Origin of the sequence: Vulcaniibacterium gelatinicum (assembly GCF_008033445.1) — a bacterium.
Classification (GTDB): domain Bacteria; phylum Pseudomonadota; class Gammaproteobacteria; order Xanthomonadales; family Xanthomonadaceae; genus Vulcaniibacterium_B; species Vulcaniibacterium_B gelatinicum.
Genome location: NZ_VNKO01000019.1, coordinates 1 through 54,190 on the forward strand (window position 1 = coordinate 1; position 54,190 = coordinate 54,190).

The window sequence follows — 54,190 nt, forward strand, 5'->3', positions numbered from 1 at the left end:
ACCTGCCCAACTACCTGGGCTGGTTCCGGGCGCTGGAGCGGAACGCTCAAACGGGCGCAGGAGCCGCGTCATTGCTCAGGTTGGCCATGGCATGACCATCCCGTCCACAATCAACGCGAACAGCGCCTTTTCTTTTTTTTGCGGCGCGGCGGCGGCGGGAAAGGAAACGGCCCGCATGCGCGGGCCGTTTCTTCACCCACTGTCCGTCGCAGGCGGCGGATCAGTTCTGGAACGGGGTGTTCTCGGCGAAATACTCGTGGTTGTCGGCGTTGTCCACCGCCTTGGCCGGATCCGAGATCGCCAGGCTCTTCGCCCCGCTCTGGCCATAGACGTGGTCGTCGGTGCCGGCCACGACGTTGAAGTGGCTCATCTCGTGGATCAGGGTGCCGGCCTTGGAGTCGGTGCCGGTGAGCGGCGCGCTCCAGAACGCGCGGCAGACGAAGATCTCGTACGGCCTGGTCGGGTAGACGTAGGCGTAGTAGCTCTGGTTGCAGCCACAGTTGATCTTGATCTGGCCGCCGCTCTGGTCCATGGCGGCGTCGATGTTGACGAAGTGCTGGCTTACCGTGGAGTAGCGCGAGGAGGTGTAGGCGCCGAACCAGGTGGTGTAGCGCGGGCCGGTGTTGCCGACGGCGAGGTAGCCCTTGGAGTTCTCGGAATACTTGCGGGCCTCGACCACCGCGCTGCCGGCGGTGCTGATCTGGGTGCTCGAGCAGTTGACGTAGGACACCCCGTTGACCACGGTGCCGCCGCCCGGCTTCTTGGCTTCCGTGCTGCCGCTTCCGTTCTTGTAGGTCTCGAGCTGGCTGCCGCCTTCCACCCACAGGTGCAGCGGTGCGCTTTGCGCGACCATCGGCAGGCCGTTGGCCTGCCTGAGCATCTGCCCGTTGGAGAGCGAGGCGTGCTGCAGCGGCGCGGCGTAGCTGACCGTATAGTGGCCGCCTTCGCTGAGGTCATAGACGGCGGCGAGGTCCACCACCACGGTGTGGCGTTCGCCCGGGCGCAGGATCGCGAAGTCGGCGGCCTCGGGCAGTCCGCGTTTGATCATCGGCCCTTCGTACTGCACCGGTTCGCCGTCGCGCAGGACGCGGAACAGGTTGGCCTCGAGGTGCGTGGAAGGCAGCTGCCACTTCGGCATGCGCACGGTATGGCGGCTGGTGTTGGTGACCGTGATTTCCACGGTGCCCAGGAACCCACCGTCCTCGGCGGGCGCGGCTGTCATGCTGACGAGCAGCGGGCTGGCGCGTTGCGGAACGGGTGCGGCGACGGCGGCGGCGATGGCGCCGGCAAGCACGGCCGTGCCCGCCACGCCTGCGATAGGCGAACGCATGTTCAAGGAATCCCCCAAGAATGAAATGTGACGAAAGTCCGCGGTGCGGACGGCGCGACCTTAGCCGGCCGCGGGCGCCGGCGCATGCGGCGCTGCAACATGTCCCGAACGGGGAAGGCCGCCCGGAGGCGGCCTTCGCGGGAACCGTCGGAGGGGGAAGGCGTTCAGCGCAGCCAGGCGCGGCCGTTGTAGACGCGCACGTACGAGCCCTCGCGGATCCCGCCCAGATCCTTCTGGCTGACCACCACGATCCGGCCGTCGTTCATGCGCACGTGCACGTTGTAGTGCGCACCGGCGACGTTGCGTTCGATCGCCGCGCCGGCGGCGGCGCCGGCCACGGCGCCGGCGACGGTGGCGGTGTTGCGGCGGCCCTTGCTCTCGTCCTCGGCCAGCTCGCGGCCGGCGGCGGCACCGACGATGCCGCCGAGCACCGCGCCGGTCGCGCCGCTGCGCGGCGTGCCGACGCTCTCGATGCGCACCACCGTGCCGCAGTCGTAGCACTGCGCCGGGCTGGCGCCGTAGGGCGGGGAGGTCGAACCGTAGTACGGGGAGGAAGTGGCACAGCCGGCGAGCGCCAGGGCGGCGATCGCGGCGGTGCAAAGCGGGCGGATGTTCATGCGGCGTACCTCGCTTCGGGGGACCAGGTCCGCGACCGGTCCGGCCGCGGACTCGAAGGCACGCTAGCCCCCTGCGAATGAACGCCGCTTCACTTCCCCGGCCGCGGCATTAACCGCCGTTCAACCGCGGAAATCCTGGTGGCAGGCCTTGCAGGCCCCGCCGATCCGCTGCACCACGTTGCCGACGCCGGCACAGCTCAGCGGCGGATTGGCGCGGGCGGCGTCGAGCGCGGCGCGCAGGTCGCTGGCGGCCTTGGCGAAGCGCTGGTCGTCGCGCAGGTCCGGGAACGCCGGCTCGATGTCATCGGCCATCGCGCGCAGCGCCTGCAGGTGCGGCAGGGTGTCGGTGGCGTTGCAGCGGTTCTGCTCGACGTTCTTCTTCAGCTGGCCGAAGTGCCAGTCCTGCACGTGCATCACCGCCTCGTGGAAGGGGTCCTTGCGCGCCTCCCAGGCCCGGATCAGCATCACCGTGGCCACGGACCCGGCCACCAGGCCGACCAGGAACATGAAGAAGTAGCGGGCCGCGGCGCTGCCGGCCCCCGATGCGGACACGTTCATCGGCATCCCTCGATTGGCGTACGGACGGGCGCGCAACTTAGCATGCCGGCCGCGATGGCGGCGACCGCTACAATTTTCCGATGCGACAGTCCCTGCGCGAACGCTTCCTCGGCATCGACCGCCTGTACGGCCGCGGCGCGGCCGAACGGCTGTCCGCCTGCCATGTCGCGGTGGTGGGCATCGGCGGCGTCGGTTCCTGGGCGGTCGAGGCCCTGGCGCGCAGCGCGGTCGGCCGGCTCACGCTGATCGACGCCGACGACCTGTGCGTCTCGAACACCAACCGTCAGCTGCCGGCGCTCGAAGGGCAGTACGGCCGCGCCAAGGTCTCGGTCATGGCCGAGCGCTGCCGGGCGATCCATCCGGACCTCGTCGTGCACGAGGTGCCCGCGTTCCTCACCCCGCGCAACCTGCCGGACCTGCTCGGCGACGGCTTCGACCTGGTGCTCGATGCCTGCGACAGCTTCCGCACCAAGGTCGAGGCCATCGCCTGGTGCCGGCGCCGCAAGCAGCCGATCCTCACCATCGGCTCGGCCGGCGGGCGCACCGACCCGTCCCAGGTGCGGGTGCGCGACCTCTCGCGCACCGAGCACGACGCCATGCTGTCGCTGATCCGGCGCAAGCTGCGCACCGAGTTCAACTTCCCGAAGAATCCCGACCGCTACTTCGGCGTACCGGCGGTGTATTCGCTCGAGAACGTGCGCTACCCGCAGCCCGACGGCAGCGTCTGCGGCCTGCGCCCGCAGCTCGACGCCGAGGCTTCATTGAAGCTCGACTGCGGCGCCGGCCTCGGTGCGGCCACGCACGTGACCGGCACCTTCGCCTTCACCGCGGTCGGCAAGGCGATCGAGATGCTGCTGCGCCGGCGGGACTGAGCCTGCCCGCGATGGCCGGCGCTCAGGCGAAGCCGTAGGGCAGGTTGGGGGAGGACACCACCCGCTCACCCACCGGCTCGCCGCGCAGGAAGCGCAGTGCCGCCGCGATCACACCCTCGTCCTGCACGATCCGGTGGTGGCCCAGCCCCTGTGTGGTCAGCAGGCGCGCGTCGGCCCAGTGGCGGGCGTAGCGTTCGCCCTCGGCCCAGGGCACGTCCCGGTCGTCCAGGTCGTGCACGATCAGCGCCGGACGGGCGATGCGCGGCGCGTTGCGGTGCGCCTGCAGTTCGTCGAAGGGGATGCCGACCATCGCTTCGAAACGCGCGATCATGCGCCGGCACAGGCGCTCGGGCAGGCCGATGAAGTCGGCGAAGCGCAGCGCGGCCGCGACCGGATCGGCGGCAGGTGCGATCAGGATCGCGCGCTTTGCGTCCAGTCCTCGTGCCAGGGCGATGCACGCAGCTGCGCCGCCGAGCGAGTGGCCGACGAGAGCGGCGGCCGGGCCGAACCGGGCGACCATCGCGAACAGGGTGCAGGCGAAATCGGGCAGCGTGGTGCGCTTGCCGCTGCTGCGCCCGTGGGCAGGCTGATCGAATGCGACCACGGCATAACCAGCCTGTCGCAGCTGCTCGACCCATGGCAGGAACCGTGTGCCGTGACTGGACCAACCATGCGCGCACAGCACGTAGGGCTGCCGGCTCGGGTCGCCCCAGACATAGGTGGCGATGCGATGGCCGTCCATCTCGAAATGGCCGCATCGTGCATCACCCACCGGCGTCGCCAGCGCACGCCCGCGGGTGACGGGCATCGGTGTGCCGAACAGCTCGCCGGCATGTCCAACCGCCGCTTCCGGCTGCAGCACGCTGCCCGTGAAAAAGCGCAGGCGGAGTGCCCAAAGGCTTATTTTGGATCGAACGGTCGTGCTAATTTTCGGCAGAAGAATGCACATGGTGGCAAGTCGCAGCGGTGGGCTCAGGGCGCGTTGGCGGCGAACCAGCGTTCCAGCGCCTGTTCGCCGAGGCGGCGGGACGATTCGTAGCCGAACAGTCCGGCCTGGTGGTGTACGTTCAGCGGGATCGCATACAGCTCGAAGGCGTATTGGGTCGGATCGCCTGCGCGCAGTTCGCCGCACTCGATCGCAAGTCGGATCGCGCGCTCGAGCTCCTGCCGCCAGCGCAGCTCGTTCTGCATCACACGGTCGCGGACCGCGCCGGGCCGGTCGTCGAACTCGGTGACGGCGGCCAGCAGCACGCAGCCGCCGGCGCTGTGCCGGATCCATTCGAACCAGTGGTGCATGATCGCGCGCAGCCGCCGCACCCCGCGCGGCTCGGCCAGCGCCGGCAGCAGCACGGCCCGGGCGAAGCGTTCGGCGGCCGATTCGAGCACCGCGAGCTGCAATTCCTCGCGCGAGCCGAAATGGGCGAACACGCCGCTCTTGGACATGCCCACCGCGTCCGCCAGCGGGCCGATGGACAGCCCTTCCAGGCCGGCGCAGCAGGCGATCCGGTAGGCGTGCTCGATGATGGCTTCGCGCGTCGCGGCCCCTTTCGCGGTGGCGGTCAAGGCATTCACGGCGCAGAGATTAGCACGACCGTTCGTATTGAAATCGGCCGTTCATCGGCGGACGCACGATATCGCCGCCGGGGTGGGCAAGCCCGGCGGGCGTGCGGGCGGGCTCAGTCCCGATAGCGCCGGAGCAGGTCCCCGTAGGCGTCGATGCGGCGGTCGCGCAGGAACGGCCAGATCCGGCGCACGTGCTCGCTGCGCTCCATGTCCACCTCGGCCATCAGGATCTCGGGCGCGTCCTGGCCGGCCTCGGCCAGGAATTCGCCCTGCGGGCCGAGCACGTGGCTGCTGCCCCAGAACTGGATCCCGGAGGTGCCCAGCGGCGAGGACTCGTGCCCGACCCGGTTGCAGGACAGCACCGGCAGGCCGTTGGCGACCGCGTGGCCGCGGTGGCTGAGGATCCAGGCGTTGCGCTGGCGTTCCTGCTCGGCGGGCGTGTCGTCCGGATCCCAGCCGATCGCGGTGGGGTACAGCAGCAGCTCGGCGCCCGCCAGGGCCATCAGGCGCGCGCCCTCCGGGTACCACTGGTCCCAGCACACCATCACCCCGAGTCGGGCGACCGAGGTCTGGATCGGCTCGAAGCCCAGGTCTCCCGGGGTGAAATAGAACTTTTCGTAGAACCCCGGATCGTCCGGGATGTGCATCTTGCGGTACTTGCCGGCCAGGCTGCCGTCGCGTTCGAACACCACCGCGGTGTTGTGGTACAGGCCGGTGGCGCGCTTCTCGAACAGCGACCCCACCAGCACCACGCCATGCTGCCTGGCCAGATGGCCCAGGCGCTCGGTGCTGGGACCGGGGATCGGCTCGGCGCGGTCGAACTCCTGCACCGACTCGTGCTGGCAAAAATAGGGGCCGTTGTGCAGCTCCTGCAGCAGCACCAGCCGCGCGCCGCGCCGCGCCGCCTCGGCCACGCGCGCCTCGATCACGGCCAGGTTGTCCTCGGCCGAACCGTGGTTGCGCTCCTGGATCAAGGCGACGGGCAGGGTGGTCTTGCGGTTCATTGCGAAGGGTTCCTGGTTCAGACGGGAGGCGGGTCGAGACCCGCCCTACACCGCGCCGTGGGGCAGCTGCATGGTGATGCAGTGCAGGCTGCCGTTCTGCCAGATCAGCGGGCGGCACGGGATGGCGACGACCTCGCGCCCGGGGAACGCCCGTTCCAGCACCGCGGCCGCGGCGGCGTCGGCCGGATCGCCGTAGGCCGGCATCAGCACCGCGCCGTTGACGATCAGGAAGTTGGCATAGCTCGCGGCCAGGCGGCGGCCTTGGTCGAGGATCGGGCGTGCCCACGGCAGCGCGAACAGCCGATAGGGGTGGCCGCCGGCGGTGCGCAGGGTGGCGAGCTGGGCCGCCATTGCCTGCAGCTCGGGGTAATGCGTATCGGCCGGGTCGTCGCAGCCCTGGTACACGATCGCGTCGGGCGCGGCGAAGCGGGCGAGGGTGTCGATGTGGGCGTCGGTGTCGTCGCCCTCCAGGTAGCCGTGGTCCAGCCACAGCACCCGGTCCTGGCGCAGCCAGCCGGCCAGTTGCGCGGTGAGCGCCTCGCGGCTGGCATGCGGATGGCGTTCGTGCAGGCAGCGCCAGGTGCTCAGCAGGGTGCCTCGGCCATCGGTTTCGATCGCGCCGCCTTCCAGTGCGAAATCAATGGATTGCCGGACACTGTTGTGGAAGGTTCCAGCATCGTGCAGGCGCTCGACCAGGCGGTCGTCGCGGCTGGCCTCGAACTTGCCGCCCCAGCCGGTGAAGCGGAAATCGAGCAGGGCGAAGCGACGTTCGTCGCCCTCGCCGGCCACCAGCGTGATCGGCCCGGAATCGCGCAGCCAGGTGTCGTCGTATTCGGCCTCGATGAAGCGCACCCGCGCCATCTCCGCCCGGTTCGAGCGCAGGCGCGCCTCGGCGTAGGTCTGCAGGTCGGCGTCGGCCACGCAGATCAGCACGTCCTGGAAGCGGGTCAGGGCGCAGACCAGGGCGACGTAGGTCTCCTCCACCTCGCCCAGGCGCGGGCCCCAGTCGGTGTCGGCGTGCGGCCATGCGATCAGGACCGCGGACTGGGGTTCCCACTCCGCAGGCAAACGGAAGGCGTCGGTCATCGTGTCAGCGGATCGGCGGCTTCGGCCCGACTTCGGTCTCGTCGGCCTTGTTCAGGACCGCGTCGATCACCCGGTCGCGCTCGAAATACACGGTGAAGGCGGGGTACACCCAGCGGTGGATCGTGGGCCACTGCCGCTTCTGCCCGCCGCGCGGATCCAGGCGCTGGGCCGGCGCGCCGAAGCGGGCCTCGACCTCGGCCATGGTCATGCCGCGTGCCGGCAGCTGCGCGCGGGCTTCCTCCTGTACGCGCTCGATCAGCAGCGTCTGGGCCGAGGCTGCCGGCACCAGGAGCAGCGCCAGCAGGGAAGGGGTCAACAGCGGAACGACGCGACGGCAGCGGTTCATGGCGCGACTCCTGGACGGGTGGCGGGACTGGCCCGCGGGTTGTAGCAGATCGCCGCGGCGGCCGGCTACGCGGTCATTCGCCAAAACGCGAAAGGCCGCATCGCTGCGGCCTTCCGGTACGGCGGCGGCCCGCGCCGGGCCGGCGCGATCTCAGCGCTGGCGCGCCTTGAACCGCGGGTTCGACTTGCAGATCACGAAGACCTTGCCACGGCGGCGAACCACCTTGCAGTCGCGGTGACGGGCCTTCGCCGACTTCAGGGAGGACAGGACCTTCATGACGGAACCTCGGGAATCGGGAATGGGGATGACGAACGAAGCTCGCGATTCTAGCGGGCATTTCGACGGCGGATCAAGGGGTTGTCGTTTCCCTCCGGCATGCGGCCGGGGCAATGCCACAATCCGCGTCCCGTCTCCGCCTTCCCGACCTGCATGTCCGACCCCGTTCCCGTCCTCACCATCGATGGCCCATCCGGTTCCGGCAAGGGCACGGTCAGCCGCCTTGTGGCCCGTCGGCTCGGCTGGCATTACCTCGATTCCGGCGCGCTGTACCGGGCGGTGGGGCTGGCGGCGGGCTGGGCTGGCCTGGACCTGTCCGACCCCTCGGCCCTGGTCCGCTGCGCCTTCGACACCGAGGTGCGGTTCGACGAGACGGCGGGGGAGGAGCCGCGGGTGATCGTCAACGGCGTGGACGCCACCGACGAGCTGCGCACCGAGACGGCCGGAGCGGCGGCCTCGGCGATCGCGGCCATTCCCGAGGTCCGGGCCGCCCTCCGGGATCGGCAGCGGGCGTTCCGCCGCCCTCCGGGGCTGGTCGCGGACGGTCGCGACATGGGGACGGTGATCTTCCCCGACGCCCCGTACAAGGTGTTCCTGACCGCAAGCCCCGAGGAACGCGCGCAAAGGCGCTATAAACAGTTGAAGGAAAAAGGGGTTTCGGTTACATTGGACAGTCTGCTGCGCGAGATCCTCGCCCGCGATGCCCGCGATGCGAGCCGCACGGTGGCGCCCTTGCGGCCGGCTCCCGACGCCATCTGCATTGACACCACCGGGCTTGCCGTCGAGGCAGTCGTCGAACGCGTGCTGGCACTGGTCGCACGGTAACCGCCCGCGGTCGCCGCGCCGGCTCCGTCCGCACGCCGGGCGCCGATCCTGCACAGCGGAAGGTCCCGCCGCATCCCGCGGCGGGTGGCATCCACTCCGCACATGGCGCTGGCCGGCAGGGCCGCAACGCCACTACCCGAGGTGGGCCGGAGGTTCCGCGACAGCCGCGGCCGCCGGCCTGTGTATCCACCAGAGAACTTTCATGACCGCAACGACCGAATCCTTCGCCGAACTCTTCGAGAAGAGCCAGGCCAACCTCGCCAAGCTCAAGCCGGGCGCCATCGTCACCGGCACCGTCGTGGACATCCGCAACGACGTGGTGGTGATCAACGCCGGCCTGAAGTCCGAAGGCATCGTGCCGATCGAGCAGTTCCGCAACGACTCCGGCGAGATCGAAGTGCGCGTGGGGGACGAGGTCAAGGTCGCGCTCGACTCGCTCGAGAACGGCTTCGGCGAGACCGTCCTGTCGCGCGAGAAGGCCAAGCGCGCGATGGTGTGGGACGAGCTCGAGAAGGCGCTCGAGAACAACGAGACCATCACCGGCCGCATCAGCGGCAAGGTCAAGGGCGGTTTCACCGTGGACATCAAGGATGTCCGCGCGTTCCTGCCCGGCTCGCTGGTGGACGTGCGCCCGGTGCGCGACCCGGTCTACCTCGAGGGCAAGGAGCTGGAGTTCAAGCTCATCAAGCTCGACCGCAAGCGCAACAACGTGGTCGTCTCCCGCCGCGCGGTGGTCGAGAGCGAGCACTCCGAGGAGCGCGAGGCGCTCATGGAGAAGCTGGTCGAGGGCGCCAAGCTCAAGGGTGTGGTCAAGAACCTCACCGACTACGGCGCGTTCGTGGACCTCGGCGGCATCGACGGCCTGCTGCACATCACCGACATGGCGTGGAAGCGCGTGCGCCATCCGTCCGAGGTGGTGGAAGTCGGCCAGGAACTCGAGGTGCGCGTGCTCAAGTACGACCGCGAGCGCAACCGCGTCAGCCTCGGCCTGAAGCAGCTGGGCGAGGATCCGTGGGACAACATCGCGCGCCGCTACCCGTCCGGCACCCGCGTGTTCGGCAAGGTCAGCAACGTCACCGACTACGGCGCGTTCGTCGAGATCGAGCCGGGCGTCGAGGGCCTGGTCCACGTGTCCGAGATGGACTGGACCAACAAGAACGTCAACCCGTCCAAGGTCGTGCAGGTCGGCGACGAGGTCGAGGTCATGGTGCTCGACGTGGACGAGGAGCGCCGCCGCATCTCGCTGGGCATGAAGCAGTGCACCCAGAACCCGTGGGAGACCTTCGCCGCCAACCACAAGAAGGGCGACAAGGTCTCGGGTCAGGTCAAGTCCATCACCGATTTCGGCATCTTCATCGGCCTGGACGGCGGCATCGACGGCCTGATCCACCTGTCCGACATCAGCTGGAACACCACCGGCGAGGACGTGGTCCGCAACTTCAAGAAGGGCGACACGGTCGAGGCCGTGGTGCTCGCCGTGGACCCCGAGCGCGAGCGCATCAGCCTGGGCATCAAGCAGCTCGAGCAGGATCCGTTCGGCCAGTACATGGCCGCGCATCCGAAGGGCAGCAAGGTCAAGGGCAAGGTCAAGGAAGTGGACGCCAAGGGCGCGGTCATCGACCTGGGCGACGGCATCGAGGGCTACGTGTCCGTGCGCGACATCTCGCACGAGCGCGTGGAGGATGCCAGCCAGGCGCTGAAGGTCGGCCAGGAGATCGAGGCCAAGTTCATCGGCATGGACCGCAAGGGCCGCACCCTGCAGCTGTCCATCAAGGCCAAGGACGAGGCCGAGACCGCCGAGGCGCTGGCCGAGTACAACAAGGCCGCTGCTGACGCCGCTAGCGGGACCACCAAGCTGGGTGCGCTGCTGCGCGAGCAGCTGGGCAAGAACGAGTAAGGCAATACCTGCGGCGGCCCGGCCACGTGCCGGGCCGCCGTGTCGAGGCCGCGCAGCCATGCGCAATCCCGCCACCACCGTCCTGCGAACGACGATGACCAAGTCGGAACTGATCGAGATCCTCGCGAGCCGTCAGTCCCACCTGAAGGCCGAGGACGTGGATCTGGCGGTGAAGGCGCTGCTGGAGATGATGGGCGCCTCGCTCTCGTCCGGAGAGCGCATCGAGATCCGCGGTTTCGGCAGCTTCTCGCTGCACTACCGTCCGCCCCGCCTGGGCCGCAATCCCAAGACCGGCGACGCCGTCGCGCTGCCGGGCAAGCATGTCCCCCACTTCAAGCCCGGCAAGGAGCTGCGCGAGCGCGTCAGCGGGGTGATGCCGGCCGAAACGGAAGGGTGAACCGGGCGCCGCCTCTGGGCTAAGCTGTCGGCTTTCCGACCGACCAGCGACGCCCGATGCGCCTGATCCGGATCCTGATCGCGCTGGCCTGTCTTGCGGCCGGCATCATCGTGGGCGCGCTCAACACCCAGAGCGTGTGGCTCGACCTCGGCTTCACCCGGCTCCATTCCTCGCTCGGTGTGACCGTGCTGGCGGCACTGCTTGCCGGCGTGCTGGTCGGCGGCCTGTCGGTCGCGGCCGGCGTGGTGCTGCCGCTGCGGCGCCGGATCCGTCAGCTGGAAGCGGGACGCGTCACGTCCGTACCTCCCGACCAGGCCGGAACCTGACGTATGGCGTTGGCTTTCATCAGCGAGTGGTTCTGGTTCTTCCTGCTGCTGCCGCTGGCGGCTCTCACCGGCTGGGTGATCGGCCGGCGCGGCGGCGAGCGGCATAGCCAGGGGCGCGTCAGCCGGCTGTCCACCACCTACTTCCGCGGCCTGAACTACCTGCTCAACGAGCAGCCGGACAAGGCCATCGAGCTGTTCCTGCACATTGCCGAGCTCGACAAGGACACTTTCGAGACCCAGGTCGCGATCGGCCACCTGTTCCGCCGCCGCGGCGAGGTGGACCGCGCCATCCGCCTGCACCAGGCCCTGGCCCAGCGCCCGGGCCTGAGCGACCAGCAGAAGGTGCAGGCGCTGCTCGCGCTGGGCGAGGACTACATGCGCTCGGGGCTGCTCGACCGCGCCGAGACGGTGTTCAGCGACCTGGTGCAGCTCGAGCGCGCCCCGCAGGCGCTCAGGCACCTGATCAACATCTACCAGGCCGAACGCGACTGGGAGAAGGCGATCGAGAACGCACGCCGCTACGAGAGCATCACCGGCGAGCCGATGGGCCGGTTGATCGCCCAGTTCGAATGCGAACTGGCCGACCGTCATCGGGCTGCGGGGGACGTCGAGGTCGCGCGTGCGGCGGTGGCGCGTGCGTACGAGGCCGATGCGAACTCGGTGCGGGCCGGCATCCTCGAAGGCCGGATCGAGCTGGACGCGGGCAACGACGCGGCCGCGATCCGTGCTTTCGAACGAGTGGCCCGGCACGATCCCGATTACCTGCCCGAGGTGATGCCCGCGCTGCTGTCATGCTACGAGCGCACTGGCGACCGGCCGGGCGCGCGGCGTTTCCTCGCCGAGATGATCGAGCACTACCGCGGCGTCTCGCCGGTGCTGGCACTGGCGCGCATGATCGAGGCGGATGAAGGAGTGGCCGCGGCCCGTGCCTGGCTCGCGCAGCAGTTGAAGGACCGGCCATCCGTGCGTGGGGAGGCGGCGCTGATCGACCTCACCCTTGCCGAGGGGGGGGATCCGATCGCGACCCTGCAGGATCTGAAACACATCACCGACCAGCTGCTGGTGCGCAATCCAAGCTACCGTTGCAACCGCTGCGGCTTCGGCGCGCGTGCACACCACTGGCAGTGCCCGAGCTGCAAGGAGTGGGGCTCGGTCAAGCCGCTGCTCAATTACGCGGTGGCCTGACATGCTCGGCTGGCTGATCCTGTATGCCGTGCTGAGCGCGGGGGGGGCGTGGACGGCGCGTCGCTATGCCTTGCGTCGGCACTTGGTGGATCAGCCCGGCGAGCGCCGCAGCCATGCCGTGCCCACCCCCCGCGGCGGCGGGTTCGGGATCGTGCTGGCGATGACGGTTGCCTGCCTGTGGTGGTGGCCGCAGGCGGGAGAGCAGGCGCTCCATGTTCTGGCGGTGCTGGGCGGGTTGCTGCTCGTCGCCGGTGTCGGCCTGGCAGACGATCATCGCCCCCTGTCGCCGTGGTTCCGGTTGTTGGTGCATGCGGTCGCGGCAATGGTTCTGGCGGCTGGGTTGTGGCGGATCGGGGCTCCCTGGTGGCTGGCTGCCCTCGGATTCGCGCTCGCGGTGATCCTGGTCAACGTCTGGAACTTCATGGACGGCATCAACGGACTGGCGGCCTCGCAGGCGGCGCTGGTCGCGATGGCGCTGGCTGTAGTGGGCGAAGGCATCGTTGCCGTGCTGGGGCTTGCCTTGCTCGGGGCGGCGCTGGGCTTTCTGCCGTTCAACTTTCCCGCGGCGCGCGTGTTCCTGGGCGACGTCGGCAGCGGGGCGCTCGGCTTCGTGGTGGCTGCCCTGATCGTGACGACACTCAAGGATCACCCCGGGACGATTCCGCTGTGGGCCTTGCCCGTGTCGGCTTTCCTGCTCGACGCCGGCCTCACCCTGCTGGGCCGGCTCCGTCGTGGCGAGCGCTGGTGGGAGCCGCACACGCGGCACGCGTACCAGGCCTGGGCGCGGCGGGCCGGGCACGTCCGCGTGACCCTGGCCTACGGCGCATGGACGCTGGCGGCGATCGGCCTGATGCGTCCGCTCGGGGATCTGCCAGCGCCGTTAACGGTGTGTGCCGTCGCGGCGTGGTATATGACGGGGATTGCCGTCTGGTTCCTGCTGCAGCGTCGCGTGCCCGCCACATCGAAGGAGACTCAAGGATGGCCACCCAGCGGTTGAACTGGATGTCACGACTCCCGCGCATGGCAGTGGTCGTGCACGATCTGGCCATGGTGTGGCTGTGCTGGCATGGCTTGCACTACTTCCGTTACGCCATGCAGGGAGGAGTGTCGGACATCCCCTGGTGGTCGGCGGAGGACGTGATCGTCCTGCTCGGGCAGGGCCTGGTGTTCTGGCAGGTGGGCCTGTACCGCGGCCTGTGGCGCTTCGCCAGCGTGCCGGATCTGTGGAATCTGGTGAAGGCCAGCGCCTTGGGGCTGGTCGTCATCGTGCTCGGCCTGTTCCTTTATGACCGGCTCGACCACGTCTCGCGCATGGTGCTGGTGCTCTATCCCTTCGCCGTGGTCGCGGCGCTAGGCACGCCGCGCCTGCTGTACCGGGTGTGGAAGGACAATGCCAGCGCGCGCAGCGACAAGGCGGCCTTGCGGGTGTTGATCCTGGGTGCAGGGCGTGCGGGCGAGGCGCTGGTGCGTGACCTGCGCCGGCTGGGCACGCACGTGCCGGTGGGGTTCCTCGACGATGCCGCGCAATTGCGCGGCACCAAGGTCCAAGGCGTGCCGGTGCTCGGGCGGGTCAGCGATGTCGCCGAGATCGCGCGCGAGACGGCGGCGAAGCTGCTGGTGATCGCGATGCCGTCGGCCGATGCCGCGGCGATGCAGCGTGCCGTGGCGGCCTGCGAGCGCACCGGTCTGCCGTTCCGGATGGTGCCGCGGCTGCATGACGTGCTCGAGGGGCGTTCGCTGCCGGGGGAGCTGAAGGAAGTCGCGATCGAGGATCTGCTCGGCCGCAAGCCGGTGCTCCCGGACTGGAAGGCGATCCGCGGCTGGCTGGGTGGGCGTTCGGTATTGCTGACCGGCGCCGGCGGCTCGATCGGCTCGGAGCTGTGCCGGCAGTGCGCGCGCCACGGCGCGCGGCGCATCGGCCTGGTCGAGATCGACGAGCTGGCGCTGGTGACGATCGAGGCCCAGTTGCGCCGGGACTTCCCCGACATCGAATGCGTGCCGGTCCTGGGTGACTGCGGCGATCCGGCCGTGATCGAACATGCCCTGCGGCTGACCGAGCCCGACGCCGTGTTCCATGCCGCGGCGTACAAGCAGGTGCCGGTGCTGGAGACGCAGTTGCGCGAGGCGGTGCGCAACAACGTGCTGGCCACGGCGACGGTGGCCCAGGCCTGCCGCGCGGCCAACGTGGGCACCTTCGTGCTGATCTCGACCGACAAGGCGGTGGATCCGGTCAACGTGCTCGGCGCCACCAAGCGCCTGGCCGAGATGGTGTGCCAGTCGCTCGCCGACCGCCGCTCGACCCGCTTCGTCACCGTGCGGTTCGGCAACGTGCTCGACTCGGCCGGCAGCGTGGTGCCGCTCTTCCGCGAGCAAATCCGCGCCGGCGGGCCGGTGACCGTCACCGATCCGGAGGTGACCCGCTACTTCATGACCATTCCGGAGGCCTGCCAGTTGATCCTGCAGGCGGCCGCGATCGGCTCGCACGAGGCGATCTACACCCTCGACATGGGCGAGCCGGTGCCGATCCGCCTGCTCGCCGAGCAGATGATCCGGCTCGCGGGCAAGCAGCCGGGGCGTGACATCGCCATCGTGTACACGGGTCTGCGCCCGGGCGAGAAGCTGCACGAGACCCTGTTCCACGCCGACGAAAGCTACCGCCCCACGTCGCATCCGAAGATCCTGCAGGCCGAGCCGCGCGCGGTCTCGCCGGAGCTCATCGCGCGCGCGCTGGAACAGTTGCGCGAGGCATGCGCGCGCTATGATTGCGAGGCGCTGTCGGCCTGCCTGCGCAGCACGGTGCCCGAGTTCGCCCCCGCGGCCGAGGCCCAGGACGCCGCGCCGGCCACCGTGGTCGCGTTCCCCGCCCGTCACGCCCGCAGGACCTGATGTCCGCCGCCTCCCGCATCCGCAAGGCAGTCTTCCCCGTCGCCGGCCTCGGCACCCGCTTCCTTCCGGCCACCAAGACGGTGCCGAAGGAGATGCTGCCGATCATCGACAAGCCGCTGATCCAGTATGCGGTGGACGAGGCGATCGAGGCCGGCTGCGACACCCTGGTGTTCATCACCAACCGCTACAAGCACGCGGTCGCCGACTACTTCGACAAGGCCTACGAGCTCGAGCAGAAGCTCGAACGCAGCGGCAAGCACGAGCAGCTCGAGCTGGTGCGCAACGTGCTGCCGGAGGGCGTGCGCGCGGTGTTCGTGACCCAGGCCGAGGCGCTGGGGCTGGGGCATGCGGTGCTGTGCGCCAGGGCGATCGTCGGCGACGAACCGTTCGCGGTGCTGCTGCCCGACGACCTGATCTGGAACCGCGGGCCCGGCGCGCTCAGGCAGATGGCCGAGGTCGCCGGGCGCACCGGCGCCAGCGTGGTCGCGGTGCAGGACGTGCCGCGCGAACAGACCGGCAGCTACGGCATCGTCGCCACGGAAGCGTTCAGTGGCCGCGAGGGCCGGGTCACCGCCATCGTCGAGAAGCCGCGGCCGGAGCAGGCCCCGAGCACGCTGGCGGTGGTGGGGCGTTACGTGCTCAGCCCGCGCATCTTCGACCTGCTGGAACGGCAGACGCCGGGGGCGGGCGGCGAGATCCAGTTGACCGACGCCATCGCCGCGCTGCTGCGCGAGGATCCGGTGCTGGCCTACCGTTTCCAGGGCACCCGCTTCGACTGCGGCACCCACCTGGGGCTGGTGGAAGCCACCATCCGCTATGCGCTCGACCACGAGAAGCTCAGCGATGCCGCGCGCAAGCTGATGCAGAACGCGCTCGACGAGCTCGGCGTGGTCGAGCTCGAGTAGCGCTCAGCCGTAGCGCCACCAGGCAACCGCGGCCCACAGCAGGCACAGCGCGCCGATCCCGAGCGCCGCGTTGCCGGCCAGTTCCACCCGCCGCGCCCAGGCGAGGGCGGGGGCATCGCGCAGCACGCGCACATCGCGCCAGGTCTTCCACTCGCGCGGCGGGAAACGCCCTTCGATCCGCGCGCTCAGCGCCAGCTTGCGCAGGTTGAGCCCGAGCGCGATCGCCGGCAGTGCCAGGCCCAGACCCAGGCCGGCCAGCAGGGTCCGCAGCCAGCGGCGCACGGTGTCGGGGTCGGTGCGCATCAGTTCGCCGGTCACCCGGTCCAGCCAGGCGTCCAGCTGCCACAGCAGCACGGCGCACAGCACGCACACGACCGCCAGCAGCGCGATGCTGCGGTTGCGATAGGCTTTGTCGGCGCGATGGATTTCCATGGGGGCTCCGTGGGATGCCGCGCCATCACACCCTGCAGGCGAGGCCGATGTCCAGACCATCCGTCAGCTATTACGACGCAACCGTCCCCTTCCAGCCGTCGGCCCCGGCGAGCGGGGCGATCGAGGCCGAGGTGTGCATCGTGGGCGGCGGCTTCGCCGGACTCAACACCGCGCTGGGGCTGGTCGAGCGTGGCATGCACGGGGTCGTGCTGCTGGAAGCGCAACATGTGGGCCACGGCGCGTCGGGGCGCAACGGCGGCTTCGTGTTCGGCGGCTTTTCGCGCGGAGAGGCGCAACTGCTGCGCGAACTCGGGCCGGTGCGGGCGCGCCGGCTGTACCACGGCACGCTGGCGGCGGTGGAGAAGATCCGCGAGCGCATCGACCGCTACGCGATCGCCTGCGACCGGGTCGAGGCCGGCGTGCTCTGGGCCAACTGGTTCCGCGATCCGGAAGTGCTGCGCGCGCGGCAGCGGCTGCTGTCCGAGCATTACGGGGTGGAGTGGCTGTGGGTGCCGGCGGCGCAACTGCGCGAGCAGCTGCTGACCGAGCGCTATTCGGACGCGCTGTTCGAGCCGCAGGCGTTCCACTTCCATCCGCTCAAGTACGCGCAGGGGCTCGCGGCCGTGGCCCGCGCCCGCGGCGTGGCCCTGTACGAGGACTCGCCGGCGGTCGGGCTGGAACGCGCCGGCGCCGGCTGGCGCGTGCGCGCCCCGCAGGCCGAGGTGCGGGCGCGGCAGGTGGTGCTGGCCTGTGGCGGCTATCTCGCCGGCCTGCACCGCCGGGTGGACGCCGGGGTGCTGCCGATCGCCACCTACGTCATGGTCACCGAACCGCTCGGCGAACGCCTGCAGCACGCCATCCGCACCCGCGCGGCGGTGTACGACACCCGCTTCGCCTTCGATTACTACCGCGCGCTACCCGACACGCGCCTGCTGTGGGGCGGGCGGATCTCGATCCGCGACCGGGCCCCGGCCGACGTGCAGCGCCTGCTGCAGCGCGACCTGCTGCGGGTGTTCCCGCAATTGGCCGGCGTGCGCATCGAGCATGCCTGGTCCGGGCTGATGAGCTACGCCCGGCACGAGATGCCGCAATTGGGGCGGATCGGGGAAGGGCTGTGGCTGGCGCAGGCGTTCGGCGGCCACGGCGTGGCCCCGACCACCTTCGCCGGCGAACTGCTCGCGGCCGCGATCGCCGAGGGCGACGAGTCCTGGCGCGAGCTGTCCGATTACGGCCTGGTCTCGGCGCTCAAGCCGGCCGGCTACCTCGGCGCACAGCTGCGCTACTGGTGGCTGCAGGCCCGCGACGCCTGGAAGGACTGGAACGAGGGCCGGGGCGGGCAAGGCGTTTCAGCCACGGATTCGCGCGGATGAACACGGATGGAAACGCCTGAGCAGGCGGAAGCATGCGCTTTCCGGAAGCGTTCCCGTCTTCAGTCCTGATCCGTGTCCATCCGTGCAGATCCGTGGCCGGACCGCGCTAAACGGCCTCGAAGATCCCCGCCGCGCCCATGCCGGTGCCGATGCACATGGTCACCATGCCGTACTTTTTCCGGTGACGGCGCAGGCCATGGACGACCGTGGCGGTGCGCACCGCGCCGGTGGCGCCGAGCGGGTGGCCGAGCGCGATCGCGCCGCCGAGCGGGTTGACCTTGTCCGGATCCAGACCGCTGTCGCGGATCACCGCCAGCGCCTGCGCGGCGAAGGCCTCGTTCAGTTCGATCCAGTCGAGCTGGTCCTTCGCCAGGCCCGCCAGCGCGAGCGCCTTCGGGATCGCCGCGATCGGGCCGATGCCCATCACTTCCGGCCGCACGCCGGCCACGGCGAAGCTGACGAAGCGGGCGAGGGGCGTCAGGCCGTATTCCTTGACCGCGCGCTCGGAGGCCAGCAGCACCGCCGCCGCGCCGTCGCTCATCTGCGAGGAGTTGCCGGCGGTGACGGTGCCGCCGAACTGCCCGTTGCGGAACACCGGCTTGAGCTTGGCCAGCGCCTCCATCGAGGTGTCGGCGCGCGGGCCCTCGTCCGTTTCGACCACGGCCTTCTTCATCCGCACCGTGTTGCCGGCCAGATCGGGGATGCGGGCGACGACCTCATAGGGCGTGATCTCATCGCGGAACTCGCCGCCGGCGATGGCGGCGACCGCCTTGCGGTGCGAGGCGTAGGCGAACGCGTCCTGGTCCTCGCGCGAGACCTTCCATTCCTCCGCCACCTTCTCGGCAGTGATGCCCATGCCGTAGGCGATGGCGACGTTCTCGTCGCGGGCGAACACCTGCGGGCTGAGCGCGACCTTGTTGCCCATCATCGGCACCATGGACATGGACTCGGTGCCGCCGGCCAGCACCAGGTCGGCCTCGCCCAGGCGGATGCGGTCGGCGGCGAGCGCCACCGCCTGCAGGCCGGAGGAACAGAAACGGTTGATGGTCTGCGCCGCGACCGTGTTCGGCAGGCCGGCGAGCAGCACGCCGATGCGGGCCACATTCATGCCCTGTTCGCCCTCCGGCATGGCGCAGCCGACGATCGCGTCCTCGATCCGCGCCGGATCCACTCCCGGCGCCTGCGCCAGCACGGCGCGGAACACGTGGGCCAGCATCTCGTCGGGGCGGGTGTTGCGGAACACGCCGCGCGGCGCCTTGCCGACCGGGGTGCGGGTGGCGGCGACGATGTAGGCGTCCTGGACTTGTCTGGTCATGTCAGTTCCTCAGCGGCTTGCCGGTCTTGAGCATGTGCGCGATGCGTTCCTGGGTCTTGGGCATCTGCGCCAGGGCGACGAAGTGCTCGCGCTCCAGCCGCAGCAGCCAGTCCTCGTCCACCAGTGCGCCGCGGTCCACCTCGCCGCCGCACAGCACGGTGGCGATGCGCAGGGCGATCTCGTGGTCGTGCTCGGAGATGAAGCGGCCCTCGAGCATGTTGACCAGCATCATGCGGAAGGTGGCGATGCCGACGTCGCCCGCCACCGGGATCCGGCGCGCGGGCAGGGGCGGGCGATAGCCGCTCTCCGCCATCGCCAGCGCCTGCTGCCGGGCGATGTGCAGCAGTTCGTGGGCGTGGAAGGCGACCACGTCGCCGCCGCGCAGCAGGCCGAGCTCCCTGGCCTCGAACGCGGAGCCCGAGACCTTGGCCATGGCCACGGTTTCGAACACGGGCCTGAGCTGCGCGAACACGTCGCCGCCGGGGCCGGCCGCCTGCGCCGCGCGCAGGGCCAGCTCCTTCAGGCCGCCGCCCGCGGGCAGCAGGCCCACGCCGGCCTCGACCAGGCCGACATAGCTCTCCAGGTGCGCGACGGTGCGCGCGGCGTGCATCTGGAACTCGCAGCCGCCGCCCAGGGCCAGCCCGCGCACCGCCGCGACCACCGGCACCAGCGCGTACTTCAGCCGCTGGCTGGTGGCCTGGAAGTCGGCCACCATCTTCGTGAAGCCGGCGATGTCGCCGGCCTGGAGCAGGCCGAGCGCGCCGGCCAGGTCGGCGCCGGCGGAGAAGGGCTCCTTCGGCTGCCACAGCACCATCGCGCGGAAGTCGCGCTCGGCGATCCCCACCGCCAGCTGCAGGCCGGCCAGCACCTGGTCGTTGACCGTGTGCATCTTGGTCTTGAACGAGGCCACCAGCACGCCGTCGCCGTCGTGCCAGGCGCGCAAGGCCTCGTTCTCGAACACCGTCTCGCCCGGCGCGGGGCGTTCGCCGAGCACCGGGTCGGGGAAGCGCTGGCGCCGGTACACCGGGTTGGACGAGCGCGGGATGTCGGCGCTGCGCGCCGGGCTGAAGCTGCCCCGGGCGCCGTGCACGCCGTCGCGGCCGTCGAACACCCAGTCCGGCAGCGGCGCCTGGCTCATCGCCTTGCCGGCGACGATGTCCTCGGCGATCCAGCCGGCCACCTGTTTCCAGCCCGCGGCCTGCCAGGTCTCGAACGGTCCCTGCGACCAGCCATAGCCCCAGCGCATGGCCAGATCCACGTCGCGCGCGGTGTCGGCAATGTCGGCGAGGTGGAAGGCGGCGTAGTGGAACGTGTCGCGGAACGCCGCCCACAGGAACTGCGCCTGCGGATGGCTGCTCGCGCGCAACGCGGCGAACTTCTTCGCCGGATCCCGCTCCTTGAGGATGGCGCCGACTTCAGGATCGAGGTCGCCCGCACTGGGTCGGTAGTCCTGCGCCTGCAGGTCGAGGACCAGGATGTCCTTGCCGCGCTTGGTGTACACGCCGGCGCCGCTCTTCTGGCCGAGCGCGCCCTTCTCGATCAGTGCCGCCAGCCACTTCGGCGCCTGGAAGTAGCGGTGCCAGGGATCCTGGGGCAGGGTGTCGGCCATGGTCCGGATCACGTGCGCCATGGTGTCCAGGCCGACCACGTCCGCGGTGCGGTAGGTGGCGGACTTCGGCCGGCCGATCGCCGGCCCGGTCAGTGCGTCCACGGTGTCGAAGCCCAGCCCGAGCTGCGCGGTGTGGTGCATCGCGGCCAGCATCGAGAACACGCCGATGCGGTTGCCGATGAAGTTCGGCGTGTCCTTGGCATAGACCACGCCCTTGCCGAGCTGGGTGGTGAGGAAGGTCTCCAGCCCCTCGAGCACCGCCGGGTCGGTGGCGCGGGCCGGGATCAGCTCGGCCAGGTGCATGTAGCGCGGCGGGTTGAAGAAGTGCACGCCGCAGAACCGTGCCCGCAGCGTTTCCGGCAGGACGTCGGCGAGGGCGTTGATCCCCAGGCCCGAGGTGTTGCTGGCCAGCACCGCATGCGGGGCGATGTACGGGGCCACCTTGCGGTACAGGTCCTGCTTCCAGTCCATGCGCTCGGCGATCGCCTCGATGACGAGGTCGCACCCGCGCAGCAGCTCCAGCCCGGTCTCGTAGTTGGCCGGCGTGATCGCCTCGGCCAGCGCCTTGCCCGCCAGCGGGGCAGGGCTGAGCTTGCCCAGGTTGGCGATCGCCTTGAGCACGATCCCGTTCGGGTCGCCGTCCTTCGCCGGCAGGTCGAACAGCACCGTGTCCACCCCGGCATTGGTGAGGTGCGCCGCGATCTGCGCCCCCATCACCCCCGCCCCGAGCACCGCGGCGCGCCGTATCAGCAGTTTGTCTGGCATGTGTCGTAACTCCTTGAAAAAGCGTTTTTTGCCGCGGATTTACACGGATGGACACGGATGGAGCAGGCAGGAGGGAAAGGAACGGCTCCTGTGCAGCCAAACCAGGTGAAATTTGATGATTAAATTTATGTTTTTAAAAGATTTATCCGTGTTTATCCGTGCTAATCCGTGGCTGATTCAGCTCTTGAACCCCGCCGCCGCGAACCGGATCAGCTCGCGCGCGGCGCGGGCGCGGTGGGTGGCCTCGCTGACGCCGGCGGGGCGCTTGATCAGGCCGAAATCGGCCATCGCATAGGTCAGCGCCCCGGCCAGGAAGTCCAGGCGCCAGTACAGCTGCTCCTTGCTCAGCTCCGGCACGCAGCCGGCGATCGCACGGGCGAACTCGCGCAGCACGTGGCCGTACTGGTCGGAGAGGAACTTGCGCAGGCTGTCGTTCTTCTCGGCGTAGGCACGGGCGATCACGCGGATGAAGGCGCCGCCGCCGTGGCGGTCCTGGGCCATCGCCAGGGCCGGCTCGACGAACGCGGCCAGGATCGGCTCCAGCTCGCCGGGGTGCTCCTCCAGGGCCGTGCGCAGGGCCTGCAGCCGCTGCGCGCTCATCTCGTCCATGCGCCGGCGGAAGACCTCGTTGACCAGGTTTTCCTTGCTGCCGAAGTGGTAGTTCACCGCGGCCAGGTTGACGTCGGCGCGGCTGGTCACCTGGCGCAGGGAGGTGCCGGCGAAGCCGTACTGGGCGAACAGCTCCTCGGCGGCGCCGAGGATGCGGTCCTTGGTGGAGAAGTGGGTGGAGGCCACGCTCGAACGACCTTTTCAATCAAACGACCGTTCGAGTGTGGGCCCGGGCGGCACGGCCGTCAACCGGCCCGGGCGGAAGGCCGTGGAAGCGGCCCGGCCGATCCGTTAGAATTTCCGCAGCCATATCGGCTAAACCCGCGTCCGCACGCGGGTTTTTCTGTTATCTTCGGGCCCGGATCCCCAGACGTTCCGCGGCCCTCCTGACCGGAGAAGATCCCCATGGCGCTGGAGCGCACTTTGTCCATCATCAAGCCCGATGCCGTCGCCAAGAACGTCATCGGCGAGATCTATTCGCGTTTCGAGAAGGCCGGCCTGAAGATCGTGGCCGCCAAGATGCTGCAGCTGTCGCAGCAGGAAGCCGAGGGCTTCTACGCCGTGCACCGCGAGCGTCCGTTCTTCAAGGCGCTGGTCGAGTTCATGACCTCGGGCCCGGTGATGGTGCAGGTGCTCGAGGGCGAGGACGCGGTGAAGAAGAACCGCGAGCTGATGGGCGCCACCAACCCGAAGGAAGCCGCGCCGGGCACGATCCGCGCCGACTTCGCCCAGTCCATTGACGCCAACGCCGTGCACGGCTCGGACTCGCTGGAGAACGCGGCGATCGAGATCGCCTACTTCTTCGCCACCACCGAGCTCCACCCCCGCTGATGACCGACCCGCGCGCCACCGCCATCGACATCGCCCTCGTCGCCACGACGGGGCAGGCGGACGCGCGCGCCGCGGACGCGGAGCCGGCCGGCGCCGGTTCCGCGGCCCGCGTCAACCTGTTCGACCTCGACCGCGCCGGCCTGGAACGCTTCTTCGAGCAATCCCTGGGCGAGAAGAAGTTCCGCGCCCACCAGGTGATGAAGTGGATCCACCACCGCCACGTCACCGACTTCGCGCAGATGACCGACCTCGGCAAGGCGCTGCGCGCCAAGCTCGAGCAGGCGGCCGAAGTGCGCGTGCCGCAGGTGCTGTTCGACAAGGAGTCCGCCGACGGCACCCACAAGTGGCTGCTCGGCATGGATCCGAAGAACGCGATCGAGACCGTGTTCATCCCCGACAAGGGGCGCGGCACGCTGTGCGTGTCCTCGCAGGTGGGCTGCGCGCTCAACTGCCAGTTCTGTTCGACCGCGACCCAGGGCTTCAACCGCAACCTCACCACTGCCGAGATCATCGGCCAGGTGTGGGTCGCCGCGCGCCACCTCGGCAACATCCCGCACAAGCAGCGCAAGCTCACCAACGTGGTGATGATGGGGATGGGCGAGCCGCTGGCGAACTTCGACAACGTCGTGCGCGCGATGAGCATCATGCGCGACGACCTCGGCTACGGCCTGGCCAACAAGCGGGTCACGCTCTCGACCGCCGGCATGGTGCCGATGATCGACCGCCTGGGGGAGGAGAGCGACGTCTCGCTCGCCGTCTCGCTGCACGCCCCGAACGACGGGTTGCGCAGCGAGCTGGTGCCGCTCAACCGCAAGTACCCGATCGCCGAGCTGCTGGAGGCCTGCGTGCGCTACGCGCGGCGCAAGAAGGGCTCGTCGGTCACCTTCGAATACACCCTGATGAAGGGCGTCAACGACCGCCCGGAGCACGCGCGCGAGCTGGCGCGCCTGATGCGCGGTTTCGACAACGCGGTGCAGATGAAGGACGCCGCCAAGGTCAACCTGATCCCGTTCAACCCGTTCTCCGGCACGCGCTTCGAACGACCCGAGGAGACCGACGTCCGCGCCTTCCAGAAGCTGCTGCTCGACGCCGGGGTGCTGACCACGGTGCGCCGCACCCGCGGCGACGACATCGACGCCGCCTGCGGCCAGCTCAAGGGCCAGGTGCTGGACCGCACCCGGCGCCAGGCCGAGTTCCGCAGGCGCCTGATGGCGCAGGGGCGGGGGCTGCACGATGCCGCGTGAGGCGCTCGCGCTGCTGCTGCTCGCGACGCTCCTCGTCGGCGCCTGCTCGCGCCTGACCTTCGTCCGTCCGGATCCGGGGCGAGACAGCTTCCGCCAGGTCGCCCCCGACGTCACCGTGCGCGAGAGCCGCGACGCGGAGCGGCGCGTGTCGGCGCGCAATCGGTTGTTGCTGGCGCAGCGCGATCTGGCTGGCGGCGACTTGGCAAAGGCCGAGGCCTCGGCGCGGCAGGCCCTGCGCCTGGATCCGACATCTGCCGATGCCCACACGCTGCTGGCGGTGATCGCCGAGCGCCGGGGTCAGGCGGGGCGGGCAGGCGAGCACTACCGGGCTGCCGCCGATCTGACCCCGCGGCAGGGAGCGGTGCTCAACAACTACGGTGCCTGGCTCTGCGCGCAGGGGCGGGCGGCGGAGTCCCTGGACTGGTTCGACCGTGCGCTCGCCGATCCGGCCTATCCCACGCCCGCTGCCGCGCTGGCCAATTCCGGCGCCTGCGCCCTCACCGCCGGCGATCCGGCACGGGCCGAACGACACTTGCGTGCCGCGATCGGGCTGGATCCGGAGAACCCGGTCGCGCTGGCGGCGCTGGCCCGCATGGCCTATGACGCCGGGCGCTACCTCGAGGCCCGTGCCTTCTCGCAGCGGCGCCTGGCCGCTGCACCGGCCGACGCCGAGACGCTAGTACTTGCGTCACAAATCGAGCAAAAACTCGGCGACATGGCGGCGGCGGCCGGTTATGTTCGGCGGCTCAGGGAGGAGTTCCCGGGCACGGTGCCCGCGAATCCGGGGGACAGCAGGCAGCAATGAGCTACGCGAACCAAGGCATGGCCGAAGGGGATCGTGGTTGCGGCCCCCGTCTGCGCAAGGCGCGCGAAGCGGCGGGGCTGACCCAGCACGACGTCGCCGTGCGGCTGAAGGTGCCGGTGCACGTGGTGGAGGCGCTGGAGCGCGAGGACTGGTCCCGACTGGGCGCCCCGATCTTCGTGCGCGGCCAGTTGCGCAGCTATTCGCGTCTGCTGGGCCTGGCCACCTCGGCGACGCTGGAGGCGGCCAGGATCGGGCCGGTCGAGCCGCCCGTGCTGGTCAGCCATACCCATACGCCGCGCTTGCAGCGGCTCTGGGAACAGGGCTCGCGCCGGCTGGTGTACATCCTGCTCACTGCCGCCATCGCGGTGCCGGTGTGGCTGGCCACCCGGCCGCATCTGGGTGGCAGCGACGGCGTGCGCGTGCAGCCGCTGGACGTGCTGCCGCCGGCGGCGGCACCTGCACTCGGTCAGCACCCTGCGGAAGAAGCGGCCGCACCGTTGCCGGAGACCGTGATCGCCTCGATCGCGCCGGTGGATCCGCGATTTGCGCCGATGCCTGCTCCGGCCTTGTCGCTGCGCTTCCACGGCGAGAGCTGGTTCCAAGCGACCGGCACCGACGGGAGCGTCCTCGAGCAGGCGCTGCTCTCCGCCGGGGATACGCGCCAGTACGCCGCCGGCGAAGTCGCCCGCATCGTGCTCGGCAATGCTGCCGTGGTGACGGTGCAATCCGGCGGCCGTACTGCCGACCTCGACCCCTACCGGCGCGCGAACGTCGCGCGCTTTACGGTATCCTCTGACGGCTCCCTCGCGCCGGCCGACTGACCGGCTGCTGCATCGTCGGGATTTGCAGCCGCCGGCCAGGGCCCGTGTCGCGGGCAGTCCCCACGCCATCCGGCCGTCACCGCCCGTTCGCGGTACGGCGGCGCCCCGAGCGACCGCCTCCGGCGTCTGCCCGGCGCACGGGGCGCGGGCGCATTCCGGTCCACCACTTCGAGGCGACACGACATCGGCATGGCGATAGAGCATCCGCTCGACGAGCACGAACAAAGCGAACGCGTTCGCGACTGGTTGCGGCGCAATGGCGCCGGGATCATCGGCGGCGTGATCCTGGGCCTGGCCTTGATCGGCGGCTGGCAATGGTGGCAACAGGAACGGGAGTCGCGCCGGCTGGAGGAAGCCGAGCGTTACGACCAGGCCGTGCGCGCCCTCGAAGGCACGCCGGATCTCGCCAAGGCCAAGGCGGCAGTCGAGGCCCTGGCGCCCGAAAGCGTCCAGGCTGCGCTGGCCCGACTGCAACTCGCGAAGGCGCAGGTGGACGCCGCCAAGCGTGACGAGGCCATCGCCACCCTGCGCGCGATCCGTACCGACAACCCGGCGCTGGCCGCGATCGTGCAGGTGCGGCTCGCCCGCCTGCTGGTGGATGCGGGCAAGGCCGAGGAAGCGCTCGAGCTGCTCGATGCCGGCGCCGAAATGCCGGCCGCGCTCGAGGCCCGCGGCGATGCGTTCGCCGCCCTTGGTCGCAAGGACGAGGCGCGGAAGGCGTATGCCGATGCGCTCGCCAGGCTCGACGTCGCCGCGCCGCAGCGGCAGATCCTGGAACTGAAACTCATCGAGGCCGGCGGCACACCCGCCAGGAGCGAGGCGACCCCATGACCACAGCCCCCCTTTCCGGTTCGCCGTTCGTCCGTGTCGCCATCGCGCTGATGCTGGTGGCCATGCTTGGCGGTTGCGCCACGATCAAGGGTTGGTTCGATCGTGGTGACAAGGCCGGGAAACCGACCGAGCCGGCCGAACTCGCCGACTTCGAACCCGCGGCGAGTGTGATCCGACTCTGGTCCGCCTCGGCCGGCAAGGGCGAGAAGCGCATCGGGGCGCGTCAGGCGCCTGTGATTGCCGATGGCCGGGTGTACGCGGCGGCGATCGAGGGCGGGGTCCGCGCCTTCGACCTGCAGACCGGCGCCCTGGTGTGGCATCACGACACCGGGCTGCGCCTTTCGGGCGGGCCCGGGGCAGGTGAGGGGCTGGTCGTCGCCGGTGGCCTCGATGGCGATGTGCTCGCGCTCGATGCCACGACCGGCGCGGAGAAGTGGCGGGCGAAAGTGTCCAATGAGGTGATCGCGGCGCCGGTGGTCGGCGCGGGCATGGTGTTCGTGCGCAGCAATGACGGTCGTCTGACCGCCTTCGATGCCGCCACCGGCGAGCGCCGCTGGTTCTGGCAGCAGGACGTGCCGCCGCTGAGCGTGCGTGGCCACGCTTCGGTGGTGCTCGGGCCAGGCTACGTCTTCGTCGGCAACGACAACGGGACGGTGAGCGCCCTGGCGATGGCCGACGGCCGCCCGTTGTGGGAACGCACGGTCGCCGAGCAGGAGGGGCGCAGCGAACTCGAGCGTATGGCCGACGTGGACGGCACGCCGGTGCTCGACGGCGCGACCCTGTACGCCACCAGCTACAAACGCCAGACGGTGGCGATCGACGCCCCGACCGGCCGTCCGCTGTGGGCGAGCACCGAAGGTGGGCCCGGACGCCTGGGCAATGCCGCCGACCGCCTGATCGTCTCCGATGCCGGCGGCGCGGTGCTGGCCCTGGACAAGGCCACCGGCAGCGCGCTGTGGAAACAGGATGCGCTCGCCCGCCGCGACCTCAGTGCGCCGGCCGTGCACGGCGATTACGCCGTGGTCGGCGACTACGACGGCTACCTGCACTGGCTGCGCCTGGACACCGGCGCCTTTGCCGCCCGTGCCCGCGCCGGTCGTGCCCCCGTGCGCGGAACGCCGGCCGTCGCCGACGGCATCCTGGTGGTGCAGAACGTCGAAGGCGAGCTGACCGCGTTCCGTCTGGGCCAGTAACGGCCCGGACGAAGACGGAACAGCTGACCACATGCTGCCTCTCGTCGCCCTCGTCGGTCGTCCCAACGTCGGCAAGTCCACGTTGTTCAACGCGCTCACGCGTTCGCGCGATGCGCTCGTGCACGACGAACCGGGGGTGACGCGCGACCGCCACTACGGCGTGTGCCGGCTCGAGGCGGCGCGGCCGTTCGTGGTGGTGGACACCGGCGGCATCGCCGGCAGCGACGAGGGGCTGGCGGGCGCCACCGCGCGCCAGTCGCGCGCGGCGGCCGAGGAGGCCGACCTGGTGCTGTTCGTGGTGGACGGCCGCGAAGGCCCGTCCGCGCTCGACGACGAGATCCTCGGCTGGCTGCGCCGGCTCGACAAGCCGACCTTCCTGGTGGTCAACAAGGTGGATGGCACCGATCCGCGCGTGGCGGTGGCCGAGTTCGCGCATTACGGCTTCCGCACCGTGCTGCCGGTGTCCTCCGCCCACCGGCAGGGCCTGGACGAGCTGCTCGAGCAGGCGCTGGCGGTGCTGCCGGAGGACGGTGATGCGCCGCTGCCGGACGAGGATCCCGCGCGCATCCGTGTGGCCTTCGTCGGCCGCCCGAACGTGGGCAAGTCCACCCTGGTCAACCGCCTGCTCGGCGAGGAGCGCATGATCGCCTCCGAGGTGCCGGGCACCACCCGCGACGCGATCGCGGTGGACCTGGAGCGCGACGGGCGCAAGTACAGGCTGATTGACACCGCCGGCCTGCGCCGCAAGTCGCGGGTCGAGGAGGCGGTGGAGAAGTTCTCGATCGTCAAGACCCTGCAGGCGATCGAGCAGTGCCAGGTGGCGGTGATCCTGCTCGATGCCAGCGAGGGCGTGACCGAGCAGGACGCCAGCGTGCTCGGCGCGGTGCTCGACGCCGGGCGCGCGCTGGTGATCGCGGTGAACAAGTGGGACGGGCTGACCGCGTACCAGCGCGAGCAGGCCGAGGCGCTGCTGTCGCGCAAGCTCGCGTTCGTGGACTGGGCCGAGGCGGTGCGCATCTCCGCCCTGCACGGGTCGGGCCTGCGCGAGCTGTTCAACGCCATCCACCGTGCGCATGCCTCGGCCACCCGCCGGTTCGGCACCGCCGAGGTCACCCGCGCGCTGGAGGCGGCGGTGCAGGCAAACCCGCCGCCGAGCGTGCGCGGCCACGCGCCCAAGCTGCGCTTCGCCCATCCGGGCGGCGACAACCCGCCCACCTTCGTGGTCCATGGCAACCGCCTGCGCACGCTGCCTGACAGCTACCGGCGCTATCTCGAGAACTTCTTCCGCAAGCGCTTCCGCCTGGTCGGCACGCCGGTGCGGTTCCTGTTCAAGGAAGGCGAGAACCCCTACGAAGGCCGCAGGAACGAGCTGACCGAACGCCAGATCGCGCGCCGGCGGCGGTTGATGCGGCACGTCAAGCGGCGCAAGTGACCGCGCCGGGCGACATCACCCTCGGCATCCTCGCCGGCGGCCGCGCGACGCGGCTGGGCGGCCGCGACAAGGCCTGGCTCGAACGCGAGGGCATCCCGCAGGTGCTGCGCTGGCGGCAACGGTTCGCGCACGAGGTCGGCGCGGTGCTGGTCAGCGCCAACCGCGGGCTCGCGCGCTACGCGGAAGCCGGGTTGCGCGCGGTGCCCGACCGTGTCGGCGGCGAGCTCGGTCCGCTGGCCGGGCTGGAGGCGCTGCTCGCGCAGTGCACGACGCCCTGGCTGCTGACCCTGCCGGTGGACCTGGTCGGCGTCAACGAATGCCTGCTGCCCACGCTGTGGGCGCAGCGCAGCCCAAGCGGTGCCTGTGCCGAGGACGAGGACGGCCCGCAGCCGCTGGTGGCGCTGTGGCACGTGGCCACGGCGCGGCCCGCGGTCGAGGCGGCGATCGCCGCCGGCGACGGCGCCGTGCACCGGCTGCAGGCGCGGCTGGACATGGCCCGCGTGCGCTTTGCCGGCGTACGCTTCGGCAACCTCAACACCCCGGACGACCTGCGGTGCGCGGGCATCGCCGATGACGACTGAGTTCCCTACCGGCCTGCCGTTCGACGAGGCCCTGGCGATCGTGCGCGAGGTCGCCGGGCGGCACCGCCTTGGCGAGGAAACCCTGCCGCTGGCGCGTTGCCATGGCCGGGTGCTGGCGCAGGACGTGCACGCGCCGATCGCGCTGCCGCCGTTCGACAACAGCGCGATGGACGGCTTCGCCTTCCGCCACGCCGACCTGCATGGTGCCGAAACCGCGCTGCGCCTGGCCGGCGAGCAGTTCGCGGGCTCCGCGCAGGACCGCGCGCTCGGGCCGGGCGAATGCGTGCGCATCACCACCGGCGCGCCGCTGCCGCCCGGCGCGGACACCGTGGCGATCAAGGAACGCTGCCGCGTCGAGGGCGAACGGGTGCTGGTGCCCGGCGACACGCCCGCCGGCGCCAACGTGCGCCGCGCCGGCGAGGATGCATCGGCGGGCGAGCATGTGTTGCGCGCCGGCGAGGCGCTCACCCCGGCGCGGGTCTCGCTCGCCGCGGCGCTGGGCCTGGCGGCGTTGCCGGCGGCGCGCCGGCCGACGGTGGCGGTGTTCACCACCGGCGACGAACTGGTCGAACCCGGCCTGCCGCTGCCGCCCGGGCGGATCTACGACTCCAACCGCGAACTGCTGATGGGCCTGCTGCGCGCGGACGGACTGGAGCCGACCGCCTGGCCGCGGCTGCCGGATGACCCGGCGCGCCTGGCCACGATGCTGTGCGACGCCGCCGCCCACTTCGACCTGGTCGTCACCTGTGGCGCGGTCTCGGCGGGGGAGAAGGACCACATTCCGGCGCTGCTGCGCCGCCTGGGCCGGATCCATTTCTGGAAGGTGCGGATGAAGCCGGGCATGCCGCTGCTGTTCGGCGCGCTGGAGCAGGCCCGGTTCCTGGGCCTGCCGGGCAATCCGGTGTCGGTGCTGGCCACCTGGCTCACGCTCGGGCGCGCACTGGTGGACGGACTGCAGGGCAGGGCGGCACCGCGGCCGCGCCTGTACGCGCGCCTGACCGCGCCGGTGGAGAAGGCGCATCCGCGCCGCGAGTTCCTGCGCGGACGGCTGCAGGGCGCCGCCGACGGCAGCCTGAAAGTCGCGCCCAGCGGCGCCACCGGCTCGCACCGCCTGTGCGCGGCGGCCGAGGCCGACGTGCTGATCGTGGTGCCGGAAGGCCCGCAGCGTTGCGCCGCCGGCACCGTGCTGGAAGTGCTGCCGCTGCCGGGCGCGTTCTGATCGGCGGATAATCCGGCCATGGCCATCCGCGAGCTGTCTCCCGCCGAAGCGCTGGCGCGCCTGCGTGCCGGGGCGGTGCTGATCGACGTGCGCGCCGAGCACGAGCGCGCGCTGGGCATGGCCGAGGGCGCGCGCGGGGTCGTGCGCGAGGCGCTGGAGGCCGATCCGGCGGCGCACCTGCCCGCCGACCGCGACGCCGAGATCCTGCTGATCTGCCAGAGCGGCCGCCGCTCGCAGCTGGCCGCGGAGGCGCTGGCCGCCCGCGGCTGGCGCAACCTGGCCTCGGTTTGCGGCGGCACCACCGCCTGGGCCGAGGCGCGGTTGCCGATGATCCGGCCTGCGCTCGACCCCGATTTCGAGGAACGCTACTCGCGCCACCTGCGCCTGCCCGAGGTCGGCCTGGCCGGGCAGCGCCGGCTCGAGGCCGCGCGCGTGCTGCTGATCGGCGCCGGCGGGCTCGGCTCGCCGGCCGCGTACTACCTGGCCGCGGCCGGCGTGGGCACGCTGCGCATCGCCGACGACGACGTGGTGGACCGCAGCAACCTGCAGCGCCAGATCCTGCATGCCGAGGCGCGGATCGGCCTGCCCAAGGTGCAGTCGGCCGCGGCCACGCTCGCCGCGCTCAACCCGCGGGTGCGGGTCGAGGCGGTGGCCGAGCGCGTCACCGGCGCCAACGTCGAGCGCCTGCTCGAGGGCGTGGACGTGGTGGTGGACGGTGCCGACAACTTCCCGGCCCGCTACCTGCTCAACGACGCCTGCGTGAAGCTGGGCAAGCCGCTGGTATACGGCGCGGTGCACCGGTTCGAGGGCCAGGCGAGCGTGTTCGACGCCGGCCGCCGGCGCGGCCAGGCGCCGTGCTACCGCTGCCTGTTCCCCGAGCCTCCGCCGCCGGAGGCCGCGCCGAACTGCGCCGAGGCCGGGGTGCTCGGCGTGCTGCCGGGCGTGGTCGGCCTGCTGCAGGCGACCGAGGCGATCAAGCTGATCCTGGGCCTGGGCGAGCCGCTGGCGGGGCGCCTGCTGCACTTCGACGCCCTGACGATGCGCTTCCGCGAGACCCGGCTGCGGCCGGACCCGGAATGCCCGGTGTGCGCGCCGGGGCGCGAATTCCCGGGCTACATCGACTACGCGCGGTTCTGCGCCGGGGGCTGACGCCGGCTCAGCCGTGCCGCTTGCGCGCCGCCTCGAACGCGGCGAGCTGCTCCGGCGTGGCCTCGCGCTGGTGGCGGGCCTTCCACTGCTCGAACGGCTCGCCGTACACGGCCTCGCGCGCTTCCTCGCGGGTCAGCGCGATGCCGCGCGCCTGCGCCGCCTCGCGGTACCAGTCGGCCAGGCAGTTGCGGCAGAAGCCGGCCAGGATCATCAGGTCGATGTTCTGCACGTCGGGCCGCTCCCGCATCAAGTGGTCGCGCAGGCGGCGGAACACGGCGGCCTCGATCTGGGCGGTTTCGTAATCGGCGTCGGTCATGGCGATCCTGCGATAATGCGCGCCCCCGGACTCTAGCGCAGCGCCGCCGCCACGGCATGACCACGCCCCCCACCGCCAGGATCCTCGACGGCAAGCGCATCGCCGAGGAGCTGCTCGACAACCTCAAGGCGCGGGTGGACGCGCGGGTGGCGGCGGGCAAGTCGCGCCCGGGGCTGGCGGTGGTGCTGGTCGGCGACGACCCGGCCTCGGCGGTGTACGTGCGCAACAAGCGGCGTGCGGCGGAGAAGGTCGGCATCCACGCGATGGACTTCGACCTGCCGGCGTCCACCACCGACGCCGAGCTGCTGGCGCTGGTGGACCGCCTGAACGCCGACCCGGCGGTGCACGGCATCCTGGTGCAGCTGCCGCTGCCGGACCGGCGCGATCCAACCGCGCTGATCCATCGCATCGATCCGCGCAAGGACGTGGACGGCTTCCACCCCGAGAACGTCGGCCACCTGGCCCTGCGCCAGTTCGGCCTGCGCCCGTGCACGCCGCGCGGCATCACCACGCTGCTGGCCTACACCGACCGCCCCGTGCGCGGCCAGAGCGCGACCATCGTCGGCGTGTCCAACCACGTCGGCCGGCCGATGGCGCTGGAGCTGCTGATCGCCGGCTGCACCGTCACCTGCTGCCACAAGTTCACCCCGCCGGCGGTGCTCGAGTCCGCGGTGCGTGGCGCCGACATCCTGGTGGTGGCGGTGGGCCGGCCGCGGCTGATTCCCGGCGAGTGGGTCAAGCCGGGCGCGGTGGTGATCGACGTGGGCATCAACCGCCTGGACGACGGCCGCCTGGTCGGCGACGTCGGTTTCGAGGAAGCCGCCCGCCGCGCCAGCTGGATCACCCCCGTCCCCGGCGGGGTGGGGCCGATGACCGTCGCCACCCTGATGCAGAACACGCTCGAGGCCGCGGAGGCGGCGGATCCCTGAGGCCGAAAGGCGGGTTTGGCCACGGATCTGCACGGAGGGACACGGATAGAGCGGTTTTGACTTGCGACTGGCAGCCCGGAGCAGAGGCGTCGCACCGAAATCCGGGCACGCTGTGGGTTGGCCGCTGGGTTCCGATCCGATCCGACCGGCCCGGGAATCCCCTCCGAAACGCTTTATCCGTGTCCCGCCGTGCAAATCCGTGGCAAAAGGCTTTTCGCAACGGCACCCGCCACCCCGCACCCGCCCGACGGGTTACAATGGCGCGCTTCATCCACCGGGGTCCCCCATGCTCCGCATCCAGGCTGAAGCGCTCACCTACGACGACGTCTCCCTCGTCCCGGCGCATTCGACCGTCCTGCCCAAGGACGTTTCCCTCGCCACCCGCCTGACCCGCGACCTGCGCCTGAACCTGCCGATCGTCTCGGCGGCCATGGACACCGTCACCGAGGCGCGCCTGGCCATCGCCATGGCCCAGCTCGGCGGCATCGGCATCATCCACAAGAACATGTCCGTCGAACGCCAGGCCGCGGAAGTGGCCAGGGTGAAGAAGTTCGAGGCCGGCGTGATCAAGGAGCCGTTCACCGTCGGCCCGGAGACCACCATCGGCGAGGTGCTGCGCCTGACCCGTGCCCGCAACATCTCCGGCGTGCCGGTGGTGGACGACAGCGGCCAGCTGGTCGGCATCGTCACCGGCCGCGACATGCGCTTCGAGAAGAAGCTCGACGATCCGGTGCGCCACATCATGACCAAGAAGGACCGCCTGGTCACGGTGAAGGAGGGCGCCTCCGACGAGGAAGTGCTGCAGCTGCTGCACAGGCACCGGATCGAGAAGGTGCTGGTGGTCAACGACGACTTCGAGCTGCGCGGGCTGATCACGGTCAAGGACATCCAGAAGAAGCAGGACAACCCCAACGCCGCCTACGACAGCAGCGAGCGGTTGCTGGTCGGCGCCGCGGTGGGCGTCGGCGGCGACACCGAGCAGCGCATCGAGGCGCTGGTGGCCGCGGGCGTGGACGTGATCGTGGTGGATACCGCGCACGGCCACTCGCAGGGCGTGATCGAGCGCGTGGCCTGGGCCAAGAAGCGCTTCCCGCAGCTGCAGGTGGTCGGCGGCAACATCGTCACCGGCGACGCCGCGCGAGCGCTGGAGGATGCGGGCGCGGACGCGGTCAAGGTCGGCGTCGGCCCCGGTTCGATCTGCACCACCCGCATCGTCGCCGGCGTCGGCGTGCCGCAGGTCACCGCGATCGCGATGGTGGCCGAGGCCCTGCAGGACCGCATCCCGCTGATCGCCGACGGCGGCATCCGCTATTCGGGCGACATCGGCAAGGCGATCGTGGCCGGCGCGTCCAGCGTCATGATCGGCGGCCTGTTCGCCGGCACCGAGGAGTCGCCCGGCGAAACCGAGCTGTTCCAGGGCCGCAGCTACAAGAGCTACCGCGGCATGGGCTCCCTGGGAGCGATGGAGAAGGGCTCCAAGGACCGCTACTTCCAGGACGCCTCCGACGCCGACAAGCTCGTGCCCGAGGGCATCGAGGGGCGCGTGCCGTACCGTGGCCCGCTCGCCGGCGTGGTGCACCAGCTCGCCGGCGGCCTGCGCTCGGCGATGGGCTACGTCGGCTGCGCCACGATCGAGGAAATGCGCAAGAAGCCCATGTTCGTGAAGGTGACCGCGGCCGGCCAGCGCGAGAGCCACGTGCACGACGTGCAGATCACCAAGGAACCGCCCAATTACCGGATGAGCTGAGTCCGTGCACGACATCCACAGCGACAAGATCCTCATCCTCGATTTCGGCGCGCAGTACACCCAGCTGATCGCGCGCCGGATCCGCGAGATCGGCGTGTACTGCGAGATCTGGGCCTGGGACCACGACCCGGCGGAGATCGCGAAGTTCGGCGCCAAGGGCATCGTCCTGTCCGGCGGACCCGAGTCCACCACCGTCGAGGGCGCGCCGCGCGCGCCGCAGGAAGTGTTCGACAGCGGCCTGCCGGTGCTCGGCATCTGCTACGGCATGCAGACCATGGCCGCGCAGCTCGGCGGCGCCACCGAGGCCGCTGACGCGCGCGAGTTCGGCCACGCCGAGGTCGAGGTGATCGCGCACGACAGCCTGCTCGACGGCCTCAAGGACCAGCCCGGCTCGCCGCCGCGGCTGCACGTGTGGATGAGCCACGGCGACCACGTGGCGCAGGCGCCGCCCGGTTTCACCGTCACCGCGCGCACCGACCGGATCCCGGTCGCGGCGATGGCCAACGAGGACAGGCGCTGGTACGGCGTCCAGTTCCACCCCGAGGTCACCCACACCAAACAGGGGCTGGCGCTGCTGCGCCGCTTCGTGGTGGACATCTGCGGCTGCCGCACGCTGTGGACGCCGGCCAACATCATCGAGGACCAGATCGCGCGGGTGCGCGAGCAGGTCGGCTCGGACGAGGTGATCCTGGGCCTGTCGGGCGGCGTGGATTCCTCGGTGGTCGCCGCGCTGCTGCACCGCGCGATCGGCGACCAGCTCACCTGCGTGTTCGTGGACACCGGCCTGCTGCGCTGGCAGGAGGGCGATCATGTCATGGACATGTTCGCCCGGCACATGGGCGTGAAGGTGATCCGCGTCAACGCCGCCGACCGCTACTTCAAGGCGCTCGACGGCGTGAGCGACCCCGAGGCCAAGCGCAAGATCATCGGCAACCTGTTCGTCGAGATCTTCGACGAGGAGGCGCACAAGCTCAGCAACGCCAAGTGGCTGGCGCAGGGCACGATCTACCCCGACGTGATCGAGTCGGCCGGCAGCAAGACCGGCAAGGCGCACGTCATCAAGAGCCACCACAACGTGGGCGGCCTGCCCGAGGACATGAAGCTCGGCCTGGTCGAGCCGCTGCGTGAGCTGTTCAAGGACGAGGTGCGCCGGCTCGGCGTCGAACTCGGCCTGCCGCGCGAGATGGTGTACCGGCACCCGTTCCCGGGCCCTGGCCTGGGCGTGCGCATCCTCGGCGAGGTGAAGCGCGAGTACGCCGAGCTGCTGGCGCGCGCCGACCACATCTTCATCGAGGAGCTGCGCAGGGCCGACCTGTACGACAAGGTCAGCCAGGCCTTCGCCGTGTTCCTGCCGGTCAAGTCGGTGGGCGTGGTGGGCGACGCGCGCGCCTACGAATGGGTGATCGCCCTGCGCGCGGTCGAGACCGTGGATTTCATGACCGCGCACTGGGCGCACCTGCCGTACGAGTTTCTCGACACGGTTTCTCGCCGAATAATCAATGAGTTGCGAGATATTTCTCGTGTCGTTTATGACATCAGCGGCAAGCCGCCGGCGACGATCGAGTGGGAATGAGCCGCCTGCTTGCGCGCCATGGCGCGCAGGCGGCTCATTGCCCGGCCACGGATGGCCGGGCCGGACGATCCCGAGCCGGCACCGTCGCGCCAGGGACGGCAACGACGGATCGGCCGGCCCGATAGCCGGACGTCCCGGAGCAGGCATCGTTGCGGCAGCGACAGTCCGACCAATCCGCTCACGGCCCGGACGTCGCACAATCTCCAACCGATCAGTGCAAACGTCCGAGCGTGATGCAGCCGTCGCCCCCGCCCACTGACGACGAACACTGGATGCGCCACGCCCTCGCGCTCGCCGACCGCGCCGAGCGTGAGGACGACGAGATCCCGGTCGGGGCGGTGCTGGTCTCGGCCGAAGGCGAGGTGCTGGGCGAGGGCTGGAACCGCAACATCACCGAGTGCGATCCGAGCGCGCACGCCGAGATCGTGGCGATGCGTCAGGCCGGCGCCCGGCTCGGCAACCACCGACTGCTCGGCGCCACCCTGTACGTGACCCTGGAGCCCTGCGCGATGTGCGCGATGGCGATGGTGCACGCGCGCATCGCGCGCCTGGTGTACGCCGCGCGCGACCCCAAGACCGGCGCCTGCGGCAGTGTGTTCGACCTGCTCGCCGACCCGCGCCACAACCATCGCGTCGCGGTGACCGGCGGCGTGCTCGCCGACGAGGCGGGCGCGCGCCTGACCAACTACTTCCGCGCCAAGCGCGGCAAGCCGCCGCTCTGACGCGGCCCTGCCGGTCCACCGTCCTCACCCGCGCTTGCGGGCCATCTCCTGGTCGAGTTCCTCGTCGAAGCTGCGCACCGACAGGCTGACCTCGGTGCCGAGCGCCAGGCTGGCCAGCAGCAGGCAGCTCACGCCGACCACCGCCAGCGCGGTCGGCAGCACGCCGAGGCGGAAGCCGAGGAAGGTGTCCACGGCCAGGGCCAGGCTGGTGCCGACGAAGGCGCCGAGCGCGGCGTAGAGCATCTGGCAGGCGCGCAGCACCAGGTGCGCGCGGCGGCGATGGCGCGCGATCTGGGTGTCGCGCTCGGCCCGATCGGGCGCGTCGCGGTCCCAGGCCACGACCAGCGAGCGCAGGCGATCCACCACGCGCGCGAGGCGGGCGTTGGCGGAGGTGAGCAGGGAGGCGGTGGCCGCCATCAGCAGGGCCGGCGCGAGCATCGCGGCGACGACGGCGTAGTGATCCAGGGCCGATGGGGTCATGGGCGGTCGTTGGATGCCTTTCGGATACTATGCGCGCAAACCACGGCACGATGCGAGCATGGCGACGGTACCGGGAAGCGAAGGCAGGCTGATCTGGATCGATCTGGAAATGACCGGGCTCGATCCCGGCGCGGATTCGATCCTGGAGATCGCCACCGTCGTCACCGACTCGCAGCTCAACGTGCTCGCCGAGGGGCCGGAACTCGCCATCGCCCATCCGCTGGCGGTGCTCGAGGCGATGGACGAGTGGAACCGCACCCAGCACCGCAAGTCGGGCCTGTGGCAGCGGGTGGTGGAGAGCACGGTGGGCATGGCCGAGGCCGAGGAGCGCACGCTCGCGTTCCTGGCCGACTGGGTGCCGGCCAATGCCTCGCCGATGTGCGGCAACTCGATCTGCCAGGACCGTCGCTTCCTGCACCGGCTGATGCCGAAGCTGGAGGCGTATTTCCACTACCGCAACCTCGACGTCAGCACGGTCAAGGAGCTGGCCCGGCGCTGGGCGCCGGACGTGCTGGCCGGGGTACGCAAGCAGGCGGCCCACACCGCCCTGAGCGACGTGCGCGACTCGATCGCCGAACTGGCCTACTATCGGCGGCACATGGGTCCGCTGGGGGGACTGCCGCCGGGCTGACGGGCGCGGCGGGCAGGGCGAAATGAGGCTTCGGCAGGGTGCGGTACCGCTGGCGGCCGGCTGCCTGCGAGGCGTCCGGCCCGGGTCGCTTTTGCGCCGGTTCCTGCTAGTCGGCCTGTTGCTCGGCCTGCTCTCGGCGTTGCTGCCAGCAGCGCTGTCCGCCAAGCCGGTCTCGGCCTATTTCCGCGAAACCTGGACCACGCGCGAGGGCCTGCCGCACAACCAGGTCAACGCCATCGCCCAGACCCCCGACGGCTACCTCTGGTTCGGCACCTGGGAAGGACTGGTCCGCTACAACGGCCTGGAGTTCCACGTCTTCGACCGCGGCAACACCCCGGAGCTGCGCGACAACGGCGTGCGCTCGATCCGGGTGGCGCCCGATGGCGCGCTGGTCATCGGCACCTCGCGGGGCGGCGTGAGCGTGCTGCGTGCCGGGCGCTGGCGCACCTATGGCGTGGAGGACGGCCTGGTCCAGGACGAGGTCATGGACGCCCTCGAGGACCGCGAGGGCAGGCTGTGGGTGGCCAGCGAGAGCGCCGGCCTGGTGCGCCTGGACGGGGGCAGGCGACGGCACTTCAGCGAGCGCAGCGGGCTGCCTTCGGACGTGACCTTCGGCCTGCTGCTCGACCGCGACGGCAGCGTGTGGGCCGCGACCTCGGCCGGCGTCGCCCGTTTCCGCGGCGAACGCATGGTCGGCTACGGGCCCGAATCGGGGTTGCCAGAAGCGCCGGTGTTCCGCCTGATGCAGGGCGCGGACGGCCGCCTGTACGTGGGCACCGAGCGCGGGGCGTACCGGCGCGAGGGCGAACGGTTCGTGCCGGTGTCGGCGGCGCTGCCGCCGGACGGCGTGCCCAGCCTGGCGTTGGATCCTTCCGGCGCGTTATGGATCGGCACCGTCAACAACGGCCTGCTGCGGCTGCGCAACGGCGAGCTCGGCCGGCTCGGCACCGCGGACGGACTGCCCAACAACCGGGTCGCGGCCCTGTTCGTGGATCGCGAAGGCAGCCTCTGGGCCGGCACCAACGCCGGCCTGCTGCGCCTGCGCGACGCGCCGTTCACCACCTTCGACAGCGGGCATGGGCTCGGCGACGACTACGTGCGTACCCTGACCCAGTCGCGCGATGGCGGCATCTGGATCGGGACCAGCCGCGGCCTGAACCTGTGGCGTGAGGGCAGGGTGGTGGCCACCTACGGGCGCGCGACGGGATTTCCGAGCGATTCGATCCTGAGCCTGCTCGAGGACCGCGACGGCAGCCTGTGGGTCGGCACCTACGTTGGCGGTCTGCTGCGCCTGCGCGACGGTCGGGTGGAAGCACATTACGACACCGCGCGCGGCATGCCGGGCAGCAACCAGGTCCGGGCCCTGGCGCAGACCGCGGACGGCACGCTCTGGATCGGCACTTCGCGCGGGCTGGTGCGCCTGCGCGACGGACGCTTCCGCCACTTCGGCAGCAGCGAGGGGCTGCCGCGCGAATTCGTCCTCGCGCTGCAGGCGGCCCGCGACGGCACGCTCTGGGTCGGCACGGCGAACGGCGCCGCGCACATCGTCGGCGAGCGCATCGAGGCGCTCGACCTGCACGGCATCAACGACGCCCAGGACGTGTTCGACTTCCACGAGGATCCCGACGGCACGCTCTGGATCGCCACCGACCGCGGCCTGGTGCGCTACCGCAACGGCCGCATGCAGGGCCTGGGCCTGGCCCAGGGCCTGCCGGTGGACACGCTGTTCCAGGTGGTGGACGACCTCGACGGCGGATTCTGGCTGACCACCAACCGTGGCGTGCTGCGCCTGCGCCGCGCCGACGCCGAGGCGGTGCTCTCCAAGCGTCGCAGCCGGCTGGACACGGACCAGTTCGGCGAGACCGACGGCCTGACGAGCAGCCAGTGCAACGGCGGCTCGGATCCGGCCGCGTTCCGCGACCGCGACGGGCATATTTGGGTGGCTACCGCGCGCGGCGCCGCGGTCGTGGATCCGGCGGTGCTGCACAGCTACCGCCGGCAGTTGCCGCCGGTGGTGATCGAGCAGGTCCTGGCCGACGACCGCCCGCAGCTGCCGCAGCCGCGGCTGGTGCTGCCGCCGGGCACGCGCAAGCTGGAGTTCCACTATGCCGGCCTGAGCTTCCAGATGCCGCGGTTGCTGCGCTATCGGCATCGTCTGGAAGGCGTGGACGAGGGCTGGGTCGAGCGCGGCAACCAGCGCGTGGCGCAGTACACCAACCTCGGCCCCGGCCGCTACCGCTTCCTGGTGGACGTGTCCGCGCCGGGCCTGGGGCAGGGCTGGAGCGCGAATCGGACGGAGATGGAGATCGAGATCCGGCCGCAGCTGTGGCAGCAGCCGTGGTTCCTGCCCCTGATCCTGCTGTTGATCGGCGGGTTGGTCTTCGTGGTCTATCGCTGGCGAACGGGCGCCATGGCGCGGCGCGCGACCCAGCTCGAGCGGGTGATCGAGGCGCGCACCCATGACCTGCGCGAGCACACCACGCGCCTGCTCGTCGCGGACGAGGAAAAGACCCGGCTCCTGCACCAGCTGCAGGAGAAGTCGGAGGCGTTCGAGCGCCAGGCGCGCGAGGATTCGCTCACCGGCCTGGCCAACCGCCGCAGCCTCGACGAGCGGCTGGCGCGGGCATTCGAGCGTGCGGTGGTGGAACAGCGGCCGCTGAGTTTCGCCCTGCTCGACGTGGACCACTTCAAGCGCATCAACGACGAATACTCGCACGCCGCCGGCGACACGGCGCTGCGCGAGATCGCCCGCGTGCTGGTGCGCGAGTTCGGCCCGGACGTGGCGGTGGCGCGCTGGGGCGGGGAGGAGTTCGCGGCGCTGTTCCCGGACACGCCGATCGCGCAGGCGCGCGCGGCCTGCGAGCGCGTGCGGCAGGCGGTGGAGGCGATGGACTGCGACGGGTTCGCGCCGGGCTGGCGCATGACCGTGAGCGGCGGCGTTGCCGAGCGCACCGGCCTGGCGCACCACGAGAAGCTGGTCAGCCGCGCCGATGCGCTGCTGTACGAGGCCAAGCGCGCGGGCAGGAACCGGATCGAGGGCTGAGGCGGGCTGCGCTCAGAACGCCTGCTGCGGCACGCTGCGTTCGTCGCCGGGCGCGGCGCCGTGGTGGTACACGTGCACGTCGCGCTGCGGGTAGGGGATCTGGATGCCCGCGGCGTCGAACGACTTCTTGATCCGCTCGGTCAGTTCGCACTTCGCCGCGAACCAGTCCTCGTTGCGGACATGGCAGCGGATGCCCAGGTTCACCGCGTGCTCGCCGAGCGCGTACACCAGCACGTCCGGCGCCGGTTCCGGCAGTACGCGCGGGTCGGCGCGCATGACCTCCAGCGCCGTGGCCCGTGCCAGGTCGATGTCGTCGCGGTAGCCGATGCCCACCACCAGCTCGATCCGGCGCATCGCATCCGGAGTGTGGTTGATGATCGGGTCGTTGGTGATCAGGCTGTTCGGCAGCACCACGGTCTGGTTGTCGGCGCCGCGCAGGCGGGTCTGGAAGATGCTCACCGCCTCCACCTTCCCGGTCTGGCCGGCGATGGTGACCTGGTCGCCGACCCGGAACGGCTTGAGCGTCACCAGCATCACGCCGGAGGCGATGTTGGACAGCGAGTCCTTCAGCCCCAGTCCGATCGCCAGGCCCGCGGCGCCGAGCACCGCGATCATGGACGTCATCGGCACGCCCACCACCTGCAGCGCGGCCAGCACCAGCACCACCAGCAGCAGCACGTGCACGACCTTGCGCAGGAACAGCACCGCGGTGGCCTCCACGTGCGCGCGCTGCAGGCCGCGCTCGGCCAGGCGGCTGATCCAGCGCGCCACCCGCAGGCCCACCAGCAGCAGGACCAGGGCACCGAGCCAGCTCAGGGCGATCCGCCCCCAGTCCACCTGGGCCAGTTTCTCCAGCAGCGCGTGCCAGGTCGCGCTCATGCCGCCTTGGCTTTCGCCAGCCGCAGCCAGGTGTCCACCACCGTGTCGGGGTTGAGCGACACCGACTCGATGCCCTGTTCCATCAGCCACTGCGCCAGGTCGGGATGGTCGCTCGGGCCCTGGCCGCAGATGCCGATGTACTTGCCCTTGCGGCGCGCGGCGGAGATCGCCATGGACAGCAGCTTCTTCACCGCCGGATCGCGCTCGTCGAACAGCCCGGCGACGATCGCCGAGTCGCGGTCCAGGCCGAGGGTGAGCTGGGTGAGGTCGTTGGAGCCGATCGAGAAGCCGTCGAAGATGTCCAGGAACTCGTCGGCGAGCAGCGCATTCGAAGGCACCTCGCACATCATGATGACCTTGAGCCCGTCCTTGCCTTGCTCGAGGCCGTTCTCGCGCAGCACCTCGATCACGCGCCGGCCCTCCTCGAGGGTGCGCACGAACGGAATCATGATCCAGCAGTTGGTCAGCCCCATGTCCTCGCGCACGCGGCGCACCGCGCGGCACTCGAGCGCGAACGCGTCGCGGAACGACGGGTCCACGTAGCGGCTGGCGCCGCGGAACCCGATCATCGGGTTCTCCTCATGCGGCTCGTAGCGGCTGCCGCCGATCAGGTTCGCGTACTCGTTGGACTTGAAGTCGGACAGGCGCACGATCACCGGATTGGGCGCGACCGAGGCGGTGATGGTGGCGATGCCCTCGGCCAGGCGCTCGACGTAGAAGTCCACCGGGCTGGCGTAGCCGGCCATCTTGGCGTCGATCTTGGCCCTGGTCGCGGCGTCCTGGCGGTCGTATTCGAGCAGCGCCTTCGGGTGCACGCCGATGTGGCTGGCGATGATCATCTCCAGCCGCGCCAGTCCGATGCCGGCGTTCGGCAACTGGCCGAAGTCGAACGCGCGCTCCGGGTTGGCGACGTTCATCATGATCTTGAGCGGCGCGGGCGGCATGTTGGCCAGGTCGGTCGTGGTCCGCTCGAAGGGCAGGGCGCCTTCGTAGATGAAGCCGGTGTCGCCCTCGGCGCAGCTGACCGTGACCTCGGCGCCGTCGGCGATGGTCTCCAGCGCATTGCCGGTGCCGACCACCGCCGGCACGCCGAGTTCGCGGGCGATGATCGCGGCGTGGCAGGTGCGGCCGCCGCGGTTGGTGACGATGGCCGAGGCGCGCTTCATCACCGGCTCCCAGTCCGGATCGGTCATGTCGGCCACGAGCACGTCGCCGGGCTGCACCTTGTGCATGTCGTCGAGCCGGCGCACCACGCGCGCGGTGCCGGCGCCGATCTTGTGGCCGATCGCGCGGCCCTCGGCCACGACCTTGCCGCGGCGCGAGAGGGTGAAGCGCTCGATCCGGGTGGCGGCGCTGCGCGCCTTCACCGTTTCCGGACGCGCCTGCACGATGTACAGCCTGCCGGTGACGCCGTCCTTCGCCCATTCGATGTCCATCGGGCGGCCGTAGTGCTCCTCGATCACCAGCGCCTGCCGGGCCAGTTCGTGCACGTCGGCGTCGGTGAGCGAGAACTGCGCGCGCAGCTCGGGCGGCGTCTCCTCGTTGCGCACGCGCTCGCCCGGGGCGTCGGAAAACACCATCCGGATCTGCTTGGCGCCGAGCGAACGGCGCAGGATCGCGTGCCTGCCGGCGCGCAGGGTCGGCTTGTAGACGTAGAACTCGTCCGGGTTGACCGCGCCCTGGACCACGTTCTCGCCCAGGCCCCAGCTCGAGGTGATGAACACCACGTCGCGGAAGCCGGATTCGGTGTCGAGCGTGAACATCACCCCGGACGCGCCGAGATCGGAGCGCACCATCAGCTGCACGCCGGCGGACAGGAACACGTCCTCGTGCTTGAAGCCGTGGTGCACGCGGTAGGCGATGGCGCGGTCGTTGTAGAGCGAGGCGAAGACCTCCTTCACCTTGTGCACCACCTCGTCCACGCCGCTGACGTTGAGGAAGGTCTCCTGCTGGCCGGCGAAGCTGGCGTCCGGCAGGTCCTCGGCGGTGGCGGAGGAGCGCACCGCGACCGAGACCTCGCCGCCGCCGTTGTCGGCGCACAGCCTGGCGTAGGCGGTGCGGATGTCGCGGTCGAGCTCCGGCTGCAGCGGGGCCTCGATCACCCAGCCGCGGATCTCGGCCCCGGCCTTGACCAGCGCCTGCACGTCCTCGACGTCGAGCGTGGCGAGCCGGTCGTAGATGCGGTGGTGCAGGTCGTTGTGGGCGATGAAGGCCTTGAACGCGTCGGCGGTGGTGGCGAAGCCGCCGGGCACCGAGACGCCGAGGCGGGCCAGGTGGCCGATCATTTCGCCGAGCGAGGAGTTCTTGCCGCCCACCTGGGCGAGATCGGACAGGCGCAGGTCGTGCAGCCACAGGATGTTGGCGCTCAAGACGGGCACTCCAGGCAGGGCAGGGGGAGGGCGGGCAGGCGGCACCGGACAGGCACCACCCGGGCCGTTTATTTTAGCAAGCCCGTCGCGGCACCCCCGCCGCGACGCCGACCGGACTCCCATGACCGCCACGCGCCCGATCTTCTACGTCTCCGACGGCACCGGCATCACCGCCGAAACCATCGGCCACAGCCTGCTCACCCAGTTCGAGGGCATCCGCTTCGTCAGCGACCGGATCCCGTTCGTGGACACCCCGGAGAAGGCGCGCAAGGCCGCCGAGGAGATCCGCCGCGCGGCCGAGGCGCACGGCACGCGCCCGATCGTGGTCAACTCGTGCGTGGACGGCGAACTCAACCGCATCATCGCCGAGAGCGGCGCGCTGATGCTCGACATCTTCGCCCCGTTCATCGCCCCGCTGGAGCAGGAGCTGGGAACGCAGCGCCAGCCGCGGGTGGGGCAGGCGCACGGCATCGTGGACTTCGAGGTGTACCACCGCCGCATCAACGCGATGAATTACGCGCTCACGCATGACGACGGCATGAGCATGGACTACAGCGACGCCGAACTGATCCTGGTCGGCGTCTCGCGCGCCGGCAAGACCCCGACCTGCGTGTACCTGGCGCTGCACTACGGCATCCGCGCCGCGAACTATCCGCTGACCGAGGAAGATCTCGAGTCGGAGCGGCTGCCGGCGCGCCTGCGGCCGTACCGCAACAAGCTGTTCGGGTTGACGATAGACCCGGTGCGGCTGCAGCAGATCCGGCAGGAGCGGCGCCCGAACTCGCGCTACGCCCAGCTCGACACCTGTCGGCGCGAGGTGGCCGCGGCCGAGCACATGTTCGAGGTCGAACGGATCCCGATGCTCAGCACCACGCATGCCTCGATCGAGGAGATCGCGAGCAGGGTGCTGGAGGAACTGGGCATCAACCGCGAGATGTTCTGAATGCGCGGCGGCCGGCGGGACCTCCTACCCTAGGCCGGGCGGGGGGTTCCGTCAATGCTGCCGCCGGCGGCGGGGCGCGTGTAGCATCGGTGCATGTCCGTTGCCGTCGCCCGCCGCACGCGCATTCCCAGGCTCAGCCGTTTCGGCTGGCTGATGGGGCTGTATGCGGAAAACCATGCCCGGCTGGTGCGCTTGTTCGAACCCGGCGACCTGGCCGTGGGGCGCTACGTCTCCGGCTGCGGCGACGGCCTGGACGTCGTGCTGGAGGTGCTCGAGCGGCACGCCTACACGCTGGAACTGCGCCTGAGCTACCTGCTGGTGGATCCGGTGACCGGCCGCCCCGATCCCTCAGCGCACCTGCGCCTGTACAGCGATGCGCGCCTGGTCGAGGCCACGCATTGCTACGTCGGGCGGCGCTGGCAGGACGTGATCGGGCTGGATGCGTTGCCGGCACAGGTGGTGGACCACCGCCTGCGGATGAACACCTTCCTCGGCAAGTGGCTGCAGTACCTGGCCGAGCGCGGCCACGGCGTGGCCACCTTGCGTTCGGTCGTGGAAGTGGCCTGAGCGGCGGCAGGGCAGCGGCCTGAAAAGGAAACGGCCCGCATCGCTGCGGGCCGTTCGCGAGTGGCGTCCCCACGGGGATTCGAACCCCGGTCGCAACCGTGAAAGGGTTGTGTCCTAGGCCTCTAGACGATGGGGACGGAACCGGATCCAGCGGAAAGTTGGTGGAGCCAGCCGGGATCGAACCGGCGACCTCTTGCATGCCATGCAAGCGCTCTCCCAGCTGAGCTATGGCCCCACGCGCTGGAAAGACGCACAGTTTAGCGGCGTGTTTTCCGAACCGTCAAGCAGGTTCTGGCTGCATGCCGGGCTCGCCGGTGCCGGCGTCGGTTCGCCTATGCTGCCGGCCTGCGCAGGACGTCAGACACGGAGGTTCGCATGCGTGCAGTGATCCTTGCCGGCGGGATGCTGTTCGCCGGCACCGGCCAGGCCCAGGTGCTCTACAAGTGCATGGGCGGCGACGGCGTTCCCAGCTACCAGAGCCAGCCCTGTGCACAGGGGCGCCGGATCGAGAAGATTTACGACGCCACGCCCGACACCCCGGAACGCATCGAAGCATCACGCCGCGCCCAGCGGCACGCCGCCGAACAGGCCGAGCGGCTGTCGCGGATGGCCGGGACCGACCGCCAGCCACGGATCGTCTACCGCGGCACGCGCGTCTCGCAGGCAGAGCGCGACCGGGCCGCGTGCGAGGACGCCAAGGCGCACCGCGAGGCCACGCTGCGGGCGGTTGGACTGGCGCGCACCTACGAACTGCTGCAGAAGCTCGACGAGCACGTGCGTGCGGTCTGCAAGGGGCGGTGGTGACCCGCCGGTGCGCTGGAGAACGCGGTGGCAGGGGCAGGTAGCGGGCCGGTGCGGGTCGAGGCTCGCGAGCGAGCGCTACGGCAGCCCGAGCCGAGTAACTTTACATAATAAGCATTATGCGAAATTAAAGATGCCAGGCGGCCGGCCCGTCTGATCCAGATCAAGGCGGCCCCCTGCCCGTGGCAGCAGACTTTTTCGGGGCCGGAACGCTGTTGCTGCGGGATGGCCCGTCCGTCTTCCACGAGCCGGTGCCTGCCGATGAGCGATCCCGCGCTGTATCCGTGCTTCCTCGGTCCGTACGGCGAGAACGACGGCCTGCTGGAGAAGCTGGCGGTCGAGTTCCTGCGCGACCACGTGTACTGGCGGCGGAACTTCCACCCCGAGGATCCGCCGGCGATCCCGACCCATGCGGCGCAGCACCCGGAGTTCCTGGCCTTCGAGGCGCGGCTGCGGCGGGAGCTGCACAGCCTGTCGGCGGCGCTGAAGCGGTCGGTGCCGTTCCACAGCCCGCGCTACCTCGGGCACATGGTGTCCGACCTGGCGCTGCCCGGACTGGCGGCGCAGCTGCTGACCCTGCCGTACAACCCCAACAACGTCAGCGAGGACGCCGCGCCCGTCACCATCGACCTGGAGATCCGCGCCGGACTGCAACTGGCGCGGATGCTGGGGTACTGCGACGACCCGGCGCGGCCGGAGTGCGCCTTCGGCCACCTGACCTCCGGGGGCACCGTCGCCAACTACCAGGCCCTGCGGCTGGCGCTGGCGCTGAAGGCGTTCCCGGTCGCCCTGCGCGCCGCGGCGCCGCCGGGGCTGGCGCTGCCGGAGGACGACTGGGCCGCGTTCACCCTGGCGCCGCAGGCGGGGATCGAGCTGCTGCAGCGCTGGCAACGGTGGCTGGAGGGGCTTGCCCCGATCGCACGCCGCGGCTGGCTGCGGCGGGTGGAGAACGAGCGCATCGAGCAGCTGGGCCTGGTCGAATTCTTCGCCCGTCATCCGCAGCTGTCGCCGCCGGTGGTGCTGGCGCCGGTGACGGCGCATTACTCGTGGAGCAAGGGCATGAAGCTGCTCGGCCTGGGCCGCGAGCAGCTGCTGCAGGTGCCCGAGTGCGGGATGCGCCTGGACCCCGCGGCCCTGGCCGACATGCTGGCCCGGCTGCAGGCGCAGCGCCGGCCGGTGCTGATGGCGGTGGCGGTGCTGGGCACCACCGAGTTCGGCACGATCGATCCGGTGCACGAGGTGGTGGCCTGCCGCGACCGTTGCGCCGAAGCCGGGTTCGGCTTCTCGGTGCACGTGGACGCCGCCTGGGGCGGCTATCTGGCCACGCTGTTCCGTGAGCCGGACGGGAGCCTGCGCCCGCTCGAGGACATGCGCGGGGAATTTGCCCATTTCCCCAGCGCGGAGACGCATGCCGCGGTCGCCGCGCTGGGCCGCAGCGATTCGGTCACCGTGGATCCGCACAAACTCGGCTACCTGCCCTACGGCGCGGGTGCATTCGTGTGCCGCGACCAGCGCGCGATGCCGCTGCTGGTGGAAGAGGCCGATTACGTCTTCTCCGGCGAGGACGATGGCGATTATTTCGCCCGCTACCGCAAGCTCGGCCGCTTCATCCTGGAAGGCTCCAAGGCCGGCGCGGCGGCGGCGGCGGTGTACGTGACGCACAAGGTGCTGCCGCTCGACCACGCCCATTTCGGCCGCATCACCGGCGTCACCATCCATTCGACCGAGGCCTTCATGCGCCGCGCGGCCGAGTTCGCGGTGCGCATGGCCGGGGTGCTGCGGGTGTGCGTGCCGTTCGCCCCCGACAGCAACCTGGTGTGTCTGGCGCTCAATCCGGAAGGCAACCGCGACGTGGCGACGATGAACGCGTTCATGCGCCGCCTGCACGATGCGCTGCGCTGCGATCCGGACAAGGCGGTGCAGGCGCGCGAGTTCTACGGTTCGATGACCACCCTGCGTGCGGAGGCGCTGGGCGAGGCGGACATGGCCCGGGTGCTCGAGGCGCTCGGTCTCGATCCGGCCACCCTGCTCCCGGACCATGAGGGCGCGGACCGGCTGGTGATCCTGCGGCATACGCTGATGAATCCGTTCCTGGAGGACAGCGAGAACGGGATCAGCTACATCGCGCGCTATTTCGACTTCCTCGCCGGATGGGCGCGGGCCGCCCTGCCCGCCACGCGCAGCGTGTCCGCGGCAGCGGCGGCGTGACGCACGGCGGCATGGCGTTCCACGACCTGCGCGGGTTCCTGCTGCGGCTGCAGGCCCAGGGCCGCCTGCGGCGCGTGGCCGAGCCGGTGGATCCCGACCTGGAGAGCACCGCGCTGTGCCAGCACGTGCTGCAGCGGCAGGGCCCTGCCCTGCTGTTCGAGCGGCCGAAGGGCTCGGCGCAGGCGCTGCTCGGCAACCTGTTCGGGCACCGCACGCGGATCGAGGCGGCGCTGGCCGGGCGGCCGCTGGGCTCGTTGCGGGAACTGGGCGAGCTGCTGGCCGCGATCAAGGAGCCGCGCTGGCCGTCGAGCCTGCGCGGGGCGCTGGCGGCCTGGCCGGAGCTGGCGCAGCTCGCGCACGTGGCGCCGCGCCGGGTCGAGGATGCCGCGTTCCTGGACGAGGTGCTGGCCGGCGACGAGGTGGATCTCGGCCGCCTGCCGATCCAGCGCTGCTGGCCCGGCGACGTGGACCGGCTGATCACCTTCGGCCTGGTGGTCACGCGCGGCCCGCGCCAGCCGCGGCAGAACGTGGCGGTCTACCGCCAGCAGCCGATCGGCCGCAACCGCGTGATCATGCGCTGGCTGCCGCACCGCGGCGGCGCGCTCGATTTCGCCGACTGGCAGGCGGCGCACCCGGGCGAACCGTTCCCGGTGCTGGTGGCGATCGGCGCCGATCCGGCGACGATGCTGGCCGCGGTCGCGCCGGTGCCGGACACGCTGTCCGAATACGAGTTCGCCGGTCTGCTGCGCGGCGATCGCACCCGGGTGTGGCACAGCACGCTGACCGGGCTGGATGCGCCGGCCGGCGCGGAGATCCTGCTCGAGGGCTTCATCCACCCCGGAGACACGGCCCTGGAAGGGCCGTTCGGCGACCACACCGGCTACTACAACGCGCAGGGCACGTTCCCGGTGTTCACCATCGAGCGGATGTCGCTGCGCCACGGCGCGATCTACCACGGCAGCTATATGGGCCGCGCCCCGCACGATGAGCCTTCGGTGCTGGCGCTGGCGCTGAACGAGCTGTTCGTGCCGATCCTGCGCAAGGTGTTCCCCGAGATCGTGGATTTCCACCTGCCGCCGGAGGCCTGTTCGTACCGGGTCGCGGTGGTGAGCATCCGCAAGCAGTATCCGGGCCATGCGCGGCGGATCATGATGGGCCTGTGGTCCTACCTGCGCCAGTTCACCTACACCAAGTTCGTGATCGTGACCGACGAGGACATTGATGTGCGCGACTGGGCGCAGGTGATCTGGGCCGTGTCCACGCGCGTGGATCCGGTGCGCGACACGCTGCTGGTGGACCGCACGCCGATCGATTACCTCGATTTCTCCAGCCCGGTGCCCAGCCTCGGGTCGAAGATGGGATTGGACGCCACCCGCAAGCTGCCCGGGGAGACCACGCGGGCGTGGAGCGAGCCGATCGTGCCGGATGCGGAGGTGGCGCGGCGGATGGAGGCGCTGTGGGAGCGCCTGGCGGCGGAGGCGGCGCCGGCGCTTTCCTGACGTGGATCAAGCGCGGGCGCGGGCGGTCGCGCAAGAATGTGCGGGTTCCCCGCCCCGGCGTGGGCGACGGTACCGGCAACGAGGATGGCATGCGGATCACGAACTTCAGCGACCTGTTGACCGCCGCGCGTGGGCAACCCGAGCCGCAGCGGCTGCTGCTGGTGTTCGCCGCTGCCGAGCTGCCGCACGATGCCACGCCCGCCGAGCGCGCGGCGTTCGAGCGCGGCGAGGGCGGCGCATTGGCGCCGGTGCTGTGCGTGGACAAGCGGCCGGAGGAAATCGAGAGCTTCGACGCGCTGTGCGAGGAGTCGCGCCGGACCGGGATCGGCTGGGACATCCTGTTCGTGGGCGCGTTGTCCGGCCGCGGCGGCCATGCGCCCAACACCGACGAGGCGGTGCAGCCGCTGCGGATGATGGTCGAGGCGATCAAGGCCGGGCGGGTCGCGCAGTTCCTGGCGGTGGACCGCGACGGCGACCTGGTGCGGTTGGAGCGGGGATGAGCCCTCTGCCCCGGCACATGCTGCGCCGCCTGCTCTCTGCCCTCGCCTCGCTGCTGCTGGCGCTGCCGGCGGCGGCCGAGCCGCTGCGCATCGCCGCCGCGGCCGACCTCAAGCCGGCGATGGACACGATCGTGGCGCGGTTCTGCGCGACGCGGCCGCGCTGCACGGTCGAGCCGATCTACGGTTCCTCCGGCAAGTTCCATGCGCAGATCGTCGCCGGTGCGCCGTACCACCTGTACTTCTCCGCCGACATCGCCTATCCGCGCGACCTGGCCGCACGCGGGCTGGCCGCCTCCCCGGTGCGGCCGTACGCGGTCGGCCGGCTGGTGCTGTGGAGCGCGCGCCACGACGTGCGCCGGCTGCGGCTCGAGGATCTCGCCGACCCGCGTTTCCGGCGCATCGCCATCGCCAACCCGCGCCATGCGCCCTACGGCCGCCGTGCCGAGGAAGCGTTGCGCGCGGCCGGCATCTGGGAGCGGGTGCAACCGCGGCTGGTGTACGGCGAGAACATCGCGCAGACCGCGCAGTTCGTGCGCAGCGGCAATGCCGACGTGGGACTGGTCGCGCTGTCGCTGGCGCTGACGCCGGAACTGTCGCGGCAGGGCAATCACGCGCTGGTGCCGGAGCGGCTGCACGCTCCGCTCGAGCAGGGCTTCATCGTCACCCGTCGCGGCGCGGCGCATCCGCTGGCGCGCGAGTTCGCCGGGTTCGTGCAGGGCCCGCAGGCGCAGGCGCTGCTGCGCCGGCATGGCTTCGCCCTGCCCCGCCCGGCTGCCGCTCGCTGAGGCTGCGGCGCTCGGGCATCATCGGCCCCGGTATCCGGCGCAGGACACGGCATGGGGCTTTCCGCGGGCGACTGGCAGGCGTTGTGGCTGACGGCGCGGCTGGCCGCCACGGTCACCGCGCTGCTGCTGGTGCTGGGCACGCCGCTGGCGTGGTGGCTGGCGCGTTCGCGCTCGTTGTGGAAGGGGCCGGTGGCGGCGCTGGTCGCGTTGCCGCTGGTGCTGCCGCCGACCGTGATCGGCTTCTACCTGCTGCTGGCGATGGGGCCGCAGGGGCCGCTCGGTCATCTCGCCACGCTGTCCGGGCTGGCACCGCTGGCCTTCAGCTTTCCCGGCCTCGTGCTGGCCTCGGTGGTCTATTCCCTGCCCTTCACGGTGCAGCCGCTGCAGGCCGCGTTCGACGGCATCGGCGAGCGGCCGCTCGAGGCCGCGGCGACGTTGCGCGCATCGCCTCTCGACGCATTCTTTACCGTGGCGCTGCCGCTGGCCCGCTCCGGTTACCTGACCGCAGCGGTGCTGACCTTCGCCCACACCGTGGGCGAGTTCGGCGTGGTGCTGATGATCGGCGGCAACATCCCCGGCGTGACCCAGGTGGCCTCGATCCGGATCTACGACCATGTCGAGGCGCTGGACTACGGCAGCGCGCACCGGCTCGCAGCGCTGCTGCTGGTGTTCTCGTTCGTGGTGCTGCTGGCGCTGTATGCCGGCCGCAGGCGGCGGGGCTGAGCATGGACGGCATCCGCGCGCGGTTCCGGCTCGAGCGTCCCGGCTTTGCGCTGGACGTGGATCTCGCCCTGCCCGGCCGCGGGGTGAGCGCGCTGTTCGGGCCGTCGGGCTCGGGCAAGACCACGCTGCTGCGCTGCCTGGCGGGCCTGGAGCGGCCGCGTGAGGGACGGTTGGATGTGCTCGGCGAATGCTGGCAGGACGGCGGCCGTTTCCTGCCGCCGCACCGGCGGCCGGTGGGCTACGTGTTCCAGGAAGCGAGCCTGTTCCCGCACCTGAGCGTGCTCGGCAACCTGCGTTACGGACAGCGGCGCAGCCGCGACGCGTCGAAGGTGGACCTGGACCACGCGATCGGGCTGCTCGGCATCGCGTCCCTGCTCGACCGCCGTCCCGAGCACCTGTCCGGGGGCGAGCGGCAACGGGTGGCGATCGCCCGCGCGCTCGCGGTCGGGCCGCGCCTGCTGCTGCTCGACGAGCCGCTGGCGGCGCTGGACGCGGCGCGCAGGCGCGAGATCCTGCCCTACCTCGAACGCCTGCACGAGACGCTCGAGATCCCGGTGCTGTACGTCAGCCACAGCGCCGCGGAAGTCGCGCGCCTGGCCGACCATGTGGTGCTGCTCGAGGCCGGCCGGGTGCGCGCGGAGGGGCCGCTGCAGGACCTGTGCGCGCGGCTCGACCCGGCGGCGCGCCTGGGCGAACAACCGGGCGTGGTGCTCGAGGCCGTGCTCGCCGAACGCGCGGCGCAGTGGCACCTGGCGCGGGTCGAGTTCGCCGGCGGCAGCCTGTGGACGCGCGACTTCGAACGCGCGCCCGGCAGCCGGGTGCGGGTGCAGGTGCTGGCCCGCGACGTCAGCCTGGCGCTGCAGCCACCGCAGGGCAGCAGCATCCAGAACCAGCTGCCCGGCGTGGTGGACGCCATCGGCGAGGACGAGCACCCCGGCCTGGCGCTGGTGCGGGTGCGGGTCGGCGCCAGCGCGCTGCTCGCGCGGGTGACCCGGCGCGCGGTGGCCGAACTGGGCATCGCGCCGGGGCAGGCGCTGTGGGCGCAGGTGAAGTCGGTGGCGCTGATGGACTGAGCAACTGTCTTGATCAGGCCATGGCGGGAGCCCCTGCCATGGCGTCCCGCATGCGTGCATTGAGGATGACCAGCATCTTCCGCATGACGGCGACGATGGCGACCTTTCCAGCCTTTCCGCGCT

52 protein-coding genes, 2 tRNA genes and 1 pseudogene are annotated in these 54,190 nt (G+C 70.8%); 35 read left to right on the forward strand and 20 right to left on the reverse strand.

Features of this window, described 5'->3' with window-relative positions:
* Positions 1-220: 220 nt before the first annotated feature.
* From FPV26_RS10710 to FPV26_RS10720, 3 genes are all read right to left on the reverse strand, one after another.
* Entirely contained in the window at positions 221-1,330 is a 1,110-nt protein-coding gene (locus tag FPV26_RS10710) for a M35 family metalloendopeptidase (protein WP_147653879.1), read from the reverse strand.
* Between the two features lie 164 nt (positions 1,331-1,494).
* Positions 1,495-1,947, reverse strand: a complete 453-nt coding sequence (locus FPV26_RS10715; protein ID WP_147653880.1) for a glycine zipper 2TM domain-containing protein — start codon at positions 1,945-1,947, stop codon at positions 1,495-1,497.
* A gap of 120 nt (positions 1,948-2,067) precedes the next feature.
* Positions 2,068-2,505: a cytochrome c gene (locus FPV26_RS10720; protein WP_147653881.1), complete on the reverse strand. Its 438-nt coding sequence runs from the start codon at positions 2,503-2,505 to the stop codon at positions 2,068-2,070.
* Between the two features lie 80 nt (positions 2,506-2,585).
* Here FPV26_RS10720 and FPV26_RS10725 point away from each other — a divergent pair, with 80 nt between their 5' ends.
* Positions 2,586-3,377, forward strand: coding sequence for a tRNA threonylcarbamoyladenosine dehydratase (locus FPV26_RS10725; RefSeq protein ID WP_147653882.1), 792 nt, complete (start codon positions 2,586-2,588; stop codon positions 3,375-3,377).
* Positions 3,378-3,399: 22 nt separating this feature from the next.
* On the opposite strand, the gene FPV26_RS10730 is transcribed toward FPV26_RS10725, so the two are convergent.
* The 6 genes from FPV26_RS10730 to ykgO form a co-directional block, all read right to left on the reverse strand.
* Positions 3,400-4,185, reverse strand: a complete 786-nt coding sequence (locus FPV26_RS10730; protein ID WP_246109273.1) for an alpha/beta hydrolase — start codon at positions 4,183-4,185, stop codon at positions 3,400-3,402.
* Positions 4,186-4,349: 164 nt separating this feature from the next.
* Positions 4,350-4,949: a TetR/AcrR family transcriptional regulator gene (locus tag FPV26_RS10735; protein WP_147653884.1), complete on the reverse strand. Its 600-nt coding sequence runs from the start codon at positions 4,947-4,949 to the stop codon at positions 4,350-4,352.
* A 104-nt stretch (positions 4,950-5,053) separates the two neighbouring features.
* On the reverse strand, positions 5,054-5,944 hold the full coding sequence (locus FPV26_RS10740) for a carbon-nitrogen hydrolase (protein ID WP_147653885.1): 891 nt from the start codon (positions 5,942-5,944) through the stop codon (positions 5,054-5,056).
* Between the two features lie 45 nt (positions 5,945-5,989).
* Complete coding sequence (locus FPV26_RS10745; protein ID WP_147653886.1) at positions 5,990-7,030, reverse strand: agmatine deiminase family protein; 1,041 nt, start codon at positions 7,028-7,030, stop codon at positions 5,990-5,992.
* A gap of 4 nt (positions 7,031-7,034) precedes the next feature.
* Positions 7,035-7,376, reverse strand: a complete 342-nt coding sequence (locus FPV26_RS10750) for a hypothetical protein (protein ID WP_147653887.1) — start codon at positions 7,374-7,376, stop codon at positions 7,035-7,037.
* Between the two features lie 150 nt (positions 7,377-7,526).
* The gene (ykgO, locus tag FPV26_RS10755) at positions 7,527-7,652 is read right to left on the reverse strand and encodes a type B 50S ribosomal protein L36 (RefSeq protein ID WP_010342887.1); all 126 of its coding nucleotides are present in this window, start codon (positions 7,650-7,652) and stop codon (positions 7,527-7,529) included.
* Between the two features lie 153 nt (positions 7,653-7,805).
* Here ykgO and cmk point away from each other — a divergent pair, with 153 nt between their 5' ends.
* From cmk to galU, 8 genes are all read left to right on the forward strand, one after another.
* Positions 7,806-8,477 (forward strand): (d)CMP kinase, encoded by a 672-nt coding sequence (gene cmk, locus FPV26_RS10760; RefSeq protein ID WP_147653888.1) that lies wholly within the window; start codon positions 7,806-7,808, stop codon positions 8,475-8,477.
* A 202-nt stretch (positions 8,478-8,679) separates the two neighbouring features.
* A complete protein-coding gene (rpsA, locus tag FPV26_RS10765) occupies positions 8,680-10,374 on the forward strand; it encodes a 30S ribosomal protein S1 (protein ID WP_147653889.1) in 1,695 nt (564 codons plus the stop codon).
* A 58-nt stretch (positions 10,375-10,432) separates the two neighbouring features.
* Positions 10,433-10,771, forward strand: coding sequence for an integration host factor subunit beta (locus FPV26_RS10770; RefSeq protein ID WP_181952640.1), 339 nt, complete (start codon positions 10,433-10,435; stop codon positions 10,769-10,771).
* A gap of 56 nt (positions 10,772-10,827) precedes the next feature.
* A complete protein-coding gene (locus FPV26_RS10775; protein ID WP_147653890.1) occupies positions 10,828-11,097 on the forward strand; it encodes a lipopolysaccharide assembly protein LapA domain-containing protein in 270 nt (89 codons plus the stop codon).
* A gap of 9 nt (positions 11,098-11,106) precedes the next feature.
* Entirely contained in the window at positions 11,107-12,282 is a 1,176-nt protein-coding gene (lapB, locus tag FPV26_RS10780) for a lipopolysaccharide assembly protein LapB (protein ID WP_147653928.1), read from the forward strand.
* Between the two features lies 1 nt (position 12,283).
* The gene (locus tag FPV26_RS10785) at positions 12,284-13,279 is read left to right on the forward strand and encodes an MraY family glycosyltransferase (protein WP_147653891.1); all 996 of its coding nucleotides are present in this window, start codon (positions 12,284-12,286) and stop codon (positions 13,277-13,279) included.
* Entirely contained in the window at positions 13,261-15,168 is a 1,908-nt protein-coding gene (locus tag FPV26_RS10790) for a polysaccharide biosynthesis protein (protein ID WP_246109274.1), read from the forward strand. The genes FPV26_RS10785 and FPV26_RS10790 overlap by 19 nt, the downstream gene beginning before the upstream one ends.
* Positions 15,168-16,073 carry a UTP--glucose-1-phosphate uridylyltransferase GalU gene (gene galU / locus FPV26_RS10795; protein ID WP_147653892.1) on the forward strand — a complete coding sequence of 302 codons (906 nt, stop codon included), beginning with the start codon at positions 15,168-15,170 and terminating at the stop codon, positions 16,071-16,073. The genes FPV26_RS10790 and galU overlap by 1 nt, the downstream gene beginning before the upstream one ends.
* Positions 16,074-16,076: 3 nt before the next feature.
* Here galU and FPV26_RS10800 read toward each other — a convergent pair whose 3' ends face one another.
* A complete protein-coding gene (locus FPV26_RS10800; RefSeq protein ID WP_147653893.1) occupies positions 16,077-16,505 on the reverse strand; it encodes a hypothetical protein in 429 nt (142 codons plus the stop codon).
* A gap of 47 nt (positions 16,506-16,552) precedes the next feature.
* Between FPV26_RS10800 and FPV26_RS10805 the strand changes: the two genes are divergently transcribed.
* A complete protein-coding gene (locus FPV26_RS10805) occupies positions 16,553-17,875 on the forward strand; it encodes an NAD(P)/FAD-dependent oxidoreductase (protein ID WP_147653894.1) in 1,323 nt (440 codons plus the stop codon).
* 106 nt (positions 17,876-17,981) lie between these two features.
* On the opposite strand, the gene FPV26_RS10810 is transcribed toward FPV26_RS10805, so the two are convergent.
* The 3 genes from FPV26_RS10810 to FPV26_RS10820 all read right to left on the reverse strand — a co-directional run bounded on the left by FPV26_RS10810 (position 17,982) and on the right by FPV26_RS10820 (position 22,359).
* Positions 17,982-19,190, reverse strand: coding sequence for an acetyl-CoA C-acyltransferase (locus FPV26_RS10810; RefSeq protein WP_147653895.1), 1,209 nt, complete (start codon positions 19,188-19,190; stop codon positions 17,982-17,984).
* Position 19,191: 1 nt separating this feature from the next.
* Positions 19,192-21,564 (reverse strand): 3-hydroxyacyl-CoA dehydrogenase/enoyl-CoA hydratase family protein, encoded by a 2,373-nt coding sequence (locus tag FPV26_RS10815; RefSeq protein ID WP_147653896.1) that lies wholly within the window; start codon positions 21,562-21,564, stop codon positions 19,192-19,194.
* 177 nt (positions 21,565-21,741) lie between these two features.
* On the reverse strand, positions 21,742-22,359 hold the full coding sequence (locus FPV26_RS10820; protein WP_147653897.1) for a TetR/AcrR family transcriptional regulator: 618 nt from the start codon (positions 22,357-22,359) through the stop codon (positions 21,742-21,744).
* A 219-nt stretch (positions 22,360-22,578) separates the two neighbouring features.
* Between FPV26_RS10820 and ndk the strand changes: the two genes are divergently transcribed.
* The 10 genes from ndk (at position 22,579) to moeB (ending at position 32,279) form a co-directional block, all read left to right on the forward strand.
* Complete coding sequence (gene ndk, locus FPV26_RS10825) at positions 22,579-23,004, forward strand: nucleoside-diphosphate kinase (protein ID WP_147653898.1); 426 nt, start codon at positions 22,579-22,581, stop codon at positions 23,002-23,004.
* Positions 23,004-24,248, forward strand: a complete 1,245-nt coding sequence (gene rlmN / locus FPV26_RS10830; protein ID WP_147653899.1) for a dual-specificity RNA methyltransferase RlmN — start codon at positions 23,004-23,006, stop codon at positions 24,246-24,248. Before ndk ends, rlmN begins: the two co-directional genes overlap by 1 nt.
* Positions 24,238-25,053, forward strand: a complete 816-nt coding sequence (pilW, locus tag FPV26_RS10835) for a type IV pilus biogenesis/stability protein PilW (RefSeq protein WP_147653900.1) — start codon at positions 24,238-24,240, stop codon at positions 25,051-25,053. The genes rlmN and pilW overlap by 11 nt, the downstream gene beginning before the upstream one ends.
* Positions 25,050-25,874, forward strand: coding sequence for a helix-turn-helix domain-containing protein (locus FPV26_RS10840; RefSeq protein WP_147653901.1), 825 nt, complete (start codon positions 25,050-25,052; stop codon positions 25,872-25,874). Before pilW ends, FPV26_RS10840 begins: the two co-directional genes overlap by 4 nt.
* A gap of 189 nt (positions 25,875-26,063) precedes the next feature.
* Entirely contained in the window at positions 26,064-26,705 is a 642-nt protein-coding gene (locus FPV26_RS10845) for a YfgM family protein (RefSeq protein WP_147653902.1), read from the forward strand.
* Positions 26,702-27,898, forward strand: a complete 1,197-nt coding sequence (bamB, locus tag FPV26_RS10850; RefSeq protein ID WP_147653903.1) for an outer membrane protein assembly factor BamB — start codon at positions 26,702-26,704, stop codon at positions 27,896-27,898. Before FPV26_RS10845 ends, bamB begins: the two co-directional genes overlap by 4 nt.
* Before the next feature lie 31 nt (positions 27,899-27,929).
* A complete protein-coding gene (gene der, locus FPV26_RS10855) occupies positions 27,930-29,330 on the forward strand; it encodes a ribosome biogenesis GTPase Der (protein ID WP_147653904.1) in 1,401 nt (466 codons plus the stop codon).
* The gene (mobA, locus tag FPV26_RS10860; RefSeq protein ID WP_147653905.1) at positions 29,327-29,911 is read left to right on the forward strand and encodes a molybdenum cofactor guanylyltransferase; all 585 of its coding nucleotides are present in this window, start codon (positions 29,327-29,329) and stop codon (positions 29,909-29,911) included. The genes der and mobA overlap by 4 nt, the downstream gene beginning before the upstream one ends.
* Positions 29,901-31,130, forward strand: a complete 1,230-nt coding sequence (locus tag FPV26_RS10865; RefSeq protein ID WP_147653906.1) for a molybdopterin molybdotransferase MoeA — start codon at positions 29,901-29,903, stop codon at positions 31,128-31,130. The genes mobA and FPV26_RS10865 overlap by 11 nt, the downstream gene beginning before the upstream one ends.
* Before the next feature lie 18 nt (positions 31,131-31,148).
* Positions 31,149-32,279, forward strand: a complete 1,131-nt coding sequence (moeB, locus tag FPV26_RS10870; RefSeq protein WP_147653907.1) for a molybdopterin-synthase adenylyltransferase MoeB — start codon at positions 31,149-31,151, stop codon at positions 32,277-32,279.
* Positions 32,280-32,286: 7 nt separating this feature from the next.
* Here the strand turns inward: moeB and FPV26_RS10875 are convergent, their stop codons facing one another.
* Positions 32,287-32,595, reverse strand: a complete 309-nt coding sequence (locus FPV26_RS10875) for a DUF1244 domain-containing protein (protein ID WP_147653908.1) — start codon at positions 32,593-32,595, stop codon at positions 32,287-32,289.
* Positions 32,596-32,651: 56 nt separating this feature from the next.
* On the opposite strand from FPV26_RS10875, the gene folD reads away from it, so the two are divergent.
* The 4 genes from folD (at position 32,652) to tadA (ending at position 37,566) form a co-directional block, all read left to right on the forward strand.
* Positions 32,652-33,524: a bifunctional methylenetetrahydrofolate dehydrogenase/methenyltetrahydrofolate cyclohydrolase FolD gene (gene folD / locus FPV26_RS10880; protein WP_147653909.1), complete on the forward strand. Its 873-nt coding sequence runs from the start codon at positions 32,652-32,654 to the stop codon at positions 33,522-33,524.
* A 286-nt stretch (positions 33,525-33,810) separates the two neighbouring features.
* Positions 33,811-35,271 carry an IMP dehydrogenase gene (gene guaB, locus FPV26_RS10885; RefSeq protein ID WP_147653910.1) on the forward strand — a complete coding sequence of 487 codons (1,461 nt, stop codon included), beginning with the start codon at positions 33,811-33,813 and terminating at the stop codon, positions 35,269-35,271.
* Positions 35,272-35,275: 4 nt separating this feature from the next.
* A complete protein-coding gene (guaA, locus tag FPV26_RS10890; RefSeq protein WP_147653911.1) occupies positions 35,276-36,844 on the forward strand; it encodes a glutamine-hydrolyzing GMP synthase in 1,569 nt (522 codons plus the stop codon).
* A 233-nt stretch (positions 36,845-37,077) separates the two neighbouring features.
* Positions 37,078-37,566, forward strand: a complete 489-nt coding sequence (tadA, locus tag FPV26_RS10895; RefSeq protein WP_147653912.1) for a tRNA adenosine(34) deaminase TadA — start codon at positions 37,078-37,080, stop codon at positions 37,564-37,566.
* A gap of 24 nt (positions 37,567-37,590) precedes the next feature.
* Here tadA and FPV26_RS10900 read toward each other — a convergent pair whose 3' ends face one another.
* A complete protein-coding gene (locus FPV26_RS10900) occupies positions 37,591-38,046 on the reverse strand; it encodes a DUF2721 domain-containing protein (RefSeq protein WP_147653913.1) in 456 nt (151 codons plus the stop codon).
* A gap of 58 nt (positions 38,047-38,104) precedes the next feature.
* Here FPV26_RS10900 and orn point away from each other — a divergent pair, with 58 nt between their 5' ends.
* A complete protein-coding gene (orn, locus tag FPV26_RS10905) occupies positions 38,105-38,677 on the forward strand; it encodes an oligoribonuclease (RefSeq protein ID WP_147653914.1) in 573 nt (190 codons plus the stop codon).
* A 91-nt stretch (positions 38,678-38,768) separates the two neighbouring features.
* A complete protein-coding gene (locus FPV26_RS10910) occupies positions 38,769-41,720 on the forward strand; it encodes a ligand-binding sensor domain-containing diguanylate cyclase (protein WP_181952641.1) in 2,952 nt (983 codons plus the stop codon).
* Positions 41,721-41,732: 12 nt separating this feature from the next.
* Here FPV26_RS10910 and FPV26_RS10915 read toward each other — a convergent pair whose 3' ends face one another.
* Entirely contained in the window at positions 41,733-42,599 is an 867-nt protein-coding gene (locus tag FPV26_RS10915) for a mechanosensitive ion channel family protein (RefSeq protein ID WP_147653916.1), read from the reverse strand.
* Positions 42,596-44,968, reverse strand: a complete 2,373-nt coding sequence (gene ppsA / locus FPV26_RS10920; RefSeq protein ID WP_147653917.1) for a phosphoenolpyruvate synthase — start codon at positions 44,966-44,968, stop codon at positions 42,596-42,598. The genes FPV26_RS10915 and ppsA overlap by 4 nt, the downstream gene beginning before the upstream one ends.
* A gap of 121 nt (positions 44,969-45,089) precedes the next feature.
* On the opposite strand from ppsA, the gene ppsR reads away from it, so the two are divergent.
* The gene (gene ppsR / locus FPV26_RS10925; RefSeq protein WP_147653918.1) at positions 45,090-45,911 is read left to right on the forward strand and encodes a posphoenolpyruvate synthetase regulatory kinase/phosphorylase PpsR; all 822 of its coding nucleotides are present in this window, start codon (positions 45,090-45,092) and stop codon (positions 45,909-45,911) included.
* Between the two features lie 93 nt (positions 45,912-46,004).
* The gene (locus tag FPV26_RS10930; protein WP_147653919.1) at positions 46,005-46,478 is read left to right on the forward strand and encodes a DUF1249 domain-containing protein; all 474 of its coding nucleotides are present in this window, start codon (positions 46,005-46,007) and stop codon (positions 46,476-46,478) included.
* Between the two features lie 61 nt (positions 46,479-46,539).
* On the opposite strand, the gene FPV26_RS10935 is transcribed toward FPV26_RS10930, so the two are convergent.
* Positions 46,540-46,615 (reverse strand) — tRNA-Glu (locus FPV26_RS10935).
* A 22-nt stretch (positions 46,616-46,637) separates the two neighbouring features.
* Positions 46,638-46,713, reverse strand: a tRNA-Ala gene (locus FPV26_RS10940).
* A 140-nt stretch (positions 46,714-46,853) separates the two neighbouring features.
* Between FPV26_RS10940 and FPV26_RS10945 the strand changes: the two genes are divergently transcribed.
* From FPV26_RS10945 to modC, 7 genes are all read left to right on the forward strand, one after another.
* A complete protein-coding gene (locus FPV26_RS10945) occupies positions 46,854-47,282 on the forward strand; it encodes a DUF4124 domain-containing protein (protein ID WP_147653920.1) in 429 nt (142 codons plus the stop codon).
* Positions 47,283-47,540: 258 nt separating this feature from the next.
* The gene (locus FPV26_RS10950; RefSeq protein WP_147653921.1) at positions 47,541-49,487 is read left to right on the forward strand and encodes a pyridoxal phosphate-dependent decarboxylase family protein; all 1,947 of its coding nucleotides are present in this window, start codon (positions 47,541-47,543) and stop codon (positions 49,485-49,487) included.
* 11 nt (positions 49,488-49,498) lie between these two features.
* On the forward strand, positions 49,499-50,986 hold the full coding sequence (locus tag FPV26_RS10955; RefSeq protein WP_147653922.1) for a UbiD family decarboxylase: 1,488 nt from the start codon (positions 49,499-49,501) through the stop codon (positions 50,984-50,986).
* 89 nt (positions 50,987-51,075) lie between these two features.
* A complete protein-coding gene (locus tag FPV26_RS10960) occupies positions 51,076-51,486 on the forward strand; it encodes a ribonucleotide reductase subunit alpha (protein WP_147653923.1) in 411 nt (136 codons plus the stop codon).
* Positions 51,483-52,271 (forward strand): molybdate ABC transporter substrate-binding protein, encoded by a 789-nt coding sequence (gene modA / locus FPV26_RS10965; protein WP_147653924.1) that lies wholly within the window; start codon positions 51,483-51,485, stop codon positions 52,269-52,271. The genes FPV26_RS10960 and modA overlap by 4 nt, the downstream gene beginning before the upstream one ends.
* Before the next feature lie 51 nt (positions 52,272-52,322).
* On the forward strand, positions 52,323-52,994 hold the full coding sequence (gene modB, locus FPV26_RS10970; protein ID WP_147653925.1) for a molybdate ABC transporter permease subunit: 672 nt from the start codon (positions 52,323-52,325) through the stop codon (positions 52,992-52,994).
* A gap of 2 nt (positions 52,995-52,996) precedes the next feature.
* On the forward strand, positions 52,997-54,067 hold the full coding sequence (gene modC, locus FPV26_RS10975) for a molybdenum ABC transporter ATP-binding protein (protein ID WP_147653926.1): 1,071 nt from the start codon (positions 52,997-52,999) through the stop codon (positions 54,065-54,067).
* 13 nt (positions 54,068-54,080) lie between these two features.
* Here the strand turns inward: modC and FPV26_RS10980 are convergent.
* Positions 54,081-54,190, reverse strand: a pseudogene (locus tag FPV26_RS10980) (IS110-like element ISAli16 family transposase); the annotation flags it as partial.

Coding starts and splice junctions, on each gene's coding strand:
- FPV26_RS10790 (WP_246109274.1), top strand. CDS start 13,261: ATGGCCACCCAGCGGTTGAACTGGATGTCACGACTCCCGCGCATGGCA.
- cmk (WP_147653888.1), top strand. CDS start 7,806: ATGTCCGACCCCGTTCCCGTCCTCACCATCGATGGCCCATCCGGTTCC.
- ppsR (WP_147653918.1), top strand. CDS start 45,090: ATGACCGCCACGCGCCCGATCTTCTACGTCTCCGACGGCACCGGCATC.
- folD (WP_147653909.1), top strand. CDS start 32,652: ATGACCACGCCCCCCACCGCCAGGATCCTCGACGGCAAGCGCATCGCC.
- FPV26_RS10730 (WP_246109273.1), bottom strand. CDS start 4,185: ATGCCCGTCACCCGCGGGCGTGCGCTGGCGACGCCGGTGGGTGATGCA.
- FPV26_RS10715 (WP_147653880.1), bottom strand. CDS start 1,947: ATGAACATCCGCCCGCTTTGCACCGCCGCGATCGCCGCCCTGGCGCTC.
- FPV26_RS10915 (WP_147653916.1), bottom strand. CDS start 42,599: ATGAGCGCGACCTGGCACGCGCTGCTGGAGAAACTGGCCCAGGTGGAC.
- FPV26_RS10840 (WP_147653901.1), top strand. CDS start 25,050: ATGAGCTACGCGAACCAAGGCATGGCCGAAGGGGATCGTGGTTGCGGC.
- FPV26_RS10750 (WP_147653887.1), bottom strand. CDS start 7,376: ATGAACCGCTGCCGTCGCGTCGTTCCGCTGTTGACCCCTTCCCTGCTG.
- FPV26_RS10945 (WP_147653920.1), top strand. CDS start 46,854: ATGCGTGCAGTGATCCTTGCCGGCGGGATGCTGTTCGCCGGCACCGGC.
- FPV26_RS10785 (WP_147653891.1), top strand. CDS start 12,284: ATGCTCGGCTGGCTGATCCTGTATGCCGTGCTGAGCGCGGGGGGGGCG.
- FPV26_RS10930 (WP_147653919.1), top strand. CDS start 46,005: ATGTCCGTTGCCGTCGCCCGCCGCACGCGCATTCCCAGGCTCAGCCGT.
- pilW (WP_147653900.1), top strand. CDS start 24,238: ATGCCGCGTGAGGCGCTCGCGCTGCTGCTGCTCGCGACGCTCCTCGTC.
- rpsA (WP_147653889.1), top strand. CDS start 8,680: ATGACCGCAACGACCGAATCCTTCGCCGAACTCTTCGAGAAGAGCCAG.
- FPV26_RS10720 (WP_147653881.1), bottom strand. CDS start 2,505: ATGAACGTGTCCGCATCGGGGGCCGGCAGCGCCGCGGCCCGCTACTTC.
- FPV26_RS10725 (WP_147653882.1), top strand. CDS start 2,586: ATGCGACAGTCCCTGCGCGAACGCTTCCTCGGCATCGACCGCCTGTAC.
- modA (WP_147653924.1), top strand. CDS start 51,483: ATGAGCCCTCTGCCCCGGCACATGCTGCGCCGCCTGCTCTCTGCCCTC.
- FPV26_RS10745 (WP_147653886.1), bottom strand. CDS start 7,030: ATGACCGACGCCTTCCGTTTGCCTGCGGAGTGGGAACCCCAGTCCGCG.
- FPV26_RS10770 (WP_181952640.1), top strand. CDS start 10,433: ATGCGCAATCCCGCCACCACCGTCCTGCGAACGACGATGACCAAGTCG.
- rlmN (WP_147653899.1), top strand. CDS start 23,004: ATGACCGACCCGCGCGCCACCGCCATCGACATCGCCCTCGTCGCCACG.
- modC (WP_147653926.1), top strand. CDS start 52,997: ATGGACGGCATCCGCGCGCGGTTCCGGCTCGAGCGTCCCGGCTTTGCG.
- FPV26_RS10815 (WP_147653896.1), bottom strand. CDS start 21,564: ATGCCAGACAAACTGCTGATACGGCGCGCCGCGGTGCTCGGGGCGGGG.
- ykgO (WP_010342887.1), bottom strand. CDS start 7,652: ATGAAGGTCCTGTCCTCCCTGAAGTCGGCGAAGGCCCGTCACCGCGAC.
- bamB (WP_147653903.1), top strand. CDS start 26,702: ATGACCACAGCCCCCCTTTCCGGTTCGCCGTTCGTCCGTGTCGCCATC.
- FPV26_RS10875 (WP_147653908.1), bottom strand. CDS start 32,595: ATGACCGACGCCGATTACGAAACCGCCCAGATCGAGGCCGCCGTGTTC.
- FPV26_RS10955 (WP_147653922.1), top strand. CDS start 49,499: ATGGCGTTCCACGACCTGCGCGGGTTCCTGCTGCGGCTGCAGGCCCAG.
- FPV26_RS10810 (WP_147653895.1), bottom strand. CDS start 19,190: ATGACCAGACAAGTCCAGGACGCCTACATCGTCGCCGCCACCCGCACC.
- galU (WP_147653892.1), top strand. CDS start 15,168: ATGTCCGCCGCCTCCCGCATCCGCAAGGCAGTCTTCCCCGTCGCCGGC.
- FPV26_RS10800 (WP_147653893.1), bottom strand. CDS start 16,505: ATGGAAATCCATCGCGCCGACAAAGCCTATCGCAACCGCAGCATCGCG.
- FPV26_RS10865 (WP_147653906.1), top strand. CDS start 29,901: ATGACGACTGAGTTCCCTACCGGCCTGCCGTTCGACGAGGCCCTGGCG.
- FPV26_RS10740 (WP_147653885.1), bottom strand. CDS start 5,944: ATGAACCGCAAGACCACCCTGCCCGTCGCCTTGATCCAGGAGCGCAAC.
- tadA (WP_147653912.1), top strand. CDS start 37,078: ATGCAGCCGTCGCCCCCGCCCACTGACGACGAACACTGGATGCGCCAC.
- FPV26_RS10900 (WP_147653913.1), bottom strand. CDS start 38,046: ATGACCCCATCGGCCCTGGATCACTACGCCGTCGTCGCCGCGATGCTC.
- FPV26_RS10710 (WP_147653879.1), bottom strand. CDS start 1,330: ATGCGTTCGCCTATCGCAGGCGTGGCGGGCACGGCCGTGCTTGCCGGC.
- modB (WP_147653925.1), top strand. CDS start 52,323: ATGGGGCTTTCCGCGGGCGACTGGCAGGCGTTGTGGCTGACGGCGCGG.
- moeB (WP_147653907.1), top strand. CDS start 31,149: ATGGCCATCCGCGAGCTGTCTCCCGCCGAAGCGCTGGCGCGCCTGCGT.
- FPV26_RS10845 (WP_147653902.1), top strand. CDS start 26,064: ATGGCGATAGAGCATCCGCTCGACGAGCACGAACAAAGCGAACGCGTT.
- FPV26_RS10775 (WP_147653890.1), top strand. CDS start 10,828: ATGCGCCTGATCCGGATCCTGATCGCGCTGGCCTGTCTTGCGGCCGGC.
- orn (WP_147653914.1), top strand. CDS start 38,105: ATGGCGACGGTACCGGGAAGCGAAGGCAGGCTGATCTGGATCGATCTG.
- guaB (WP_147653910.1), top strand. CDS start 33,811: ATGCTCCGCATCCAGGCTGAAGCGCTCACCTACGACGACGTCTCCCTC.
- FPV26_RS10950 (WP_147653921.1), top strand. CDS start 47,541: ATGAGCGATCCCGCGCTGTATCCGTGCTTCCTCGGTCCGTACGGCGAG.
- der (WP_147653904.1), top strand. CDS start 27,930: ATGCTGCCTCTCGTCGCCCTCGTCGGTCGTCCCAACGTCGGCAAGTCC.
- FPV26_RS10960 (WP_147653923.1), top strand. CDS start 51,076: ATGCGGATCACGAACTTCAGCGACCTGTTGACCGCCGCGCGTGGGCAA.
- FPV26_RS10805 (WP_147653894.1), top strand. CDS start 16,553: ATGTCCAGACCATCCGTCAGCTATTACGACGCAACCGTCCCCTTCCAG.
- ndk (WP_147653898.1), top strand. CDS start 22,579: ATGGCGCTGGAGCGCACTTTGTCCATCATCAAGCCCGATGCCGTCGCC.